A 55,627-nucleotide genomic window follows, 5' to 3' on the forward strand; every position below is an offset into this window, starting at 1 on the left:
AGGTCAGAATGGCGAGAGCTATCAAATCGAGTTCGCCCTCGACCATCTCGCCGCATTGCAAAGGAATGCCGCGCGGGTGACCTGCTTGGGCATCTATAAGGAAAACCCGACAGCCGATCCCATCGAAATCACCTTCACGATGGAAATCGCGCAGATGGACGGAGGCCAGGGCGAAACACTCGATATTTTCGTTGAAGACCGGCTCATCGCGTCTATTCCGCTGGACGACCACGACCGGATCGAACGCTTTCTCGAAGCGGAGCAGGAACAGACCTCTCCGTTTGATAAGGACCCTTGGGAGATCCTCACGGAAGGCATGGACGCCGAAGCCGTGCTCGATACGGTGGACGGTATTCCTTTGGGAGACCCGATGGCCTGCCTGATCAAGGCTGGCATTGTCTCAACCGCAGCCCAGTTTCTCACCTGCCGCGAATCATTGGATCTGTCGCTCGGCCTCGCGAAGAAGACACGCGCTCTTCTCACCTGTCTTGGACAGAACATGGCGACGATCGCGATCAAGACGGCACTTCGAACCCTGCGCTGTGTCGCCATGTTGGGTTGATCCGTCCTGACCGGCGCTGGACAGCATGACGGCATCGTTCCGGCGATTGCCCACAGCGTCAGATGAAGCCCGTCCCGCACATATGAATAATGCTACGCAGGAGCCGCGAGTCGTGCTATGCTGCGGAAATGCGCTATGCCCTTGCTCTCCTGTTGAGCCTGCCCGGCCTCGCCCACGCGGACGAGACACCCACGGATTGCGCCTGCATCAACCGCGACGGTTCCGAAACACCGTTGGGGCAGATCGCCTGCCTCACAGTCGGTGGCGAAACGTTCCTCGCCCGCTGTGCCATGTCGCAGAACGTGCTCACCTGGCGGCGCGTACAGGACGGCTGTCTCAGTTCCCGGGCGCGGCCGATCTCCGTCCCCGCCTCGCTGCCGCGCGGCTGACAGCGCCCGACTGGCTCAGCCTTCGGCCGCCTTCGCCATTTCCTCCTCGAACTGGCGGCGCAGGTGCTTGCGTGCCACCGCCGCCTTTTGCCGCCGCTCTTCCACCGTATCCAGGACCTTCAGGTCCGGCACTTGCGCCGGACGGCCATCGTCGTCCACCGCGACCATGGTGAAATAGCAGGAGTTGGTGTGCCGGCTGCGGCCGGTCCGGATGTCCTGCGCCTCCACCCGGATGCCGATCTCCATCGAGGTGCGCCCGGCGCTGTTCACGCTGGCCCGGAAGGTCACCAGTTCGCCGACGTTGATCGGCTCCTTGAACACCACCTGGTCGACCGAAAGCGTCACCGCGTACCGCTGCGAGAACCGCGAGGCACAGGAAAACGCCACCCGGTCCAGCAGGTTCAGCAGCGCGCCGCCGTGCACCTTCCCGCTGAAGTTCGCCATGTCCGGCGTCATCAGCACCGTCATTTCCAGCTTGCGCGAATCCATGCCTCGGCCCCCGTCTGCGATCACTTGCCACCGGATTAGCGCAAAGCCGTGGGGCCGCAAAGCCGTGCGGCGTCAGCGCAGAAGCTGCAAGGCGATGCTGGCCGAGGAATAGCTCACCTGCGCGGAAAATGTCGTCAGATAGGCCGTGTAGCCGCTCTCCGCCCCGTCAGGCACCCCGTCTTCCGGCGCGCCGGGCGCCGCTGCCTCATCCGTCACAGCCGCCTCGGGCACGGGCATCGGCTCCGCCCCGTCGCCGCCCGTGTCATCCGCGACCGCAGGCGCCCCGGTCACGGCGACGCCAGTGAAACTCATGGAGAGGCTGACGAAGACCGCCTCAACCACCACGGACGTTTCGCTGCCCGCGCGCAGGGCGTTCCGCTCATGCGCGATGCGGGAGGCAGCCTGGCCCTGGCTCTCCCCTTCCAGCCGTTCCGCCTTGGCGCGGTGACCGATGGACTGCGCGGCGGCGCCCCGCGCACCCTCCGCCGGACGATTATGAAGATGCCCCTGCGCGGGCTGCATTGCCGAGGTTGCCTGCATGTCTTTCCCCTTTCCGTTCGCCCGGAAAGGGTGCGTCATGCGCGTAAACACCGGACGAACGCGCCCGCGCAAAATCGTTTCAATCCAAGCGAACGGCCCGCCTCAGTCGCCCCACTTGTAGTTGAAGCTGACAGAGATCCGCTCGTCTTCCTCGGCCATGTTCATCGGCACCTCGTGGCGCAGCCAGCTTTCCCACAGCACGATGTCACCGACCGCCGGCTGCACGTAGATGAAGGGTTTCAGCGTCTCGCGCGCGTCCTTCTTGCGGGCCGGGGCGGCCATCATCATCTGGAGGCGCGGGTCCTCCAGCTTCAGCGCGCTCGCGCCCTCCGGCATCGCCACGTAGGTCGTCCCCGAGATCACCGAGTGCGGGTGGATGTGGCTCGAATGCGTGCCGCCCGGGGGCAGGATGTTGATCCAGATGTCCTCCAGCACGATCTCCTTGTCGCCAAGGTCGAAATCCAGATCCGCCACGAAGGCCGCCACGTGCCTGTCGATCACCTTCACGAGGTCCGCGAAGATCGGGAAGCGCCACGGCAGGTCGGTCAGCGAGGCATAGGAGGTGTAGCCGGGATAGCCCTGCGTCTCGCACCATTCCTGACCGGCCTCGTCGTCCTCGGCGATGGAATAGCAGGACGCCTCCAGCTCTGCCGCGTCGACCTCTCCGTGTTCGGACAGCGCGGCGCGGTACAGGGGGGTCGTGAACAGGGGAGTGATCGTTGCCATCTTGGCCTCCGTCTTCGCTGCGCGGCGCTATGGGAATCGGACGCCGCCGCCCCCCGGTCGTGCACGCAACTTTAAGCAAATGGATGTTACCCCGGCCTTCGTGGGGATTCGGTTCGTCGCATGTCTACAGAGAGGGTTTCTATGTCGCCACTCATTCTACTCGGCCTCGTGGGCCTCGGGCTCTTTGCCGTCGCGGTCAACCAGCACGATTACACCACCGACGATGACGGCGACTCCGGCGAAGGCGACGAAAGCGCCGAGGCGCCGACGGACACCGGCGACAGCTTTGACGTCGACACCGGGGACGATACCGGCAGCGGCACTCCCGACGAAGAGGACACCGGCGGCGGCGCGGGTAAGATGCTGAGCGGCACCGATGGCGACGACACCATCACTCTGGACGGCCCTGCGGGCCCGGGGATCGAGGTGTCGGCAGGCGCTGGCAACGATCTGATCGACCTCTACGACGGCTCGACCGACCCGGTGGAACTGGACGCGCAGCTTCTCGACGGCGCGCTTCTGTCCGGTGGCGAGGGCAACGACCTGATCGAGGCCTACAGTACCGCATCGACCATCACCGGCGATGGGGGCAACGACACGATTTCCGGGCGACATGACGGTGCCAGCATCGACGGGGGCGCGGGCAACGACCTCGTCTCCATCACCTCGTCGGAGGAGGGCGCCGGGTCCGACATCAGGGGCGGCGCCGGGGCCGACACGATCTCTGCCTTCATGGACGGGGGGCGGGTCGACGGCGGGGCAGGCAACGACCTGATCTTCGCCAACCCCGCGCCCACCACCCCGACCGAAATCGACGGCGGCGAAGGCAGCGATCACCTCGTCATCAACGCCGTCACGCCGCTGATCCAGCAGTGGGAGGCCGGAGTCCGGGTCACGGGCGGGGACGGCGCGGACATCTTCGATCTCATCGTCGCACCGGGCGGGACCGAGATCGCCGATACGCCGCCCGGCGCGGTGTCCACGCTGGCGGACGGCACGGTCCAGGTCGACATCGGCACGATCACCGACTTCTCGGCGGGCGAGGACCTGCTGCTGATCGACGGGACGACAAATGCCAGCCAGTTCACCCTCGCCGCCATCGAACTGGAAGAGACGGCGCCCGACGGTGCCCCCCTCTCGACCGTGGTGCGGCTGGTCTACGAGATCGACGCGACCGATGTCGCCAACCGCGACGTGGTCCTGACACTGAGCGGGGCAAGCGGGCTGACCGTGGAGGACGTGATCGTCACCGGCGCGGGCACAACCGCCGTGCCGCTGAACTTCATCGGCCGGGACGCCGCAGCCGCCTGAGCCGCCTCAGGCCAGCCGGCTGGTCCGCCGCAGGGATGCCAGAACGCCGTTGTCGACCGCCTCGCGGTGGATCGCACCGATCTGGGCGGGGATCTCGGGCAGGTTCAGAAGGCGCGCGATGGCAAAGCGGTGCCCTGCCCCGCCCGACCGCAGGAGGGTGCCGTCCCGCGCCACGTGCAGGAGGATGCCGCCGTGCTCTCTCCGGAAGTTCTCCGGCAGTTCCTCGCGGTTGAGGAACCGGCCCTCCGCCAGCGTCCGGGCCTTCAGCAGGTCGATGCCGGCAAACCGGCGCCGCAGATCCTCGACCGAGCCGCAGCCGTCCGGTTTCTTCCCTTCGCCGATCTGCCGCAGCATCCGCTGGTACATCGGCGTGTCTTCCCAGTCCGCCCCTTCGAAGAACCGCATCCGGCAGCTCTTCATGCGGATCGTCTCGCCGATTTCGCTACGGTGCCGGTCCCAGTCGCCGCCGACGACCCGGGCGCTGTCATGCCGCCTGAGCCGCAGCCTGGCCCCGCCAGTGTACTCGAAGCGCACCTCAGCCGGGTCCACGTAGATCGCGGAATCCGAGGGCGGCACCACCGCGCCGAACCGGACGCGGTTGATCATGTCACGCAGGACCTTGTGCGGCACATGCGCTTCGACGGATTTGATCCAACGGGTCGGGTGCCAGTAATAGACGGGGCTGCGGCGGTGAGCGTAGGACGGCATGGGAAAAGGGAACCTCAGACGGGTCTCATCGGGCAAGAATAAATCGTCATGAAAATGAATTAAAACTGTTACACGCTTCGCGCAACGCGGCGGACGTTACGTCAACCCGTGACCCGGCAGCAAGCGGCGCACAGAGACGTCAGAGCTCACGAAAAAACCCCGCCGGCGACCGGCGGGGTTTCAAGCATTTCAACCGCGTGAGCGGAAGGACCGGGCTTACCAGTCCTCGCGAACCACGACGCGGGTCTTGATCGGCAGCTTCATCGCGGCCAGGCGCAGCGCCTCGCGGGCGATGTCCTCGGCAACGCCGTCGATCTCGAACATCACGCGACCGGGCTTCACCTTGCAGACCCAACGGTCGACAGAGCCTTTACCCTTACCCATACGAACTTCGATGGGCTTCGCGGTCACCGGGGTGTCCGGGAAGATGCGGATCCAGACGCGGCCCTGACGCTTCATGTGACGCGTCATGGCACGGCGGGCTGCTTCGATCTGGCGTGCGGTGACACGCTCCGGCTCGGTGGCCTTCAGACCGTAGTGACCGAAGTTCAGGTCGGAACCGCCCTTCGCCTCACCCTTGATCCGGCCTTTGAAGGCCTTCCGGAATTTAGTGCGTTTCGGCTGAAGCATGATTACCTCCGGTCGTCACGACGACCGCCGCCTGCACCGCGAGGTGCCGGGCCGTCCTGGATTTCCTGGCTCTTCCGGTCGCGGGCCTGGGGATCATGTTCCATGATCTCGCCCTTGAAGATCCAGACCTTGATACCGATGATGCCGTAAGGCGTGGTCGCCTCGACGTTGGCATAATCGATGTCGGCGCGCAGCGTGTGCAGCGGCACGCGGCCTTCGCGGTACCATTCGGTCCGTGCGATTTCCGCGCCACCCAGACGGCCAGCGACGTTCACCCGGATACCCAGGGCGCCCATGCGCATGGCGTTCTGCACGGCCCGCTTCATCGCGCGGCGGAAGGAAACCCGGCGCTCAAGCTGCTGGGCGATGGACTCGCCGACCAGCGTGGCGTCCAGTTCCGGCTTCCGGACCTCGACGATGTTCAGGTGCAGCTCGCTGTCGGTCATGCGGGCGATCTTCTTGCGAAGCACCTCGATGTCAGCGCCTTTCTTGCCGATGATCACGCCCGGACGCGCGGTGTGAATGGTCACACGGCACTTCTTGTGGGGGCGCTCGATGATCACGCGGGCAATGCCGGCCTGCTTGCACTCTTCGTGGATGAAGTCACGAATGCGCAGGTCTTCCAGCAGCAGATCGCCGTAATCCTTGGTGTCCGCGTACCAACGCGAATCCCAGGTCCGGTTGATCTGGAGGCGCATCCCGATCGGATTGGTCTTGTTACCCATTAGGCTTGCTCCTCAACCTGACGCACCTTGATGGTGATCTCCGAGAACGGCTTGTTGATGCGGCCAAAACGGCCACGGGCACGCGGGCGACCGCGCTTCATGACCAGGTTCTTGCCCACATAGGCCTCGGCGACGACCAGTTCGTCGACGTCCAGGCCGTGGTTGTTCTCGGCGTTGGCGATGGCGGACTGAAGGCACTTCTTAACGTCCTGCGAGATCCGCTTCTTGGAGAAGGTCAGGTCCGTCAGGGCCTTCTCGACCTTCTTGCCGCGAATGAGCGCCGCGACGAGGTTCAGCTTCTGCGGCGAGGTGCGCAGCATGCGCAGTTTCGCCATCGCTTCGTTGTCCGCCACGCGGCGGGGATTCTTATCCTTGCCCATGGCTTACTTCCTCTTGGCTTTCTTGTCCGCCGCGTGACCGTAGTAGGTGCGGGTCGGAGCGTATTCACCGAACTTCTGGCCGATCATGTCCTCGGTCACGTTGACCGGGATGTGCTTCTGGCCGTTGTACACACCGAAGGTGAGACCAACGAAGTGCGGCAGGATGGTGGAGCGGCGCGACCAGATCTTGATGACCTCGTTCTTGCCGGATTCCTTCGATTTTTCGGCCTTCTTCAACACGTAAGCGTCGACGAAGGGGCCTTTCCAAACAGAGCGTGCCATAGATTAGCGACCCTTCTTCTTGGCGTGGCGCGAGCGGATGATGAGCTTTTGCGACGCCTTGTTCGTGTTGCGGGTCTTCTTGCCCTTGGTCGGCTTGCCCCACGGCGTCACCGGGTGACGACCGCCGGAGGTCCGGCCTTCACCACCGCCGTGCGGGTGGTCGATCGGGTTCATGACGACACCGCGGACGGACGGACGGATGCCCTTGTGGCGCATGCGGCCCGCTTTACCGAAGTTCTGGTTCGAGTTGTCGGGGTTCGACACGGCACCGACGGTCGCCATGCACTCCTGACGGACCATGCGCAGTTCGCCCGAGGACAGGCGGATCTGTGCGTAACCACCGTCACGGCCGACGAACTGGGCGTAGGTGCCCGCGGCGCGTGCGATCTGGCCGCCCTTGCCGGGCTTCAGCTCGATGTTGTGGACGATCGTCCCGATCGGCATGCCCGAGAACGGCATGCAGTTGCCCGGCTTGATGTCGGCCTTGGCGGAGGCAACCACCTTGTCGCCGATGCCGAGGCGCTGGGGCGCGAGGATGTAGGCTTGTTCACCATCATCATACTGGATCAGTGCGATGAATGCGGTGCGGTTCGGGTCGTATTCAATGCGAACGACGATGCCGTTCACGTCGAACTTGTTCCGCTTGAAATCGACGATCCGGTAGAGACGCTTTGCGCCACCGCCACGACGGCGGGAGGTGATACGTCCGGTGTTGTTCCGGCCGCCCGACTTCGTCAGACCCTCGGTGAGGGCCTTGACGGGGCGTCCTTTGTACAGCTCCGAACGGTCGATCAGCACCAGCCCGCGCTGGCCCGGCGTCGTCGGCTTGTACGACTTGAGTGCCATGCTTTCTGTCTTCCGTTAGCTAGCAGCCGGTTGCCCGGCTTATGTAATAGCCCCCCGAAGGTGGCCAGAAGTATAGGCCCCCGAAGGTGCCCGATTCGCTATCCGCATCGCGCAAAAGCGAAGCCCCGGACGAATCCGGGGCCGTTGCGGATGGGGTCGTGTAGGGGATGCAGGACAACGGGTCAAGGGCCAAAGCCGTTGATGCCATGACTCGTCGGCAAAGCATGGCATAGTGGCCGGGCACACTGAAGATTGGGGAGCGCGGCCAGCGTGTACAATAAGCAATAGGCAGCACGGGCCCGCAATCCTCTGCCCATTTCCGCGGCATCACATCTAGTTTTTGGCCGAAATGCGCCGCCGACCCGACGTTTCACGTCCATCATGTGCCAGCCCTTGGTGGGGCAAAAAGGGGACCTTGCCCATAACGCGGGAGACTGGCCGGTCGATGGGAAAAGCGCATCCACGCAGGTTCGTCATGGCTGGCTGCAAAGCGTCTTGGATCTTCCGATTTTAAACATCTTATCAGATAGATACCGCGCCCTACAAATGGCCAATTGCGATCCTAGCCGCCGGGTTCCAGGTATTGAACGCCCTCGGGACGCGCACTCATTGCAACGCCCCAAATGCCCCGCATCCCAGCCCCCATCCCGACCGTTTGTGCCGCCCGGTCGCGGGAACAAGGCCGGAACCGCGCGCCGTCCAGCCTTGTTAAAAGGTGTAACTTCAAGGAAACGACATGCGCGGCAAGATGGGAAAACTGTTCGACTTCATGCACGGGAGGCTGCGCCCCCGCGCCGAGGACGATGCGCTCCATATCGCCGCCTACGAAGGGGATACGGTGCGGATAGGTGAGCTGATCACCGAGCGCGGCGCCGATCCGAACCTGAGCCTCGCGACGATGATGAGCGCCTCGATCGAACGGACGGCGCTGTTCCTTGCCATCCAGGAACACAACCTCGCCGCGGCCCGGCTGCTGGTGGAGCTTGGCGCCGATCCGGACCTCAGGGACGGGCAGAACGTCACCCCGCTGATGTCCGCGGCGGCGCTCGGCAACATCGACCTCGTGCAGCTTCTGCTCGACCTTGGCGCCGATCCGAACGCCTACCGCGACAGCGACCACGCCTCGCCCCTGTCGTTCAGCATCCACGAGGACGACCCCGACGCGATCCTGCCGATCGTCTCGGCGCTGATCGCGGCGGGCGCCGATCCGGAGGGCGCCGTGGCCGCGGGCCAGAGCGTGCTGATGCTGGCCGCGCGGCAGAACCTGCCGGCGGTGATCCGCACCCTGCTGGCCGCCGGGGCGGACCCGGATCGCACCTGCACGCTGACCTGGGCGCTTGGCTGGACGGCGCTGGACCACGCCATCCACGAAGCCTCCGCCAACGCGCAGGAGGTGCTGGCCCCGGTCACGACGCTGCCCGTGACGGTCCTCCCCGTCAAAACGTCCTGACCGCAGCCCTCCCCCGCCAAAGCAAAAGGCCCCCGCAGATCTGCGGGGGCCTTCGCTGTTCTCGCTGACGGGGGCATCCCCCGCCTCGATCCGGTCAGAGGCCGGTGGACACGTCGATGGTGTTGCCCTCTTCGAGCATCACATAGGCCTTCTTCACGTCACGGCGCTTGCCGGTCTTGCCACGGAAACGCTTCACCTTGCCCTTGGTGATGGTCGTGTTCACGGCCTTCACCTTCACACCAAAGAGCGCCTCGACGGCTTCCTTGATCTGCGGCTTGTTCGCGTCGATGGCCACTTCGAAGACAACCGCGCCGTGCTCGGACGCCATGGTGGACTTCTCGGTGATGATCGGCTTGCGGATCACGTCGTACTGTTCTGCCGTCGCGGTCATTTCAGTCGAGCCTCCAGTGCTTCGACACCCGCCTTCGTGATCACCAGGGTGTCACGCTTCAGGATGTCATAAACGTTGGCACCGATGGTCGGCAGGACGTCCAGACCTTCGATGTTGCGGGCCGCCTTGGCGAAGTTCTCGTTCACCTCGGCCCCGTCGATGATCAGCGCGCGCTTCCAGCCAAGCTTCGACACCTGAGCGGCGAGCGCCTTGGTCTTGCTTGCGCCGTCGATGGAGTCGATCACGATCAGGGCGCCGTTGCGGGCCTTGTCGGACAGAGCCATCTTCAGGCCGAGTGCGCGGACCTTCTTGGGCAGGTCATGGGCGTGCGACCGCGGGGTCGGGCCCTTGTAGATGCCGCCCTTGCGGAAGATCGGCGCCTTGCGGGAACCGTGACGTGCGCCACCGGTGCCCTTCTGGCGGTAGATCTTCTTGGTCGAATACGACACTTCCGAGCGGGTCTTGACCTTGTGCGTACCGGCCTGCGCCTTGTTGCGCTGCCAGCGGACGACGCGGTGGAGAATGTCGGCGCGCGGCTCCAGCCCGAAGAGGGCCTCGTCCAGCTCGACTTCGCCAGCGGAACCGCCGTCGAGGTTGATTACGTCGAGTTTCATTCCTCACCTTCCTTCTTCTCGGCCTCGATGTCGGCCTCGGCCTCTTTCAGGGCCTGGGCCTCCTGCGCGGCCTGCTCCTCGGCGAGGCGCTTGGCTTCGGCTTCGGCCTCTGCGGCGGCTGCCGCTGCGGCTTCCTCTGCCTGGCGCTGCGCTTCCTTCTTGGCGCTCGCCAGAGCGGCCGGAAGGATTGCGTTCTCCGGGAAGGGCTTCTTCACGGCGTCCTTGACGGTGACCCACGATCCCTTCGGGCCCGGAACGGCACCCTTGATCATGATCACGCCGCGGTCGCTGTCGGTCTTGACGACCTGCAGGTTCTGCGTGGTCACACGGACGGAGCCCATGTGGCCGGCCATCTTCTTGCCCTTGAACACCTTGCCGGGGTTCTGACACTGGCCGGTGGAGCCGTGCGAGCGGTGGGAGATGGACACACCGTGCGAGGCACGCAGACCGCCGAAGTTGTGACGCTTCATGCCGCCGGCAAAACCTTTACCGATGGTGATGCCGGACACGTCGACGAACTGACCTTCGAAGTAATGGTCGGCGATGATTTCCTCGCCCACTTCGATCAGGTTGTCCGCGGTCACGCGGAATTCGACAACCTTGCGCTTGGGTTCCACGTTCGCCTTGGCGAAGTGGCCGCGCATGGCCTGGCTCGTGCGCTTTGCCTTGGCGGTGCCACAGCCGAGCTGCACGGCGGAATAGCCGTTGGTTTCATCTGTGCGCTGCGCGACGACCTGGAGGTTGTCGAGCTGCAGCACGGTGACGGGGATCTGCTTGCCGTCTTCCATGAAGACGCGAGTCATGCCGATCTTCTTTGCGATCACACCAGAGCGCATGTCTACCCCCTTATACCTTGATCTCGACGTCAACGCCGGCGGCGAGGTCGAGCTTCATGAGGGCGTCCACGGTCTGCGGAGTCGGATCGACGATGTCGAGCAGACGCTTGTGCGTGCGGATCTCGAACTGGTCCCGAGACTTCTTGTTCACGTGCGGGCCGCGCAGAACGGTGAATTTCTCGATCTTGTTGGGCAGCGGGATCGGCCCGCGGACCTGTGCGCCGGTACGCTTGGCGGTGTTGACGATTTCCTGGGTGCTTGCGTCGAGCACGCGGAAGTCGAACGCCTTCAGCCGGATACGGATGTTCTGGTTCATCGAACAGTCCTATTTTGGCGTTTCGGTTGAGAGGAGGATGGGCGACCACCGCACACCCTCATCGAACCGTAAGGGCGGGAATCACCCCGCCCTTGAACGTCCCTATGGACGTTGCGCGCGTATAGGCGCTTTGGGAGGGTGGGGCAAGCGCTTAAGCACCGAATTCCCCCGGCCGCGCGCGTGTTTGCCCGAAGGGCGGCGCAGAGCCCCGCCCTACGGGGTGGGGTGGGGCTTGGGAAGGTGCGCGATGTCCTGTGGACAAGCGAACCGGGGGCAATAGAAAAGGGCGCCCCGTTTGGGACGCCCTTCGTTGTTCTCGGCCGGGCAGGCGCCCGGCACAGGTCGCGATCAGGCGACGATCTTGGAGACGACGCCCGAACCGACGGTGCGGCCGCCTTCGCGGATGGCGAAGCGCAGGCCTTCTTCCATCGCGATCGGTGCGATCAGCTCGACGTTGAACTTCAGGTTGTCGCCCGGCATCACCATCTCGGTGCCTTCCGGCAGCTCGACGGTGCCCGTCACGTCGGTCGTGCGGAAGTAGAACTGCGGACGGTAGTTCTTGAAGAACGGCGTGTGACGGCCACCCTCTTCCTTGGTCAGGATGTAGACCTCGCACTCGAACTTCGTGTGCGGGTTCACCGACTTCGGCTTGCACAGGACCTGGCCGCGCTCGACCGCGTCACGGTCGATGCCGCGCAGCAGCGCGCCGATGTTGTCGCCTGCCTCACCGCGGTCCAGCAGCTTGCGGAACATCTCGACACCCGTGCAGGTCGTCTTCTGCGTGTCCTTGATGCCGACGATTTCCAGTTCGTCGCCGACGTTCACCACGCCACGCTCCACGCGGCCGGTGACCACGGTGCCGCGGCCGGAGATCGAGAACACGTCCTCGATCGGCATCAGGAACGGCTGGTCGGTGGCGCGCGGCGGCTGCGGGATGTACTCGTCCACGGCGGCCATCAGTTCGCGGATCTTGTTCTCGCCGATGGCTTCGTCACGACCTTCGAGAGCGGCCAGCGCCGAACCCGCGATGATCGGAATGTCGTCGCCCGGGAAGTCGTAGGCGGACAGCAGTTCGCGCACTTCCATCTCGACGAGCTCCAGCAGCTCCTCGTCGTCCACCTGGTCGACCTTGTTCAGGAACACGACCATCGCCGGGATGCCCACCTGACGGCCGAGCAGGATGTGCTCGCGCGTCTGCGGCATCGGGCCGTCGGCCGCGTTCACCACGAGGATCGCGCCGTCCATCTGCGCCGCGCCGGTGATCATGTTCTTCACGTAGTCGGCGTGGCCGGGGCAGTCGACGTGCGCGTAGTGGCGTGCCTCGGTCTCGTACTCGACGTGCGCGGTCGAGATGGTGATCCCGCGGGCCTTCTCTTCCGGCGCGCCGTCGATCTGGTCGTAGGCGCGGAATTCGCCGAAGTACTTCGTGATCGCCGCGGTCAGCGTGGTCTTGCCGTGGTCAACGTGACCGATCGTGCCGATGTTGCAGTGCGGTTTCGACCGCGAAAACTTTTCCTTTGCCATGGTATTGGCTCCCTTTTCTTGTCGGATGGTGGGGTTGAAACCCACCCTACTAAGTTGGGTAGGGCGGGGTTTCCCCCGCCACCCGGCTTATGCGTACTTCGACTGGATCTCGTCCGAGATGTTCTGCGGAACCGGATCGTAGTGGTCGAACTGCATGGTGAACTGCGCGCGGCCCGAAGACATGGAGCGCAGGGTGTTGATGTAGCCGAACATGTTGGCCAGCGGCACGAAGGCCTTGATCGCCACGGCGTTGCCGCGCGGCTCCTGGCCCGACACCTGACCGCGACGGGAGGTCAGGTCGCCGATGATGGAACCGGTGTACTCTTCCGGCGTCACCACTTCCACGTTCATCATCGGCTCAAGCAGCTTTGCGCCGGCCTTCTTCAGACCTTCGCGCATGCACATCCGCGACGCGATCTCGAACGCGAGGACCGAGGAGTCGACGTCGTGAAACTTGCCGTCCAGCAGGGCCACCTTGAAGTCGATCACCGGGAAGCCTGCCAGCGGACCGGAGTCCATGACCGACTTGATGCCCTTTTCGACACCCGGGATGTATTCCTTCGGAACCGCGCCGCCGACGATGCGGGACTCGAAGGAGAACCCTTCGCCCGGCTCGGTCGGGGTGATCTCCAGCTTGACTTCGGCGAACTGGCCGGAACCGCCGGACTGCTTCTTGTGGGTGTACTGGTGCTCGATCTTGTGGGAGATCGTTTCGCGGTACGCCACCTGCGGTGCGCCGATGTTGGCCTCGACCTTGAACTCCCGCTTGAGGCGGTCGACGAGGATGTCGAGGTGAAGTTCGCCCATGCCCTTCATGATGGTCTGACCGGACTCGATGTCGGTCTCCACGCGGAAGGACGGGTCTTCGGCGGCAAGACGCGCCAGACCTGCGGACATCTTCTCCTGGTCGCCCTTGGTCTTGGGCTCGACCGCGATCTCGATCACCGGCTCCGGGAAGGTCATGGTTTCCAGAACCACCGGGTCCTTCGCGTCACACAGCGTGTCACCCGTGGTGGTGTCCTTCAGACCCGCCAGCGCGATGATGTCGCCTGCAAAGGCTTCCTCGATCTCTTCGCGGTTGTTGGAGTGCATCATCATCATACGACCGATGCGCTCTTTCTTGCCCTTGGTGGAGTTCAGGATCGAGTCGCCCTTCTTCATCACGCCGGAGTAGACGCGGGTGAAGGTCAGCGAGCCCACGAACGGGTCGTTCATGATCTTGAATGCCAGGCCGGCGAACGGCATGGAGTCGTCCGCACGGCGCGGGATGTCACGGGTTTCCGTCTCGTCGCCCGGCTTGAAGCCCATGTAGTCGACGACGTCCAGCGGGGACGGCAGGTAGTCGACAACGGCGTTCAGCAGCGGCTGCACACCCTTGTTCTTGAACGCGGAACCGCCCAGGACCGGAACGAAGTGCAGCGCCAGCGTGCCCTTGCGCAGCAGTTTGCGCAGGGTCGGGACGTCGGGCTCTTCGCCTTCCAGGTAGGCTTCCATCGCGTCGTCGTCTTCCTCGACGGCCGCTTCGATCATCTTGCCGCGCCATTCCTCGGCGAGCTCCTTCAGCTCGTCGCGGATCGGGCCACGGACCCAGGAGGCGCCAAGGTCTTCACCCTTCCACACCCACTCTTCCATGGTCACGAGGTCGACGAGACCTTCCAGCTCGGACTCGGCGCCGATCGGCAGCGCGATCGGAACGGCGCGCGCACCGGTGCGGTCCTCGACCATGCGGACACAGTTGAAGAAGTCGGCACCGATCTTGTCCATCTTGTTGACGAAGACGATGCGCGGAACCTTGTAACGGTCGGCTTGGCGCCACACGGTTTCGGTCTGCGGTTCGACGCCGGCGTTGGCATCCAGAACGCAGACGGCACCGTCGAGAACCGCCAGCGAACGCTCGACTTCGATGGTGAAGTCGACGTGCCCGGGGGTGTCGATGATGTTCATGCGGTACTTGGTGTCATCCGTGCCCTCGGGGGTCGGATCTTCCTGCCACTGCCAGAAGGTCGTGGTCGCAGCGGAGGTGATGGTGATGCCACGCTCCTGTTCCTGCTCCATCCAGTCCATCGTGGCCGCACCGTCGTGCACCTCGCCGATGTTGTGGGATTTGCCCGTGTAGAACAGGATCCGCTCCGAGCATGTGGTCTTTCCGGCGTCGATGTGCGCCATGATACCGAAGTTGCGGTACCGTTCGAGGGGATAATCGCGTGCCATGGGTATGGGTCCTCTGGGGGTAATCTCTGCGCGGGCGCTTAACCCTCGCCTCCGATAAGTTCAAGCGTCGCGTTGCCGCGAACGGCAAAGAGCGGCCAAAGCCCGTCCCCGGGCCCGGCCACTCCGGTGTGCGGATGTGAGGAGCACCCGTTTCCCGCCCCGACTCCCGATCCGTGTCCGGAGTTCTCTCCGGCGGGATCGGGGCAGAAGGGGCGCGGGTGCTCCGGCATCTGTCTTACCAGCGGTAGTGCGAGAACGCCTTGTTGGCGTCTGCCATCTTGTGCGTGTCCTCGCGCTTCTTCACCGCGGCACCACGGGACTGGACGGCGTCGATCAGCTCACCGGCCAGACGCTCTTCCATGGTGTTTTCGTTGCGGTTGCGGGACGCGGTGATCAGCCAGCGGATGGCCAGCGCCTCGCGGCGCTCCGGACGCACTTCGACCGGCACCTGGTAAGTGGCACCACCGACGCGGCGCGAACGCACTTCGACGGACGGCTTGATGTTGTCGAGCGCCTCGTGGAAGATTTCCAGCGGCGCGCGCTTCACCTTGTTCTCGACGCGGTCGAGCGCGCCGTAGACGATGCTTTCGGCGACGGACTTCTTGCCGTCGTACATCAGGTTGTTCATGAATTTGGTCAGAACGCGGTCGCCGTACTTGGCGTCGGGCAGGACTTCGCGTTTTTCTGCGGCGTGACGACGGGACATATCAGTATCCTCTTCTTCTCTGAGTTACTTCGGACGCTTCGCGCCGTACTTCGAACGGCGCTGCTTCCGGTCCTTGACGCCCTGGGTATCCAGAACACCGCGCAGGATGTGGTAACGCACACCCGGAAGGTCTTTCACACGGCCGCCACGGATCAGGACAACGGAGTGCTCCTGAAGGTTGTGGCTTTCACCGGGGATGTAGGAGATGACCTCGTAGCCGTTGGTCAGGCGGACCTTCGCAACTTTCCGCATCGCGGAGTTCGGCTTCTTCGGGGTGGTGGTGTAGACGCGCGTGCAGACGCCGCGCTTCTGGGGGCACTGCTCCAGGTGCTGGGACTTGGAGCGCTTGACTTTGGGCTGCCGCGGCTTGCGGATCAGCTGCTGAATCGTGGGCATGTAGACGTTATCCCCGTGCTTCTCACTTGGTGCCGGGGATCGGGCCCGGCGGGTTCAGGTCTGGCCCGCTCCGTCCGGACGCCCGCGGGGCGCCCATGGGATGGGCCGGTTCGGTGCGCCGCGGGTGCGCCGGGCCAGGGCCCTTGCACACAAACGACTTTTGGTCCGCATCCGACCCCTTACCGGAGGGCCTACGCGGGGGCGTTCCAGAGGTCCCGGGCTTGCATCGCCCCGAACTTGATCGCAGTCTCTGTCATGAGACGGTGGTTCGGTATCAAACGGAAGCGCCCAGACAACGTCCGGGCGCAACGGATTGGAGGCGCGTATACGCAGAGTCGCCCCCCTTGTCAACACCGCCGCCCCCGGCCCCTCGGCAAGCGGCTCACAAGCGCCTGTCAGAGCTGCGCGGCGACCGCCGCCTTGTCGATGACCGACAGCACCTCCGCGATGCGGCCGCCCTCCACGCGATAGAACACGTTCTCGGAAAACGCCACCCGCCGCCCGTCGACGTCCAGACCAAAGAGCGCGCCCGCGGGCGTGCAGTCGAAGTCGAGCCGCACGGCGATCCACGGCGGATCGACCGCCAGAAGCGCGATCCGGAACCGCAGGTCCGGAATGGCCGCCACATCGCCCTCCAGCATCGCGCGATACCCCGCCAGCCCGATCGCCTCGTCACCGTAGCGCACCTTCCCGGCCACGAAATCGCCCAGCCGGTCCCAGTCCCGCGCGTTCAGGCAGGCGATGTAGCCGCGATAGAACGCCGCCAGCGCATCCCGATCCATTCCCGTCTCCCAAGCCACCGATGCCCCCGCTGTACCGCGGCGGCACCCCGGCGAACAGCCCCCTTCATCTTGGTTCAAATACCTCCGCCGGAGGCGGCCCGAGGAGAAGGCCGCAGGCCGCCTCCGAGACACCCTGCGCGCGCGCCAGCGCGCACCGCATGACCACCCCCACGGGCCCCACGGCCGCACGCCCGCTGGACAGCCAGGCCGCCCCAAGGCACTCTCGCCGCGCACGCCGCCGGAGCCCCCCATGCAAGTGATCGGATTTTGCCGTTTCTCCTACCCCGCCGAAGGCGGCTTCCAGGTGGAGCACGACACGACCGAGGCCCGCGCCGCCTATCTCTACGCCCCCGGGCGGATCGAGGAACGCTTCCGCCACTTCGAGACCATCTGTCTGCCCTCGATCCGGTCGCAGACCGACCCGGACTTCCTCTTCGTCATCCTCATCGGCGACACCATGCCCGCGCCCCTCCGTGCCCGGCTGGAGGCGCTCACCGCCGGCATGCCGCAGGTCCGCATCCTCGCCCGTCCGCCCGGGCCGCACCGCAAGGTCTGCCAGCAGGCCATCAATTCTGTCCGGGACATGAAGCAGCCCAGCCTGCAGTTCCGCCACGACGACGACGACGCCGTGGCGCTGACCTTTGTCGAGCGGCTGAAGGAGGCCGCCCTCGACGCCGCGCCGCTGCTGGAAAAGAACCGCCTCATGGGCTTCGACTGGAACCGCGGCTACGTCGCCCGGCCCGACGCGCAGGGGATCTGCGGCGAGGTGCAGGTGATGCCGTTCTGGGGCGTCGCGCAGGCGGTCTACGTCCGGCCCGGCACCCGGCAGAGCGTAATGAACTTCGGGCACCAGAAGCTGATGACCTTCATGCCCTGCCTCACCTTCACCGACGAGGTCATGTACCTGCGCGGCCACAACGACCACAACGACTCCCGGCAAAAGAAACACGTCCGCCCCGTCAGACTGCCCCGCCTCGACGCAGAAGGCGAAGCGCTCCTGAAGGAACGCTTCGCCATAGATGCAGATCATGTCAGGCGCGTGTTCGGCGCCTGAGGGAAGATCCCGAAAGCCTCAGCTGTCGCCGTCGGCCAGGGTCACGTGGATGATCTCGCCATCGGCCTTGTCGGTGGCCAGCAGGAACGATCCGTCCTCCAGCACCTCCACGTCACGCACGCGGCCAAGGTCGGTCAGCAGGCGCTCTTCCTCGGACACCGTGTCGCCGTCCCAGCCGAGACGCACGATCCCCGGCGCCACCAGCGCGGCGATCAGCAGGTCGCCGTCCCACTCCGGGAACATACCGCCGTCGTAGAAGGTCATGTCGCCCGGCGCGATCACCGGATCCCAGTAGTAGTCGGGCTGCTCCATGCCGTCCTGAACCGCGATGCCCTCGCTCACCTCGGAGCCGTCGTAGTTCACACCGTAGGAGATCACCGGCCAGCCGTAGTTCTTGCCCGCCTCGGTGATGTTGATCTCGTCACCGCCCGCCGGGCCGTGTTCCAGCGTGAAGAGCTGGTCGCCGCGCATCGCCGCGCCCTGTACGTTGCGGTGGCCGTAGGACCAGATCGTGTCGATGGCGTCCTCCTGCCCCACGAACGGGTTGTCCTCGGGGGTGGAGCCGTCCAGCGCCACGCGCACCACCTTGCCGTAGGTGGTCGACAGGTCCTGCGACTTCACGCGCTCTTCCTCGGTGAAGTGCTCGCCGGTGGTGATGAAGGCATGGCCGTTGCCGTCAAAGACGATCCGGCTGCCGTAGTGCATCGCCGCCGGGCTAGGCGGGTCCTGCACGAAGATGTCGGAAACCTCGGTCAGCTCGGTCATGTCCTCGGACAGCTTGCCGCGCGCCGCGGCGGTGGCGGATGTACCGTCGCCCATGCCCTTGGCATAGGTGAAATAGATCCAGCGGTCTTCCTCGAAATCGGGTCCGACCTTCACGTCCAGCAGACCCGCCTGCGTGCTGTTGCCCGCGGACTCGTTGAAGATCTCCGGCAGGCCGGCAATCGGCTCCGACACGGTGCCATCCATCTGCACCACGCGCAGCCGTCCCGGGCGTTCGGTCACCAGAAGGCCCGCCTCGCCGGGCAGCGCCTCGATCGCCCACGGATGCTCCAGCCCCTCGGCAAGCACGGTCTGGGTGTAATCGTAGTCGGATGTGACCAGGTCGGCCCGCGTCTGGTTCTCGAAGGCCGGCTCGAAATCGGCTTTCTTCTCGCCCCATTCGTGGGTCTGCGCGAGGGCGGGCGTGGTGGCCAGCGCGGCGACGGCAGTCAGCGAGGTAAAGATGCGTGTCATGGATGTCTCCCTTTGTTGTTCTGCCAGCCCAACGAACGGTTCCCGCGCCGGGGTCCATCGCCTGACGGTATCGTGACCTGCGCGCCAGCGGCCGGGCGCCGTCACCGGGGAGCACCCAAAGAAAAAGGCCCCCGCGCGGGCGGGGGCCTTTCGATGTCCTGCGGCCTTGCGACCGGGTCAGCCTGCGATCACTCGCGGCTTTCCGGGGTGTCGACGATCAGCGTGTCGAACTCGTCGCCACCCACCACGTCGTCTTCCACTGCGGCAGCCGGAGCAGCCAGCGCGGCGGCCGCTTCGGCCTCCTCGCGGCGGGCTTCGATCACCACGTTGTCGCGGTCCGTCGCGATCTTGCGGACCTTCATGGTTGCGCCACCCGTACCGGCCGGGATCAGACGGCCCACGATGACGTTCTCCTTGAGACCGATCAGCGTGTCCTTCTTGCCCTGCACCGAAGCCTCGGTCAGCACGCGGGTCGTCTCCTGGAACGAGGCCGCCGAGATGAACGACCGCGTCTGCAGGGACGCCTTGGTGATGCCCAGAAGGATCGGTTCGCCCGATGCCGGACGGCCGCCCTTCTTCTCGGCCTTCGCGTTGGCCTCGTCGAACTCCATCTTGTCGACGTGCTCGCCCTTCAGCAGCGTGGTGTCGCCGCTGTCGAGGATCTCCCACTTCTGCAGCATCTGGCGAACGATGACCTCGACGTGCTTGTCGTTGATCTTCACGCCCTGCAGCCGGTAGACGTCCTGCACCTCGTCGATCATGTAGTTCGCCAGCGCCTCGATCCCCATGATCGAGAGGATGTCGTGCGGCGCCGGGTTGCCGTCCATGATGTAGTCGCCCTTCTGGACGAAGTCGCCTTCGACCACCGGGATGTGCTTGCCCTTCGGGATCATGTACTCTTTCGGTTCCATGTTCTCGTCGGTCGGCTCGATCGTGATGCGGCGCTTGTTCTTGTAGTCCTTGCCGAAGCGCACGTAGCCGTCGATCTCCGCGATGATCGCGTGATCTTTCGGGCGGCGTGCCTCGAAGAGTTCGGCCACACGCGGCAGACCGCCGGTGATGTCCTTCGTCTTCGCACCTTCGCGCGGAATACGCGCCACAACGTCACCGGCCTTCACCTCCTGCCCGTCTTCACAGGACAGGATGGCGTCCACGGACATCGGGTAGGTGATCGGGTTGCCCGCATCGTTGCGGACCGGCTCACCGTCGCCGTTCACCAGGATGATCTCCGGCTTCAGGTCGTTGCCCTTCGGCGCGGCGCGCCAGTCGACCACGATCTTCTGCGTCATGCCGGTGGCATCGTCCGTCTCTTCGCGCACGGCCAGGCCGTTCACGAGGTCGACGTGCTTCGCCATACCGTCCTTCTCGGCGATGATCGGCAGGGTGTAGGGGTCCCACTCGATCAGCTTCTCGCCGCGCTTGATGTCCTGGCCGTCGGTCACGAAGACCTTGGAACCATAGCCCACCTTGTGCGACGCGATCTCTTCGCCCTGCTCGTTCACGATCACGATCTGCATGTTGCGGTTCATGACGATCTGCTCGCCCGCGACGTTGGTGATCAGCGACGGGTGCACGAACTGGATCTTGCCGTTCTGCGACGCTTCGAGGAACGACCGCGAGGAACCCTGCGCAACGCCGCCCATGTGGAAGGTCCGCATGGTCAGCTGCGTGCCGGGTTCGCCGATGGACTGCGCCGCGATGATGCCGACGGCTTCGCCGGTGTTCACCTTGGTGCCGCGTGCAAGGTCACGACCGTAGCAGGTCGCGCAGACACCCTCTTCGGCCTCGCAGGTCAGCGGAGACCGGATGCGTGCCGTCTGCAGGCCCGAGTCCTCGACCATGTCGGCAAGGCGTTCGTCGATCAGCTCGCCGTGGCGCACCATGATGTCGCCCGAAAGCGGGTGCACAAGATCCTCTGCCGCGGTACGGCCAAGGATGCGCTCGCCAAGGCTGGACACCACCTCGCCGTCGTTGACCGCCGCCTGCGCGGTGATCGCACGGTCGGTGCCGCAGTCGTTCAGCCGGATGATGCAGTCCTGCGCCACGTCCACCAGACGACGGGTCAGGTAACCCGAGTTCGCCGTCTTCAGAGCGGTGTCGGACAGACCCTTCCGGGCACCGTGGGTCGAGTTGAAGTACTCGAGAACGGTCAGGCCTTCCTTGAAGTTCGAGATGATCGGCGTCTCGATGATGTCGCCGTTCGGCTTCGCCATCAGGCCGCGCATCGCGCCCAGCTGCTTCATCTGCGTGACCGAGCCACGGGCCTTGGAGTGGGCCATCATGTAAACCGAGTTCGGTTCCATTTCCTGCCCGGCCTCGTTGTACCGCTTGGCGGAGATGGTGTTCATCATCGCCTCGGTGACCTTGTCGTTACACTTCGACCAGGCGTCCACGACCTTGTTGTACTTTTCGCCCTGGGTGATCAGGCCGTCCATGTACTGCTGTTCGAAGTCCTTCACCTGCTCGCGCGTTTCGTCGACCAGCGTCCACTTGTTGTCCGGGATCACCATGTCGTCCTTGCCGAACGAGATGCCGGCCTTGAACGCCTCGACAAAGCCCATGCGCATGATCTGGTCACAGAAGATCACCGATTCCTTCTGGCCGCAGTAGCGGTAGACGGTGTCGATGACGGTCTGCACGTCGCCCTTGCGCAGGAGACGGTTCACCAGGTCGAAGGGCGCCTTGGCGTTCAGCGGCAGGAGCTGGCCCAGACGGACCCGGCCCGGCGTGGTGTCGAACCGCAGCCAGACTTCGTTGCCTTCCTCGTCGATCTGCTTGACGCGGCATTTCACGTTGGCGTGCAGGTGGACCTCACCCGCCGTCAGCGCGTGCTCGACCTCCTCGGGGGAGGCAAAGACCATGCCTTCGCCCTTCATGCCTTCGCGCGCGATGGTCACGTAGTAGAGACCGAGGATCATGTCCTGCGACGGAACGATGATCGGCGAGCCGTTGGCAGGCGACAGGACGTTGTTCGTCGACATCATCAGGACGCGCGCTTCCAGCTGTGCCTCGAGGGACAGCGGGACGTGCACGGCCATCTGGTCGCCGTCGAAGTCGGCGTTGAAGGCCGAACAGACCAGCGGGTGAAGCTGGATCGCCTTGCCTTCGATCAGGATCGGTTCGAACGCCTGGATGCCCAGACGGTGCAGCGTGGGCGCGCGGTTCAGAAGAACCGGGTGCTCGCGGATCACCTCGTCAAGGATGTCCCAGACCTCGGGACGCTCTTTCTCGACCAGCTTCTTCGCCTGCTTCACGGTCGACGACAGACCCTTCGCCTCAAGCCGCGAGTAGATGAACGGCTTGAACAGTTCGAGCGCCATCTTCTTCGGCAGGCCGCACTGGTGCAGCTTCAGCTCCGGGCCGGTCACGATGACCGAACGGCCGGAGAAGTCGACGCGCTTGCCCAGAAGGTTCTGGCGGAAGCGGCCCTGCTTGCCCTTCAGCATGTCGCTGAGCGACTTCAGCGGACGCTTGTTGGCGCCGGTGATGACGCGGCCACGGCGGCCGTTGTCAAAGAGGGCGTCGACCGATTCCTGCAGCATCCGCTTTTCGTTGCGGACGATGATGTCCGGCGCGCGCAGTTCGATCAGCCGCTTGAGGCGGTTGTTCCGGTTGATCACGCGGCGGTACAGGTCGTTCAGGTCGGAGGTCGCAAAGCGGCCACCGTCCAGCGGCACCAGCGGACGCAGTTCCGGCGGGATCACGGGGATCACGGTCAGGACCATCCACTCCGGACGGTTGCCGGATTCCAGGAAGGATTCCACGACCTTCAGGCGCTTGATGATCTTCTTGGGCTTCAGTTCGCCGGTGGCTTCCTTGAGGTCGGCGCGCAGGTTCTCGGCCTCGGACTCGAGGTCGATGGCTGCGAGCATCTCGCGGATGGCCTCGGCACCGATGTTCGCCGTGAAGGCGTCCATGCCGTACTGGTCCTGCGCGTCGAGGAATTCCTCCTCGGTCAGCATCTGGCCGTAGGTCAGGTCGGTCAGGCCCGGCTCGATCACCACGTAGTTCTCGAAGTACAGCACGCGCTCGAGGTCGCGCAGCGTCATGTCCAGCATCAGGCCGATGCGCGACGGCAGCGACTTGAGGAACCAGATGTGGGCGCAGGGCGCGGCCAGCTCGATGTGGCCCATGCGCTCGCGGCGCACCTTCTGGAGCGTGACTTCGACGCCGCACTTCTCGCAGACGACGCCGCGGTACTTCATGCGCTTGTACTTGCCGCACAGGCATTCGTAGTCCTTGATCGGACCGAAGATGCGCGCGCAGAACAGGCCGTCACGCTCGGGCTTGAACGTGCGGTAGTTGATGGTTTCCGGCTTCTTGATCTCGCCGAAGGACCACGAGAGGATCCGCTCCGGCGACGCCAGCGACACCTTGATCTCGTCAAAGACCTTGGGCGGGGTCAGCGGGTTGAACGGGTTGTTGGTCAGTTCCTGGTTCATGTGTTCCTCACAAATTCAGAGGGAAGCGGGGGCGCGAGGCCAAGATCTTTCGGACGAAAGATCTTGGCGACACAGAGTTTTCGTCGAAAACTCTGTGGGTTACTCGTCCTCCTCCGCATCCAGGAGTTCCATGTTGAGGCCCAGACCCCGGACCTCCTTGACGAGAACGTTGAACGATTCCGGCACGCCGGCCTCGAAGTTGTCCTCGCCCTTGACGATCGACTCGTAGACCTTGGTCCGGCCCGCCACGTCGTCCGACTTCACCGTCAGCATCTCCTGCAGGGTGTAGGCGGCGCCGTAGGCTTCCAGGGCCCAGACCTCCATCTCCCCGAAACGCTGACCGCCGAACTGCGCCTTGCCGCCCAGCGGCTGCTGGGTAACGAGCGAGTAGGGCCCCGTCGAACGGGCGTGGATCTTGTCGTCGACCAGGTGGTGCAGCTTCAGCAGGTACTTCACACCCACCGTCACCTTCCGGGCAAACTCCTCGCCGGTGCGGCCGTCGAACAGGCGGCTCTGGCCGCTTTCGTCAAAGCCCGCGCGGCGCAGCGCGTCGTTCACGTCCGCTTCCTTGGCACCGTCGAAGACCGGGGTCGCGATCGGGACACCGCGGGTCACGTTGCCCGCCATCTCCACCAGCGCGGTCTCGTCGGCGTCGGCAAAGCCCTCTTCGTAGACCTCGTCGCCGTAGACGATCTTCAGAGCGTCGCGCACCGGGGTCAGGTCACCCGACCGGCGGTACTCCTGCAGCGCCTCGTCCACCTGGATGCCAAGCGAACGCGACGCCCAGCCCATGTGGGTTTCGAGGATCTGACCGACGTTCATCCGCGACGGCACGCCCAGCGGGTTGAGGCAGAAGTCGACCGGCGTACCGTCCGCGAGGAACGGCATGTCCTCCTGCGGCACCACGCGCGACACGACACCCTTGTTGCCGTGACGGCCGGCCATCTTGTCGCCCGGCTGAAGCTTGCGCTTCACCGCGATGAAGACCTTGACCATCTTCATCACGCCCGGGGGCAGATCGTCGCCGCGGCGCACCTTCTCGACCTTGTCCTCGAACCGCGCGTCGAGCGCACGCTTCTGGATCTCGTACTGCTCGTGCAGGGCCTCGACGTGCTTGGCGTCCTCTTCCTCGCCGAGGGCAAGCTGCCACCACTGACCGCGGGTCAGCGTCGACAGAAGCTCTTCGTCGATCTCCGAGTTCGCGCGCACGCCCTTCGGACCCTTCACCGCGGTCTTGCCGAGGATCATGCCCTTCAGACGCGCGTAGATGTTGCGGTCGAGGATGGCGAGCTCGTCGTCCCGGTCACGGGCCAGACGTTCGATTTCCTCGCGCTCGATCTGCAGCGCACGTTCGTCCTTCTCGACGCCATGACGGTTGAACACGCGGACTTCCACGACGGTGCCGTAGTCGCCCGGCTTCACCCGCAGCGAGGTGTCGCGCACGTCCGAGGCCTTCTCGCCGAAGATGGCGCGGAGGAGTTTCTCTTCCGGCGTCATCGGGCTTTCGCCCTTCGGGGTGATCTTGCCCACGAGAATGTCGCCCGGCTCCACGTCGGCACCGATGTAGACGATGCCTGCCTCGTCGAGGTTGCGCAGCGCCTCTTCACCGACGTTCGGGATGTCCCGGGTGATTTCCTCGGGCCCGAGCTTCGTGTCGCGCGCCGCCACTTCGAATTCCTCGATGTGGACAGAGGTGAACACGTCGTCCTTGGCGATCCGCTCCGAGATCAGGATCGAGTCCTCGTAGTTGTAGCCGTTCCACGGCATGAAGGCGACGATGACGTTCTTGCCGAGCGCCAGTTCCCCCATGTCGGTGGACGGGCCGTCCGCGATGACCTCGCCCTTCATCACCGTGTCGCCCACCTTCACGAGCGGCTTCTGGTTGATGCAGGTGTTCTGGTTCGACCGCTGGAACTTGCGCATCCGGTAGATGTCGACGCCCGCGTCACCCAGTTCCAGGTCCTCGGTCGCCCGGATCACGATCCGCTGCGCGTCGACCTGGTCGATGATGCCCGCACGCTTCGCCATGACGGCGGCGCCGGAGTCGCGTGCCACGACTTCCTCGATGCCGGTGCCGATCAGCGGCGCCTCGGCCCGCAGGGTCGGAACCGCCTGACGCTGCATGTTCGAACCCATGAGGGCGCGGTTGGCGTCGTCGTTTTCCAGGAACGGGATCAGCGAGGCCGCGACCGACACCAGCTGCTTCGGCGACACGTCGATCAGGTCGACGGTTTCCGACGGCGCCAGCGTGTAGTCGCCCGCCTGGCGGGTGTTGACCATCTCGTTGGTGAACTTGCCGTTCTCGTCCAGCGAGGCGTTGGCCTGTGCCACCGTGTGCCGCATTTCCTCGGTCGCGGACATGTAGTGGACCTCGTCGGTGACGACGCCCTCCTTCACGACACGATACGGGGTCTCGATGAAGCCGTACTTGTTCACGCGGGCAAAGGTCGCCAGCGAGTTGATCAGGCCGATGTTCGGACCTTCCGGCGTTTCGATCGGGCACATGCGGCCGTAGTGCGTCGGGTGCACGTCGCGCACCTCGAAGCCGGCACGCTCACGCGTCAGACCGCCGGGGCCAAGCGCCGAGAGGCGACGCTTGTGCGTCACTTCGGAGAGCGGGTTGGTCTGGTCCATGAACTGCGACAGCTGCGAGGAGCCGAAGAATTCGCGGACGGCAGCCGCCGCCGGCTTCGCGTTGATCAGGTCCTGCGGCATGACCGTGTCGATCTCGACCGAGGACATGCGTTCCTTGATCGCGCGCTCCATGCGGAGCAGACCGACGCGGTACTGGTTTTCCATCAGTTCGCCGACCGAACGCACACGACGGTTGCCGAGGTGGTCGATGTCGTCGATGTCGCCCTTGCCGTCACGCAGGTCCACCAGCGCCTTGATGCAGGCCACGATGTCGTCGCGGTCCAGCGTGCGCTGGGTGTCCGGCTTGTCGAGCGCGAGACGCATGTTCATCTTCACGCGGCCCACGGCGGACAGGTCGTAACGCTCGCTGTCGAAGAACAGCGTGTCGAACAGCGCCGAGGCGGCTTCGACGGTGGGCGGCTCGCCCGGGCGCATCACGCGGTAGATGTCCAGCAGCGCGGTTTCGCGGGACATGTTCTTGTCCTGCTCCATCGTGTTGCGGATGTACGGGCCGACGTTGATGTTGTCGATGTCGAGGACCGGGATCTCGGTGATGCCCGCGTCCAGCAGCTCCTTCAGGGTGCCGCCCGACACTTCACCGTCCTTGTCGACGGTCCAGGTCAGCTCGTCGCCGGCCTCGACGTAGATCGCGCCGGTGTCCTCGTTGATGATGTCCTTGGCGACGTACTTGCCGACGATGTGCTCGAACGGGACAAGCAGCTGCTTGACCTTGCCTTCGTCGATCAGCTTCTTCACCGCGCGCGGCGTCACCTTCTTGGTGGCCTCCGCGATGATCTCGCCGGTGTCGGCATCGACCAGGTCGAACGTCGGACGGGTGCCGCGCACGCGCTCAGGGAAGAACTTGGTCGCCCAGCCCTCGCCACGGCGGTACTCGAAGTTCACGGTGTTGTAGTAGGCGTCGCAGATCGCTTCCTGGTCGAGGCCAAGCGCGTACAGCAGCGTCGTCACCGGCAGCTTCCGGCGGCGGTCGATGCGCGCGAAGACGATGTCCTTGGCGTCGAACTCGAAGTCCAGCCAGGAGCCGCGGTAGGGGATGATCCGGCAGGCGAACAGCAGCTTGCCCGAGCTGTGCGTCTTGCCCTTGTCGTGGTCGAAGAACACGCCCGGCGAGCGGTGCATCTGGGATACGATCACGCGCTCGGTGCCGTTCACGATGAACGTGCCGTTCGGGGTCATCAGGGGCATGTCGCCCATGAAGACGTCCTGCTCCTTGATGTCCTTGACCGACTTGGCGCCGGTGTCCTCGTCGATATCGAACACGATCAGGCGCAGGGTGACCTTCAGCGGGGCGCTGTAGGTCATGTCGCGCTGCATGCATTCCTCGACGTCGTACTTCGGTTTCTCGAGGTCGTAGTCCACGAATTCGAGGACCGCGGTCTCGTTGAAGTCCTTGATCGGGAAGACCGACTGGAACACGCCCTTGATGCCTTCGCCGTCCATCGGCTTGGGCTGGTCGCCGGACTTCAGGAACAGCTCGTAAGACGATTTCTGAACCTCGATGAGGTTCGGCATTTCAAGAACTTCGCGGATTTTGCCGTAATAGCGGCGGAGGCGTTTCTGACCGAGGAAACTTTGCGCCATGAGGGGAGCACCCTTTCGATTTTCTCTGCCCGAACCTGCACGCTGCCGGGGCCACAGCGGCGGTTCACGTCAGTGACGGCGGGTTGACGGGTCCATTCTCGGCGCGCGTCCCACCGCGTGCCACTCGACCGGTTTCCCTGCCTTGGGAAGCCTCCCGTCTGCGCGCGGAAAACGCATGCAGACGGGGGGCTTGCCAAGACGGGCGAAGGGGGTGCCTGTTGTCCGGATGTTCTGGGGAAGACCGGATATGGGGGCTGGGGTCAGATATTCAACTGTCGTGCGCGCCCCCTGCCTCCGAAACACCTGCGACACGGGTTCGAATCGCTCGAGCCCGTGGGAGACTTCCGAATATTCGGTAAAGCGCATGCGCGCAACCCCCCTTGACCGGGGCGCGCGGTTTTATGCACTTGGAGCAGAATGACAAAAAGCGCCGGTTCCGTCAAGGAGTCATGGAAAAACAACGCTATTCCGCGGCTGGCGTGCCGCTGCCGTGCCAACTCCGCCCGAACGCACAGCAAACCCTTCACGGATCCTCAAGAAGCCGGCACGCCCTTAATCATTTCTTAACCTTCCGGCAATTAGACATGCGAACTCCGTGCGTTGCGTGGTGGGCCCATGATATACAGACTCCTGGACCGCCTGTTTCCACGGTCCTTCACGCGAAAGATCCTGTTCGTCGCCTTCATCGGAACGCACATCCCGCTTCTCGCCTTCACGGTCTTCGTCCTGCTCGGCGACAGCCCCTGGTCCGGCGACAAGACGGGTGCGCTTCTGCTGATCCTCGGGGCGACGGTCGCCGGCACCGGCCTGACGCTGGTCCTGCTGCGGCGACTGCTCGCCCCGGTCTACGAGGTGACGCGCGCGCTGGCCGCCTTCGAGGAGCGGCGCGAATTCGCGCCCCTGCCCGACCGTCACCGCGACGAGGTGGGCTTTCTCATGGTCGCCACCAACCGGGTCCTGACGGAGGCGCAGCAGCGCATCCACCGCTACCGCTCGGAGGCAGAGACCGATCCCCTGACGACGCTCCTCAACCGGCGCGGGCTGATGCGCGCGCTCGAAGGGGTGGAACAGGGGTCGATCCTCGTGCTCGACATCGACGACTTCAAGGCGATCAACGACACCCACGGCCACCCCATCGGCGACGCGGTCCTGCAGGCCGTCGCCCGGCGCATCACCACGGCGGTGCGGGAAAAGGACATCGTCGCGCGCCTCGGCGGAGAGGAGTTCGTCGTCGTCATCAACGACCCGCGCACCGATCCGGAGGACGTGGCCGACCGTTTGCTGACCTCCATCGGCAGCACGCCTGTCGCGGGCATCGCCGTGACCGCCTCCATCGGAGTGGCCGACTATCGGGGCGACGCGCAGCAGGCGCTCATCAATGCCGATATGCGCACCTATGCCGCCAAGCGGCAGGGCAAGAACCGCTACTGCATCGGCACCTGATCCGGCCCGGCAGGGCACCCCGCAAAAAAACAAGCGCCCCCGGATGGGAGCGCTTGCCGTAAACCAGTCGTGAGACGGGAATTACTTGATCTCGACTTCGGCGCCTGCCTCTTCGAGCTTCTTCTTGAGTTCTTCGGCTTCGTCCTTGGAAACGCCTTCCTTGACGGCCTTGCCACCGGCTTCCACCAGTTCCTTGGCTTCTTTCAGGCCCAGGCCGGTGATGCCGCGGACTTCCTTGATCACGTTGATCTTCTTGTCGCCAGCGGACTTGAGGATCACGTCGAACTCGGTCTTTTCTTCTTCGGCTGCCGCGCCTGCGTCGCCTGCCGGGCCAGCCATCATGACTGCGCCGCCGGCGGCCGGCTCGATGCCGTACTCATCCTTGAGGATGGTCTTCAGTTCTTGTGCTTCGAGCAGGGTCAGGTTGACGATTTGCTCAGCAAGTGCTTTGAGATCTGCCATTTTGAGACTCTTTCAGATTTAGATATGGGTTCCAACGTCAGGGAGCATTCCCTACGCAGGTCGAAAGGTTGCTTACGCCGCCTCGCCCTTTTCCTCGATGGTGGTGAGGATGGAGGCGATGTTCGATGCAGGTGCGCCAATGGCGCCGGCGATGTTCGATGCGGGTGCGCCGATGCAGCCGACGATGGAAGCAATAAGCTCATCGCGCGACGGCATTTTCGACACGGCCTCGACACCGGCACGGTCCAGCGTGGTGCCACCCATGGCGCCACCAAGGATCTCAATCTTCTTGTTATCCTTGGCGAAGTCTTCGATGACCTTGGCCGCTGCGACCGGGTCCTCGGAGAAGGTAAGCACCGTCATGCCGTCCAGATACTTGGCGATCCCCTCGGCGGGGGTGCCCTGGACAGCAATCTTGGCGAGCTTGTTCTTGGCGACACGGACCGTTGCTTCACCAGCGCGAGCGCGGTTACGCAGATCCGTCATCTCTGCAACCGTGAGACCCTCGTAGTGGGCAACCACCACGACGCCAGAGCTTTCGAAGATCTGGCCGAGTTCCTCGACCAATTTCTCTTTCTGGGCTCTATCCACAGTTTCACTCCAGTTGTTGGAGGGCGGACCCTCCGGCTCTCAGTCGACCGGGTGTCCCCGATCACAAAGTCCGAATGAGGGTCGACGCATCCTGTGGGCCCGACGCAGAAGCGCGGGGCTGAAAAGATGTCTCTTCCCGTCTCAGGCAGGAATTACCGGGGCCATTTCAGGAAATGGAACCAACCCACCGTCTCGGACGAATTGCGGCGCCGAATACGAATCGCATCCGGCACCGCGAGGCCTGCATTAGCACCGGCCATTATTTCTTGCAATCATTCAATCAAATCCCGCCGCGCATCCGTTCGCGCAAGGCGACACTAAATTCCGCCGGGTCCTTTATCCCGTAGAGCTCCCGCACCAGCGGAGAGATCAAGGCCCGTTCCTGCGTCGCCTCGAACCCGCCCATGTCCGCCAGCATTCCCTGCTCGTACAGAAAATCGTCGGCGTAGCCGGTCAGCACCCATGACTTGTCGAAGGGCACCACCCCGCGCTTTGTCCGGTTCACCGCCCGGGCCAGCACGTTGGTGCAGTTGGAAAACAGCGTGTTGTACCAGCGCGGCTCCGTCACCAGTTCCTCGCTCTCGCGCAGCATCGCCTTTAGCACGGCGCGCTGCTGCTCGATGGGGATCGACAGCGGGTAGAGGTACAGCTGATCGCCCGCCCAGAACTCCGAATTGCCGAACATGTCGCGCTCGGTCGTCCAGACAAAGAAGTACTCGAAGACCGGCAGCACGGCGGCCAGCGGCGCGTTGTAGCTCTCGCCCTCTTCGCGCCGCGCCTCGACGGAGGCGACATAGGTCTTCCCGTCGCGAAAGCGGAAGGACAGCATGGTGTGGGCGATGGCCTCGCTGCCGGTGAACGGCTCGACCACGAAATAGGCCTGCTCCAGCTCCTCGGGGACGAGGGTCGCGTTGATCCAGGCCTCGCGCGCGACGCTGCCGTCGGGGGCGTAATCCCAGTTGCGGATATTGCGGATCACCGCCGCCTCCTCTCCGGCAGAGACCAGCGGCAGACGGCTGTGATCGGCGCGCCAGTCGCGGTCGTGCGACGGCAGCAGAACCACCCACGGCAGGTAGAGGACCACGGCGATTGCGGCCACGGCGATGGCGAAAACCTTGAGAACGCGCTTCATGCCGCCGTCTTACCGCGCCGCCGGGAAACGGCAAAGGCGGGATACCCTGACCCTGCCCGCCCCCTCCTGACAGCCCCTTCGGACAGTCCCAAAGAAAAAGGGCGCCCCGGCGGGACGCCCTCCTTCAATTCCTGGAGCGGTCGGCTCAGTTGCCGGTCGCGTTCGACACGTCGACGGTGACGCCCGGGCCCATGGAGGAAGACAGCGAGATCTTCTTCATGTAGGTGCCCTTCGCGCCCGTCGGCTTGGCCGCGGACACGGCGTTCACGAACGCGCGGATGTTCTCGGCCAGCTTGGCCTCGTCGAAGGAAACCTTGCCGACACCTGCGTGCACGACACCGGCCTTCTCCGCCTTGAACTGGACCTGACCGCCCTTGGCTGCCTCGACGGCTTCCTTGACGTCCATGGTCACGGTGCCGACCTTCGGGTTCGGCATCAGGTTCCGCGGGCCGAGGATCTTGCCCAGACGACCGACGATCGGCATCATGTCCGGCGTCGCGATGCAACGGTCGAACTCGATGGTGCCGCCCTGGATGGTTTCCATCAGGTCTTCGGCGCCGACGATGTCCGCACCGGCTTCCTTCGCCTCGTCAGCCTTCGGGCCACGTGCAAAGACTGCCACGCGGACGGTCTTGCCGGTGCCGTTCGGCAGGCCGACCACGCCGCGGACCATCTGGTCGGCGTGACGCGGGTCGACACCGAGGTTCATCGCGATTTCCACGGTCTCGTCGAACTTCGCATTGGAGTTCGACTTGATCAGGGAAACGGCTTCCTCGACGGTGATGTTTTCCTTGCCTTCGAAGGCTTCGCGGGCTGCACGGGTGCGCTTACCAAGTTTTGCCATGACGATTACCCTTTCACCTCGATGCCCATCGACCGGGCGGAGCCCAGGATGATCTGCATTGCCGCTTCGACGTCGTTCGCCGAAAGGTCCTTCATCTTGGCTTCGGCGATCTCGCGGACCTGCGCCACGGTGACGTGTGCGATGGTCTCACGGCCCGGCTTCTCGGCACCGCGGGGGCGGTTACGCTTGCCCACGGGCTTCAGACCGGCGGCCTTCTTCAGGTAGTAAGACGCGGGGGGCGTCTTGATGTCCATCGTGAAGGACTTGTCCTGGTAGTAGGTGATCACGGTCGGGCACGGCGCGCCGGGCTCCATTTCCTGCGTCTTGGCGTTGAACGCCTTGCAGAATTCCATGATGTTGATGCCGCGCTGACCCAGCGCCGGACCGACCGGCGGGGAGGGGTTGGCCTTGCCTGCAGGGATCTGCAGCTTCATCTTGCCGGCGAGCTTCTTTGCCATCGGCTTTCTCCTTTTCCATCTCCCCCGCGACGCGTCGAAGGGGCTTCTTGTGGCGTGGTCAGGTCCGGATCTCGCGTGACCCTCGCCTCCCACGGTGGATTGCGCGCAACCTGACGGTTCCGCAGCAACAGGGGCGCCGCATATAACCTCGGCGGCGGTTTGGCAAGTGATTCCGAAGGGCGGCCTGCCGTCGCGCGCTATTCTGCGGCAGGACGGGCCAGCAGCGGTGCACCGTCCCGCTCCATCTCGGCAAAGACCCAGTCCCGGAAGCTCCGGATCATCGGATCGTCGGCCCGCGCCTCCGGATAGGCGACAGAGTAGATCGTGACCGGCAGCGTCACCGTGTCGAACAGCCGCTCCAGCCGTCCCGCCTCCAGCGTTCCGCGCACCATCATGTCATAGGCCAGCGCCACGCCCTGCCCCTGTTCCGCCGCCGTCGTTGCCAGTTCGCAGTTCGGAAAGACCGGCCCGCGCGGCAGGGCGCGCGGCGCCACCCCCGCCGCGTCGAACCATTCGTCCCAGGCGTCCAGGACCTCGTCGTGCATCAGCCGCAGCCGCAGCAGGTCGGACGGCACCCGCACATCTTCCCGCTCCCGCAGCGCGGGCGAGATCACCGGGTAGCGGGCAGAGGTCATGAACGGCTCGGTGACGACGCCGGGCACGGGATCGTCAGCCCACTGGATCACAAGGTCGCTGTCGTTCGCGGCGAAATCGGTCGAGGGCGCCCCGACCGACACCCGCAGCCGCACGCGGTCGCCGAATCCCAGCCGGTCCAGCCGGGGCACCAGCCATCGCGCCGCAAAGCCCGGCGTGCAGAGGACACGGAACGGCCGCGCGCCCGCCTCCTTCACCGAACGGGTGGAGTCCTCGAAGGCATCCAGCAGCCCGGTCATCTTCCCGGCATAGCCGCGCCCGGTCAGCGTCAGGGAGATCCGGCCGCCCGTGCGCTCGAACAGCGCGGTGTCGAGGAACGCCTCAAGCGCCTTGATCTGGTGACTGACGGCAGAGGGGGTCAGGCACAGCTCCTCTGCGGCGGCCTTGAAGCTGAGATGCCGGGCCGCGGCCTCGAAGGCCCGCACGGCCGCGAACGGAGGGAATTTGCGCCCCATGGCTGAATTCCTTTCAACGGCTGGTGAAAATTGGTCTTTTGCGCCGGTGACGGGCCGATCGTAGCATCTTCTCACCAACTCTCAAAATTCGAACGAGGCCGGACATGAGCCCCTTTCACCGCTTCGGCGCGCCGCTCGGCTGCGCCCTGATGACACTCGTCTGCATGGCACCCGCCACCGTCGCCGCCGACGCAGACCCGCTGGCCTGGCGCGACGCCCCCACCATCGGGGCGCTCGTCTCGCACCTCGACGACTGGCTGGACACCCATTCCGACCTGCCCCGGCGCGACGGGCCGCCCCTTGTCCGGTGGATCGGCGCGGCCCGCGCGGCCAGCCTGCACACCGCGCGTCACGCATCCCAGGAAGGCATGGCGCGCGGCATGTACGACCCCGAGGCCGACACCATCTTCCTCGTGCGCCCGTGGGACATGAAAAACCCCTACGACGTGGGCGTGCTCCTGCACGAACTGACGCATTACCGGCAGGAAGAGGCGGGCCACTGGTACTGCGCGGGCGCGCAGGAACTGCCCGCCTACCGCCTGCAGGAAGAGTGGCTGGCGGACCTCGGCCTCGAAGCGGACATCAACTGGATCGCCGTCGTGCTGGAGGCAGGCTGCACACGCCGCGACATCCACCCCGACTGACCGGCCCCGCCCGCAGCAAAGGAAAAGGCCCGCGCGGATGCACGGGCCCGAAGGATCTGCCAGAAGATATGCGCCGTCGCTAATGACCGGCGGCGCGAAGGGCTCAGCCCTGCTTCGACACCTGGGTGAAGTCCAGCTCCACCGGGGTCTCGCGGCCGAAGATCGACACCGACACCGACAGGCGCTGGTTGTCCTCGTCGACGCCCTCGACCATGCCGTCGAAGCCCTCGAACGGACCGTCGTTGACCTTGACCCGCTCGCCGATCTCGAAATGGATGAGCGTCCGGGGCGCCTCGTCGCTTTCCTGCACGCGGCCGAGGATCGCCTCCACCTCCGCATCGCGCATCGGCATCGGACGGCCCTGCGGACCGAGGAAGCCGGTCACCCGGTTGATGTTGGAAATCAGGTGATAGCCGCGGTCCGACATCTCCATGTGAACCAGCACGTAGCCGGGCATGAAGCGACGCTCGGTCGTCACCTTCTTGCCGCGCCGCACCTCGATGACTTCTTCGGTCGGGACCATGACCTCGTCGATCTGGTCCTGAAGCCCCTGCTCCTCAACCGATGTCCTGATCTGCTCGGCGATCTTCTTCTCGAAGTTCGAGAGAACGCTCACCGAATACCACCGCTTTGCCATGTCGACCTCGATCATTCCGCCCCCGAACGGGGCGCCTTCCGGAAATGAAACGGCGCGCGAGCCTTTATAGCCGCGCGCCGGAAACTGGACCCGTCCGTTACACCGTCCGAAACCGGATGGCAAGGGCCGGAGCGCCCCTGCGCCCGACTTCAGCTGCCGCCGAAGTAGGTCAGGATACCCGTCAGACCGGACCGGATCGCCAGGTCCACCAGCGCAAAGAAGACCGCCGTCAGCGCCGCCATGATGAAGACCATGATGCTGGTCAGCGTGACTTCGCGCCGGGTCGGCCAGACGATCTTGGCCACTTCTGCGCGGACCTGCTGGATGAACGTGATCGGGTTGGTCGTCGCCATGCGTGAATGTCCCGTGTGCTGCGGTTTCGTGGGCATGTACGCGCAGGGGCCGGCAAAAGCAAGGCGTGAGCCGCTCCCGGATGCGTGAATGAATCGAATGAACCTTTTCGGCTCGGGGAGGTTTACCCCCCAGAGCGCCACGGCAAACACGCCGCCGACGCAGCAGAAACCTAAAAGGATCTGACATGAAACGTATTCTGACCGCAACCGCCCTTATTTCCGTGATCGCAACCGGCGCAATGGCCCAGAGCGAGAGCAGCTTCAACGCAAACGAGATCAACACCTTCATTCCCGAGGTGAACGTCGAGATGCTGCCCGACGCCCAGGTCGCTTCCCTGATGGCCACCATCAACGGCGAAGGCAACGAAGAGACGAAAGAGCGCCAGATGCGCGCCTACCTGGGCGAGTTCAAGACGAACAACCCCGAGCTGGAAATCACCCTCTACCCCGAAGGTCTGACCGACGCCGAGATCGAGGCGATGATGACCTACGCACCGGGCGTCGACATCTACTCGATCACCGACGAGCAGTTCGCAGAGCTGCGCGCCGTCCTGGCGACCAACGACGAAGAGGCGATCAAGACCTACATCGACACTCTCGAAATGTGATCCAGGTCACAGTTCTACCCGGAAGGGGGCCGCTTTCAGCGGCCCCTTTCTCGTGCCCGCTCACACCCGGTCACGGCATCGTAAGAATTTGAAAAATAATCGAATTTTCTTGGAACGATCATTGGGGAAGGCGGTTGTTCTTGTGCAAGGCAGGTGCAGAACAGCACGGCCAAAGAGGTGCACTGCACCGCCCACGAAGATGAAAAGGAGACATCCTTATGAAACGTTTTCTGACCGCAACCGCACTCGTGTCCGTCATTGCAACCGGCGCCGTGGCGCAAACCAGCTTTGACGAGAACACCATTTCCACGTTCCTTCCGAACGTGAACGTCGAGGCGCTGAGCGACGAGCAGGTCAACACCCTGATCGGCATCGCCAACGGCCCGGGCAACGAGAACGAGAAGTCCCGCCAGATGGAAGCCTACCTGGGCGAGTTCCAGTCCGACAACCCGCCGGCCGTGGCCGTCGACGAGCCGCTGCCCGAAGTGGCTGAAGCCGACGAAATCGACGACATGAACGACGAAGGCACGTTCAACGTGAACCAGATCGAAGCGTACATCCCCGAGCTGGACGCATCGACCCTGACCGAACAGCAGACCGCCGCCCTGATCTCGATCATGAACGGCGACGGCAACGAGAACGAGAAGAAGCGCGAAATGCGCGCTTACCTCGGCATCGAATAATCCAGGTTCCTGTTAGCAAGTACGGGGCTGCCTTCGGGCGGCCCCTTTTTCGTGCGCACACGAAACCTCCGCTGCAACGGCAGCACTGGCATGACATCGATGTCCGGAGGAATGGCAGGGGCAGCAGGGTTCGAACCCGCGACCTACGGTTTTGGAGACCGTCGCTCTACCAGCTGAGCTATACCCCTTCAGGCCGTGCCGTCAGGTACACGGGCCAGCGGGTGAAATCAAGACGTCTTTGTCAGGGAATTTGCGCCGCCTTCCAACGCGATCCGCGGGCAGCGCCCGGCCCGCCGGTCTGCACCGGCACCACCCGCCGACACCCCCCGCGCAACAGCCCGCCCTGCCCGCAGCCTTGATCGGCCCGCACGCCCGCGACGGCCAGGAGCCGCGCGCCGCGAACAGTCGCCCCCCGGCACGAAGCGCCGCCCTGCCCCGGGCCGAACCGCCCCCGTCCGACCCGCAGGATTCGCCCCGGACCGCGCTGGAATCTCATGCCCCCGGGGGTCCGCCCAGCCCCGAAAAGGGCGCCGCAAGGGGCGGAATCCGATTTTTCATTCCCGCACACGAACTGTGCACAGCACGAATTTCCCCTTTCCGAGGCCCCGCGCGCGGCCGCGCCGGGAACCCCCTTGAAACCGCCGGAACGCCCGATTGTCCAAGCGGGCTTGAGCCGCACCAAAAGCCTCACTTCATGCACAAAGACCCGTTTGGCCGTCGCCGATTTCAAGCACACGTTTTCGCGAGCAATCCGAGATTTCTTCGTGATTTCAATGTCTCAGACGGCAAGCCTACTTGTTCGGTGTCGGAAGCAAACACCGACGCAAACAAGACCGGCGGCACCGATGCCGCCACCTCAAACTGGAGAAATGAAATGAAAACGCTTATCGCATCCACCCTCGCCGCAACCGTTCTTCTGACCGGCGTTGCCTCCGCTGCTCCGGCCCCGCGCCTGTCGTCCGAGGCATTCATCCTGCTGCCGAACGCCGACTACTCGAACCTGACCGACACCCAGGTTCACCAGATCAACGCAGTCGTGCACTCCGGCGGTGACTCGAACGAACTGCGCAACGGCATCCGTGCAGTTCTGAAGTGATCTGCCACAAGGTATCGCGCGGGCCCGCACTCCCAGCCTGCGCGATACCGAAGTTGCCAATGCCGCGCCCCCACGGGGGTGCGGCCAATACGTTTCCGGGGGTCCGCGCCCCGATCCCCCTCAGATCCAGCGCATCCGCCGCAGGACCACAAGCTGCAGGGCACCGATGACGCAGAGCGCGCCGGTGAACACCCAGAAGGCCAAGGGCCACTCTGCCCCCGGCATTCCCGCCAGATTGATCCCGAAAAGACCCGTCAGGAACCCCAGCGGCAAAAACACCGCCGAGAGGATCGACAGCAGGTAGAGGTTGCGGTTCAGGCGTTCGTCCCGCGCGCTCTGCATCTCGTCCCGCACCAGCGCCATCCGGTCGCGCAGCGCGTCGGCGTCCTCCACCACCCGCTCCAGCGCGTCCAGCTCCTCTGCCAGTTGCCGCAGGTCGTCGCCCTCCACCCAGTCGGGATGGACCGCCTGCAGCGTCCGCATCGCGTCGCGCTGGGGCTGCAGGTAGCGGCGCAGGATGATCGCGGTGCGCCGCAGGTCCACCAGCCGGCCGGCCATCTCGGGCCGGACCTCCTCCAGCACTTCTTCCTCAAGGTCGTCGGCCTTGTCGTCGACCTCGCGCCAGAACGCCTCGATCCGGTAGGTCAGGCGCTCCGTCAGCATCACCAGGAACTCCGCCGCGTCCTTCGGCCCGCCGCCACGCTCAAGGCTCTCGGCGATGTCCTCGATCGCCTTCACCTTCCGCATCGACAGCGACACGATCCGGTGCGGGTCTATCCACAACCTGACCGAGACCATGTCCTCCGGCGCCTCGCCCTCGATGGTGTTGACGCCGCGCAGGATGACGATCAGCCCGTTGCCCACCGGCGTGACACGCGGGCGGGTCTCCTCGGCCACCAGCGCATCGATGATCGTCGGATCGAGATAGGACAGGTTCCCGACGATCCACGACGGCGTGTCGGCGTGCTGGGCGCGCAGATGCACCCAGGCCAGCGTGTCGTGGCGCAGGAGTTCCGGCACTTCGGCAGGTTCGAGGCGGCGGCCCGCATCGGGACCGTCAAGGGCAAAGGCGCGCAGGATCATGTCCTGCGTAACGGGGACGAGAGTGGTCATCTGGCGGAGGATAGAGCGGCTTTTGCCCTGCGCAATGGGCGACGCGCAGGCCGTGCGACTTGACGATCCCCCCGGAACGTCGAAGGGTCGCCGCAACGCGGGAAAGGCGATGACCGATGGACCAGACAGTGACCTTGCAGGAGCTGCGCAGCCCCGCCCCCGCGGCCGAGGCGCTGCTGGCCCGCCACCATGCCGACATGCGCGCGCAATCGCCCGAGGAAAGCTGCCACGTCATGACCTCCGACGCGCTGCGCGCCAGCGGGGCGCGGGTCTTTGCGCTTTGGGCCGGGGGTGCGCCCTGCGCCGTGGGGGCGCTGAAACCGCTGGACCGGGCGGGCTGGCCCGACGGCGTGGACTGGCCCGACGGCGGCACGGTGATGGAACTGAAAAGCATGCACGTCGCCCGCGCCCGTCGCGGCGAGGGGCTGGGCAGGGTGCTGCTCGACGGGCTGGCCGATCAGGCCCGCGCCTCCGGCGCCGTTGGCCTCTGCCTTGAAACCGGGTCGGAGCCGGACTTCGCCGCCGCCCGCGCGCTCTACCACCGGGCGGGCTTCACCGATTGCCCGCCTTTCGGGGACTACGTGACCGACCCGCTCTCCGTCTTCATGCTGCGCCGCCTGTGACGCTGCCCGTCAGACTGCGCACCGCCCGGCCCTCCGACGCAGCGATCCTCGCGGCGATCTCCTTCGAGGTCTGGATGCACACCTACATCCGGCGCGGCGTCGACACGGCCTATGCCGAATACGCGCTCGACACCTTCACCGCGGCGAACCTCGCGGCTGTCCTCGCCGATCCCGGCGAACACGTGATCCTGTCGGAGAACGAGGAAGGCCCGGACGCCTTCATCCGCCTGACCCGCAACCGCCCCGCGCCGCTGCCGGGATGCTCCGATCTGGAGATCTCGACCCTCTACGTCCAGCCCCGCCACCACGGCCGCGGCCTTGGCCGGGCGCTTCTGGCGCGCGGGATCGACCACGCCCGGTCGCTGGGCCAGCCTTCCGTCTGGCTGGCCACCAATTCCGAAAACACCCCCGCCATCGGCTTCTACCTGCGGCAGGGCTTCGAACGGATCGGCACCACGCACTTCCGCATCGGCGACGCCGCTTACCCCAACGACGTGTTCCGCCTGACGCTCGACCGCTGAGGCAGGGCGGCGCAGAGCCCCGCCCTACGGGGTGGGGTGTGGCTTGGGAAGGTGCGCGATGTCCTGTGGACAAGCGAACCGGGGGCAATAGAAAAGGGCGCCCCGTTTGGGACGCCCTTCGTTGTTCTCGGCCGGGCAGGCGCCCGGCACAGGTCGCGATCAGGCGACGATCTTGGAGACGACGCCCGAACCGACGGTGCGGCCGCCTTCGCGGATGGCGAAGCGCAGGCCTTCTTCCATCGCGATCGGTGCGATCAGCTCGACGTTGAACTTCAGGTTGTCGCCCGGCATCACCATCTCGGTGCCTTCCGGCAGCTCGACGGTGCCCGTCACGTCGGTCGTGCGGAAGTAGAACTGCGGACGGTAGTTCTTGAAGAACGGCGTGTGACGGCCACCCTCTTCCTTGGTCAGGATGTAGACCTCGCACTCGAACTTCGTGTGCGGGTTCACCGACTTCGGCTTGCACAGGACCTGGCCGCGCTCGACCGCGTCACGGTCGATGCCGCGCAGCAGCGCGCCGATGTTGTCGCCTGCCTCACCGCGGTCCAGCAGCTTGCGGAACATCTCGACACCCGTGCAGGTCGTCTTCTGCGTGTCCTTGATGCCGACGATTTCCAGTTCGTCGCCGACGTTCACCACGCCACGCTCCACGCGGCCGGTGACCACGGTGCCGCGGCCGGAGATCGAGAACACGTCCTCGATCGGCATCAGGAACGGCTGGTCGGTGGCGCGCGGCGGCTGCGGGATGTACTCGTCCACGGCGGCCATCAGTTCGCGGATCTTGTTCTCGCCGATGGCTTCGTCACGACCTTCGAGAGCGGCCAGCGCCGAACCCGCGATGATCGGAATGTCGTCGCCCGGGAAGTCGTAGGCGGACAGCAGTTCGCGCACTTCCATCTCGACGAGCTCCAGCAGCTCCTCGTCGTCCACCTGGTCGACCTTGTTCAGGAACACGACCATCGCCGGGATGCCCACCTGACGGCCGAGCAGGATGTGCTCGCGCGTCTGCGGCATCGGGCCGTCGGCCGCGTTCACCACGAGGATCGCGCCGTCCATCTGCGCCGCGCCGGTGATCATGTTCTTCACGTAGTCGGCGTGGCCGGGGCAGTCGACGTGCGCGTAGTGGCGTGCCTCGGTCTCGTACTCGACGTGCGCGGTCGAGATGGTGATCCCGCGGGCCTTCTCTTCCGGCGCGCCGTCGATCTGGTCGTAGGCGCGGAATTCGCCGAAGTACTTCGTGATCGCCGCGGTCAGCGTGGTCTTGCCGTGGTCAACGTGACCGATCGTGCCGATGTTGCAGTGCGGTTTCGACCGCGAAAACTTTTCCTTTGCCATCTCTCAGACGCCTCATGGTTCATGGGGCCACACATCTGGCCCGGTTCACATGGCGGGGCGTTTATTGAGTCGCAGCCGGAAAATCAAGCCGTTCGATCAGCCTTCGGGCTGCGCGACGGGTGCGGCCGCCGCTGCGGGCGCGGCGCTCGCGACCGTGGCGGACCCGGCGGTCGCGAACCAGCCGTCTTCCTCCATGCGCTCGCGCAGCCACTTTTCGATCCACAGCGCCGCTTCCTCCGCCAGCGAGGCGATCTGCTGCTCGCGCGTCATGCCGTAGGAGGGCAGCACCTGGACCACGCGCACAACATGGGTTTCCTCGTTCATCTTGGCCTTCGCGGCATCGTCCCAGACCGTCACGCGCAGCGACAGGCCGGACTTGCTGGGCACCAGCGGCACCGGCACCGCCAGCGAATATTCCTCGAGGCTGATGCCAAGGTGATAGAACTTGCCACCGTCGTAGCGGCGGAACCGCGTCTCCACCGCGCGGTCGACCGCCGTCACCCATTCCTCGCTGCTGGCCTCCTTCGAGATGCCCACCATGTTGAGGTTCGGCGCCACGACGATCGCGTGCCCCATCTTGAAATCGCCCAGCGGTTCGACCGGCCGCGACAGGTCGGATGTCGCATCCGTGCAGGCGGCAAGGCCCAGCATCAGGCTCAGAATGGCAAGAATGCGTACCATAGGTACCCCCGTTTACTTGGTTTTCCCGTAGCGCAGCCCCGGTTCACGTGCAATCTCGCAGGCCTTTGTCAATGGCACGATCCCGCCTATGTTTGCAGGGAAACCACAGGCCGCGAGGCCGGGAGCGCACCATGACCGAACTGAAGCCGCATCGCCTGCCCGTGCAGGTGCCGCTGGTCACACGACCGCTGGGCATCTGGGGCAGCCTCCAGGCATCGCGCCGCAACGTGCTGTCCATCATCCCCGAGGTCGCCACCCGCCAGCCGATCCTTTCGGGCAAGACAGGCAAGCGCTGGCACATGGTGATGGAGCCGGGCGCCATCCGCCGCGTCCTGCTGGAAAACCTCGACGCCTACCCCAAGAGCCTCGTCACCAAGAACCTGCTGAAACCGGCCATCGGCGAAAGCCTCTTCATCGCCGAGGGCGCGCACTGGCGCTGGCAGCGGCGCACCGCGGCGCCGGTCTTCGGTCACCGCAACGTGATGAACCTCGCCCCGGTGATGAGCGCCGCGGCGGGCCGCTCGGTCGAACGCATCCGTGCCGCGGGCCCCCGCGCCGTCGACTTCCTTGAGGAAATGGTCAGCGTCACCTTCGACGTGATCTCCGACGTGACCTTCTCCGGCGACAGCACCTTCGACCGCGACGGCGTGCATTCCGCCATCGACGCCTACATCGCGGAGGCCGGGCGCATCTCGCTCTTCGACCTTCTGGGCTTTCCCGACTGGGTGCCGCGCCCGGGGCGGGCCTTCTTCGCGGGCGGCGTGAACCAGATGAAGCAGATGGCCGACCGCGCGATCGAGACGCGGGCCAGCCGCGACCCGAACGCCGTGCCGGACCTGCTCGACCTGCTGAAGGCCGGCGCCGACCCGGAGACCGGGCGCACCATGTCCACAGCGGAACTGCGCGACAACCTGCTGACCTTCATCGTCGCGGGGCACGAGACCACGGCCCTGACGCTGTCGTGGTCGCTCTACCTGCTGGCCTTCGACCAGGAGGCGCAGGCCCGCGCCCGGGCCGAGGCGCAGTCGGTGCTGACGGACGGCGTCGCACAGGGCGAGGACGTGCCCAACCTGCCCTTCATCCGCAAGGTCATCGACGAGGCGCTGCGGCTCTACCCGCCCGCGGGCATGGTCTCGCGCACCGCGCGTGAGGACGACACCCTCTGCGGGCGCGAGATCCGCAAGGGCGACACGGTGATCCTGCCGATCTACGCGCTGCACCGTCACCACGCGCTCTACGACGACCCCCACGCCTTCCGCCCCGACCGGTGGGAGAAGAAGCCCGACCGCTACGCCTACCTGCCATTCGGCGACGGGCCGCGAATCTGCATCGGCGCCAGCTTCGCGCTGCAGGAGGCGGTCATCATCCTCGCCACGCTCATCGCCAACTTCCGCTTCACCCCGGTCAGGGGGCGCGAACCCGACCCGGTGATGATCCTGACGCTGCGCCCGCAGGGCGGCGTCTGGCTCGAAGCGGACCCGCTCTGACCCGAGGGGGCCGCGCGCCCCCACGAACCGCCAGCCGCCCCGACCGCCCCACCACCCGGCCAGCCCGCCGCATGGCGCACTTGGCGCCGCCGCATGCCGCACCCGGCCCGCTAAATGGCGCACATGCCACCTGGCGCGCAGCCCACCCCCGCGGCTTCATCCTGGCAAGAGCACCTCTGCCGGAGGCATCCCGAGAATGCCCCCCAGAGACAACGACCGGGCTGGCATCCGCGCCCCACAGTCTGCCCCCCTTGTCCGCACCGCCCACGACCCGCCGCAAAGTCGGCACCATGGCCCGCGCTCCGGCCGCCTTCATCTTGGCAAAAATACCTCCGCCGGAGGCATCCCGAGAATGCACCGCAGAGACAACGACCGGGCTGGCGCCCGCGCCCCGCAGTCTGCGCTCCTTGTCCGCACCGCCCACGGCCAGCCACAAAGTCGGCACCATGGCCTGCGCTCCGGCCACCTTCATCTTGGCAAAAATACCTCCGCCGGAGGCATCCGGACGCATCGCCGGCGCAACGGCCGGGCCATGGGCACCTGCGTCACGTCCGCCCGTTAACCACCTTTTCCCACCCGAAACAGCAAAAGGTTACCAACCGGCCGGTTCGAGGGGGCCAACCGGCCGGTTCACCCCTTACAGGGTGGAAAGCTGTCTGAAGAACCGGATAACGCGCGGTATGCCAGGCCAGCGCACACACCAGATGCTGCGTCCGGACGCCCAGCGCGCGCGCTGTTCATCCCACCGCCCGCACCATTAAGGTTAATGCCGGAAAACGCCCTGCCGGACCTTCCGCCGCTAGCCGCGGTTCGCTCTTCCGGGAGCCGAAAGGTCCCCCGGACCTTCCGCCGCTAGCCGCGGTTCGCTCTTCCGGGAGCCGAAAGGTCCCCCGGACCTTCCGCCGCCAGCCGCGGTTCGCTCTTCCGGGAGCCGAAAGGTCCCCCGGACCTTCCGCCGCTAGCCGCGGTTCGCTCCCGGAACCCACAAGACGTCGGCGGTGCCGTTGTCGTTGGCGATCCGGGCAGCGACGAAGAACCAGTCCGAAAGGCGGTTGAGATACTTCACCGCCGCCGGGTTCACCGCCTCGGCAGAGGCCAGCTCCACGCACAGCCGCTCTGCCCGCCGGGCCACCGTCCGGCACACGTGCAGATGCGCCGAAAGCGCCGATCCGCCCGGCAGGACAAAGCTCCGCAGGGGCTCCAGCGAGGCGTTCATCGCGTCGATTTCCTGTTCGAGACGAACCACTTGCGCGTCGACCATCCGCAGCGGCGGATACTCCGCCTCGGCGTCCTTCTCGATGTCCGGGCGGCACAGGTCGGCGCCCAGGTCGAAGAGGTCGTTCTGGATGCGCGACAGCGCGCCGTCCACGTCGCCGGAGGCCGCCTGCCGTGCCACGCCGACAAAGGCGTTCAGCTCGTCCGCGGTGCCATAGGCCTCGACCCGGGGATCGTATTTCTTCACCCGCGCGCCATTGCCCAGCGCGGTCTCGCCCTTGTCACCGGTGCGCGTGTAGATCTTGCTCAGGACAACCATGTCTTCCCCCGTCTTATCCGCCGCGACGGATGTAGACGAACAGCAGGATCAGGACAATCGCCGCGAACTGCGCCCCGATCCGCCACTGCATCGCCTTGTTCGACCACTTCCGGCTGAACGCCCCGCCCTTGGCGAAGCTGCCGATTCCAAACAACAAAATACCTACGACGCCCAGCATGACGAGGGCGATGAGGATGAAAAGGGGATCGTCGCGCATGGTGCCTCCCAAGCGGCCTGCGAAGGTTTGAAGATGACTTAGCGCGCGCAGGCCTCTTTGCGAACCCGTCCCGCCTGCGTCACGTCAGCCGCCCCTCGCACAAAGCGCGTCCATCGCCCGGGTCGTCAGCACCCGCCGCGCCGTGCCCATCAGGTGGGTCGCCGTGGTGATGTAATACCGAGGTTTCGGGCGCGGGCTTTCGAGCGCATGCACCAGCTTGGCCGTCACGGCCGAGGGCGGCAGTTCGAACATGTCCTTGCCGCGCGATTCGTAGAGGCGTTTCAACAGCTTCTCGCGGTACTGGGGGGCACGCGGGCTGTTCTTCCAGTCCACCCATTTCTCGAAATGCGGAATGGAGTTCACCCGGATCTTCGACGTCACCGGGCCGGTGTTCAGCGTGATGACCCGGATCGGCGTGTCGCGCATCTCCAGCCTGAGCGTGTCGGTCAGCCCTTCCACCGCGTGCTTCGTCGCGTTGTAGGCGCCGCGCCACGGCATCACCACCAGCCCCAGGACAGAGGAGTGATTGACGATCCGCCCATGCCCCTGCGCCCGCATCACGGGAATCGCCTTCCGGGTCAGGTCGTGCCAGCCAAAGACGTTGGCCTCGAAGAGCGCGCGCAACCCTTCCACCGGCAGATCCTCCAGCGCACCGGGGATCGCGTGGGCACCGTTGTTGAACAGCGCGTCAAGCGTGCCGCCGGTGGCCTCCAGCACTTCGGAGAGGCCCGCCGCGATGCTGTCCGGCTCTGTGTAGTCGATTCGCGGACTGTCGAATCCTTCGGCGCGGAAGCGGACGCAGTCGGCCTCTTGCCGGCAGGACGCAAAAACGCGCCACCCACGGGACTTGAGTCCGTGGGCGGCGTCGTAACCGATGCCCGAAGAGCATCCGGTGATCAGGACTGAGCGTTGTTGCACGCGATGCGTCGTTCGTCCGGCGATCAGTTCGATGCGGTCAGGAAGCTGCCGGCCATCCAGCCGATGTCGTTGCCGTCCATGGCGCGCAGCTTGACCCAGCCGTCCGGCGTCTCGTCCAGCACTTCGACCTCTTCGCCTTCCAACAGTTGGGTGACGGCATCGAAGCTGGTCGAGGGTCCGGCACGCAGGTTCACGCGGGACCCGGTGACGGTGCGGTACTCGGCAATTGCAGCGGCGACCGCGTCATCCACGTTGTCGACCGATGCGGCGACCTGCTGGATATCCTGCTGAATGTCCTCTTCGCTGGTGAAGGCTGCGTCGAGCATGGCCAGCTTTTCGCTGTCGACCGCCAGATTGTTGCCCGAGGACACGTAGACCGTCTTGACCTGCGACGGACGCGGCTCCGCAACGGCGGGCTGCACGACGGCATGCATCTCGGTCGTATCGGCGCGGGACACGGCTTCCGGCTCTGCGCCCGAGGTCGACACGACAGGCTCGCGTGCCGGATGCGCTGTGGCGACCCACTGTACCCCGTTCTGGCCCGCAACGAATGCGCTGCCACCGGACAGTTCGAACCACGCCCAACCAAGAACCCCAAACGTAAGCAGGATGACTTTAGCCATGCCCAACCCCCCATATTCGTACCGAAGGTATCGCCCCCGCGACCCGGTCGTCCGCAGCTCGACGACCACCTTCGAGATTATCCGATTCCCCAAAATGCCCTAAGTGCATTCGGAGAATATTTCCCACACTGTCGCTTGCTGCGGTGCCGAGGCAACGGTATCACGACATCTATGTCCGACGATGACCTCGACCCCAACATGAACGCCCGCAACCTTGCGGAGCCTTTGCGCCGTGCCATCGGGGAGCGCTACCTGACGTATGCGCTGTCCACGATCATGCACAGGGCGCTGCCGGATGCCCGGGATGGGCTGAAGCCAGTCCATCGTCGTATCCTATATGCAATGCGCAGGCTGCGACTTAGTTCCAACGGAGGCTTCCTGAAATCCGCAAAGATTTCGGGGGACACCATGGGGGACTTCCACCCGCACGGTGACGCGGCGATCTACGACGCGATGGCGCGATTAGCCCAGGACTTCACGATCCGCTATCCGCTGGTCGACGGTCAGGGCAACTTCGGCAACATCGACGGCGACAACCCGGCCGCCTCGCGCTACACCGAGGCGCGCATGACCGTGATGTCGGAGGCGCTGCTGGAAGGGCTCGACGAGAACTCCGTCGACTTCCGCCCGAACTACGACGGCCGGCTCGAGGAACCCTCGGTCCTGCCCGCCTCCTACCCGAACCTGCTGGCCAACGGGTCGTCCGGCATCGCGGTCGGCATGGCGACGAACATCCCGCCGCACAACATCGGCGAACTCATCAACGCCTGCCTCCACCTGATCCGGTCGCCCAACGCGGTGGACGACACGCTGATGCAATACGTGCCCGGGCCGGACTTCCCGACCGGCGGCGTCATCGTGGAACCGGCCGAGAACATCGCGACCGCCTACCGCACCGGGCGCGGCTCCATCCGGCTGCGCGCGCGCTGGCACGTGGAGGACCTGGGCCGCGGACAGTGGCAGGCGGTGGTGACGGAAATCCCCTACCAGGTGCAGAAGTCGAAGCTGGTCGAGCGCATCGCCGAACTGATCCAGACCAAGAAGATCCCGGTGCTGGCCGACGTGCGCGACGAAAGCGCAGACGACATCCGCATGGTGCTGGAGCCAAAGACGAAGAACGTCGATCCGGACCTTCTGATGAACATGCTGTTCCGGAACTCGGACCTGGAAATCCGCTTCTCGCTGAACATGAACGTGCTGATCGACGGTGTGACGCCGAAGGTCTGCTCGATGAAGGAATGCCTGCGCGCCTTCCTCGACTTCCGCCGCGAGGTGCTGATCCGCCGCTCGAAGCACCGGATGGCGAAGATCGACAACCGGCTGGAAGTGCTCGAAGGCCTGATCATCGCCTTCCTGAACCTCGACCGGGTGATCGACATCATCCGCTACGACGACGACCCCAAGGCCGCGCTGATGTACGAGGACTGGTCGCGCCCGCACCAGGCCACCATCCCGCGCGCCACGGACGAGCGCGACTATCGCTCTCCGCTGGTGGGCATCGACGTCACGGCGCTGGAACTGCGCGACGATCCCGACGCCGTGGAACGCGGCCTGCTGGCCGATGACGGCACCTCCTCTGCCGTGCCGCGCCGGTTCATCGGGCGGTCCGAGGGGCTGTCGGATGTGCAGGCCGAGGCGATCCTCAACATGCGGCTGCGCAGCTTGCGCCGGCTGGAGGAGCTGGAGCTTGTCAACGAACGCGACAAGCTGATGGAAGAGCGTGCCGGGCTGGAGGACCTTCTGGCCTCCGAGGACATGCAGTGGGGCCGCATCAAGGAAGAGCTCTCCGAGGTGAAGAAGACCTTCACCAAGGGCTACAAGCGCGGCCAGCGACTCACCACCTTCTCCGAGGCGACGGAGGCGGAGGACGTGCCGCTCGAGGCGATGATCGAGCGGGAGCCGGTCACGGTCGTCTGCTCCAAGATGGGCTGGATCCGCGCGATGACCGGCCACATCGCCCTCGACCGAGAGCTGAAGTTCAAGGACGGCGACGGCCCGCGCTTCACCTTCCATGCAGAGACCACGGACAAGCTGCTGGTCTTCGGATCGAACGGCCGGTTCTACACGGTGCTTGCGGCGAACCTGCCCGGCGGGCGCGGCATGGGGGAACCCCTGCGCCTGATGGTCGACCTCCCCAACGACACGGAAATCGTCGACATCCTCATCTATCGCCCCGGAGAGCGGCTGCTGGTCGCGTCCAGCGCGGGGGACGGCTTCCTCGTGCCGGAGGACGAGGTGATCGCCCAGACCCGCGCGGGCAAGCAGGTGCTGAACGTCAAGGACCCGGTCAAGGCGCTGGTCTGCAAGCCCGTCACCGGCAATGCCGTGGCCGTCGTGGGCGAGAACCGCAAGGTCCTGATCTTCATGCTCGACGAGCTGCCGGAGATGGGTCGCGGCAAGGGTGTGCGCCTGCAGAAGTACAAGGACGGCGGCCTTTCGGACGTGCGCACCTTTACCCTTGAGGCGGGCCTGTCGTGGCTCGACCCGGCGGGCCGCACCCGCACCGTTACCGGCGAAGAGCTGACGGAATGGGTGGCCAAACGCGCCGGTTCCGGCCGGATGGCGCCGCGGGGCTTCCCGCGCGACAACAAGTTCACCTGATCCCGGCAGGCGCCGCCCCTCCACCGGGGCGGTGCCCGACCTTGCTGGAAACACGCGGAGGTACGTGTTTCCCGGCCCGAGGCACCGGATAACACCAACGGACACTCGAAACGCTTGTCTGCAACTTCCCGAGGCGTCAGGCTTCGGGTGGGAGCAAGCTTTTCGGAACACACGCATTGGACGCCGGTCAGACCATGCCCACGGGCGCACACGCCGGGGCATCCTCCACAGCGACAGAGCACAGGGTCTGGCAGACCGCCTTTGCCGGAACGCGCTGGCCGATGTTCAGACTGGTCTTCGGCACCGGGCTGCTGACGGTCCTAACGCTCGGCCTTTACCGGTTCTGGCAGAAGACGCGGGTGCGGCGCTGGCTGTGGTCGGCGGTGCGGCCGGGGGGCTACCCGCTGGAATACGTGGGCGACCCCTACGAAAAGCTCCTGGGCTTCCTGATCGCGGTCGTCATCCTCGCCTTCTACATCGGCATCGTGAACCTGCTGCTGATGTTCGCCAGCTTCGCGGTGTTCCAGGGCAACTTCGCCGCCTACCTGCTGTCGCTCGTCGGCGTGTTCCCGATCTGGTTCTACGCCCGCTACCGCGCCCGGCGGTACGTGCTGGCCCGCACGCGCTGGCTAGGCCTGCGCTTCGGGCTTGAGCCGGGAGCCTGGGGCTATGCCTTCCGCGCGCTTGGGCACGGCATGCTGACGCTGATCACCTTTGGCCTCCTGTGGCCGCGCATGACCTTCCATCTCGAGAAATACCGAACCGACCGAACGTTCTTCGGCGAGACGCGGATGGCCCAGGACGGCCGCTGGACGATGCTGTTCCCGGCACTGAAATGGCATTTCGTGACGCTGGGCCTGACGGTGATCGGCAGCATCGGCTTGGCGGTCTCACCGGCGAACGGCTGGATGCTGATGGTCATCGCCGGGGTCACGGCGATCTACTCCACCGTCTACTACCGCGTCGAAACCCTGAAGCGCCTGACCGCCATGAAGCGCATCGGCCCGCTGCGCCTGACACTGGATGCGAAACCCGGCAAGGTCTTCCGGATACAGGCGGGCGGCTACACGCTGGCCGCCGTGGCCGCGGCCTTCCCGACACTGGTGCTGCTGGGCCTGTTCCTCGAACTGCAATCGCTGGAGACGCTGGTCGAACTGGGGCTGGAGGACATGCCGCCGGTCTTCGCCGGCCTGAACCGCTGGCTGCTGATCGCCCTTTCGGTGATGTGCTACTTCGCCATCTTCCTGCTGTGGTCGGCCCTGACCGCCGCCTGGGTGACGCTGCCGCTGATGCGCCACTACGCGACCGGCCTCAGCGTCACGGGCACGGAACACATCGCCACCTTCCGCCAGCGCCCCCGCGACGAACACATGGAGGCCGAGGGCTTTGCCGAGGCGCTGGACGTGGGGGCCTCCCTATGAGCGTCTTCGAGACCTCGGCGATCTACCTCGACGGGGAGACCGGGCAGCCGCTGCGCCTGCGCCTTCGCGTCGATACGGAGCGCGGGGCGCTGGTCGGTCCGGGTGTGTTCTGGCCGCTGGACGACGTGCGCGAGGTGCCCGACATCGCGGGCGGCGACCTCGTGGTGCTGGCGCGGGCCGACAACGCGGTGGAGCGGCTGCTGGTGCGCGATACCGAAATCCGCGCCCATCTTCCCAGGCGCCGCCACGCCCGCCCCGTCGCGAACCGCAAGCGGCTGATGGGCTGGGCCGCGGGCGCCGTGACCTCCGTGGCGTTGATCCTCTTCGTCCTTGTCCCGGTGATGGCGAACCAGCTTGCCAACTTCATCCCGCCCGAAGGCGAACGCGCGCTGGGGGAAGTCACGCTTGCCCAGATCCGCGAGGCGATGGACGAGACCGGCATCGCGCCGACCCGGATATGCTCGTCCCCGGCAGGGATGGCCGCCTTGCGGCAGATACAGGCCCGGCTGGAGGCAGAAGCCGCCCTGCCGGTCGAGGTGACCGTGCACGTGCTGGACCACGACATGGTCAACGCCTTCGCGCTTCCGGGCGGGCACATCGTGTTCTTCCGCGGGCTGATCGACGCGGCGGAGGACCCGGAGGAAATCGCCGCCGTCTTCGCGCATGAAATGGGCCATGTCGCCAGCCGCGACCCGACGCGACATGCGCTGCGCTCTGCCGGGTCGATCGGCGTCCTTGGCCTGCTGTTCGGCGATTTCGCGGGCGGCGCGGTGGTGCTGTTCCTCGCCGAACGGCTGATCGACGCGCAGTACAGCCAGGGCGCGGAGGCAGAGGCCGACGTCTTTGCCCACGACCTCATGGCCCGGGCCGGCCTCTCCCCCGCCGCCCTCGCCACGATGTTCGAACGTTTCCGCGCGCTCGGGGGCGAGGCAGACGGCATCGTCGCGCATTTCCAGAGCCACCCGGCCCTGGGCAACCGGATCGAGCAGGCGCGCGCCGCCGTCCCCTCGGACTTCACGCCCTTGCCCGTGCTGGCGCCGCAGGACTGGAACGCGCTGAAATCGGTCTGCGACACGACCGGCGGCTGAAGGCAACCCACTGGCGAGGCATTGAATTCGCTACTTTACTCGGCATACAGGTCGCTTAAGATTCAAGCAGATTGAGTGTCAAAGGTATTTCGATGCAGCCAGAACCCGCCACCATGCAATTGTCCTACTCCGGCGAAAAAGGTCCGCTGTTCAAGCTGGCGTTCAAGACCGGGCTGCTGACCGTCGTCACCCTCGGCATCTACCGCTTCTGGCAGAAGACGCGCATCCGCAAGTACATCTGGTCCTCGGTCAGCGCCGACGGCGACACCTTCGAATACACCGGCACCGGGATGGAGAAGTTCCTGGGCTTCCTCGTCGCCATCGTGTTTCTCGCCGTCTACCTCGGCATCCTCCAGATGATCCTCTTCTACTTCGGCCTGAACATCATGGTCGATCCGGAGACCGCCGGCCCCGAGGCGGTGATCGGTCAGGCGGTCGCGATCTACATCTCGCTCTTCGCTGTGCTGCCATTCATCCTCTTCGCGATCTACCGGGCACGGCGCTACAAGATGGCCCGCACGCGGTTCCGGGGCATCAGGCTGGGCATGGAGAAGGGCGCATGGGGCTACGTGGTCCGCGCGCTCGGCTACGGGTTCCTGACCGTCGTGACGCTTGGTGTGCTCATGCCGCTGTCGACTTTCAAGCTCGAGAAATACATGGCCGACCGGAGCTTCTACGGCTCCACCCGGCTGATCCAGGAAGGCGCGTGGACAAAGCTCTACCCGGCGATGAAACACCTGTTCATCGCGCTCGGGATCTTCATTGTCTGCGGCACCCTCATCGCAATTGGCGGCATCAACGAGATGGTCGGACTGGCGGTCATCGGCGGCATCGGCATCTTCGTCGGATACATCTGGTTCATGATCGGCGCGGTCTATTACAGCGTCCGCTCCTTCGGCTACCTGATGAGCCACAAGGTCCTGGGCGGCACCGTCCGCTTCGTCGCCGAACCCAAGACCGGCTTCGTCATCAAGACCTACATCATCGGCGGCCTGCTCCTGAGCCTTCTGGCCTCTGTCGCCTTCGGCGCAGTAGGCGTGGTCGCGATGCCGATGATCATGCTGGCCGAGGACGGCTCCGTCGGCGGGATCGTCGCCTTTGCGATCATCATGGGCATCGGCTACCTCGTGGCGCTGGTCGTCACGCAGGCGCTGAGCCTGATCCTCATCACCCAGCCGATCCTTGCCCACTACATCGAGACGATCCGCGTGGAGAACCCCGAGGCGCTCGACCGCGTCCACCAGCGCGAGGCGGAAACCGGTGTCGACGCGGACGGCTTTGCCGACGCGCTCGATATCGGCGGCGCGATCTGAGATGGCACCGGAGGGCACCGCGGCACAGTTCTTCGACGGGCAGACGGCGGCACGGCACCATGTGCAGGTCGCCCTCTCCGACGACCGGCAGGCATTGGTCATCACCGGCGACAGCCTGACGGAGCCGCTGCGCTGGCGGCTGATGGACCTGCGGGCGCTGTCCAACACCTCCGACAAGGCGCGGCTGACTGTCACCCGGCACACCACGTCCGATGACGAGATGCCGCGCGACATCGCCCGGCTGGTGATCCTCGACCCCGACCTGATCGCCTGGCTGCACAAGACCCGACCCAGCCTGTTCAAGGCGGAGGTCCACCCGGGATCGGTGCGCAAGCTTGCCACCTATGCCATCGGCGCCGTGGTGGCGGCGGGACTGATGCTGTTCGTCATCCTGCCCGCGCTGGCCGGAACGCTGGCCCGGGTGATCCCGGTGGAGCGCGAGGTCGCCTTCGGCAAGACCGTGACCCGGCAGATGGAGCGCGCATTGGGCCGCGCCCGCGTGCCCGACCTGCGGTGCAGCGATCCCCGAGGCCAAGCCGCCCTGCAGAAGATGTTGACCCGCCTGACCGAGGGCCAGGAGATGAAGTACGACATCAACCTGATGGTGTTCGACCACCCGATGATCAACGCCTTCGCCGCGCCCGGCGGGCAGGTGGTGCTGGTGCGCGGCCTGCTGGACAAGGCGGAGCACCCCGACGAAGTCGCCGGCGTTCTGGCCCACGAACTGGCGCACGTGGAAAACCGCGACACCACCCGAGAGGCGCTGCGCGCGGCGGGCTCTGCCGGGTTGCTGACCATGATCCTCGGCGACTTCACCGGCGGCGCGGCCATCGCCATCGTGGGCGAACACATGATCTCCGCCTCCTACACCCGTGACGCGGAGGGCAAGGCCGACGACTTCGCGCTGGATATGCTGGCGGATGCGGGCGTCAGCGCCGAGGGGTTCGCGGGCTTCTTCGACCGCATCGCCGAGCTGGAGGGCTTTGCCCTGCCCGCCTACCTGTCCAGCCACCCGGTGACCGAAGAACGTGCCATGCAAGCCCGTGACTTTGCGGGGGAACAGGCGGACACCACCCCGATCCTCACGGACGCCGAGTGGTCCGACCTGCAGGGAATCTGCGACAGCGCGGGCGATCACGACGGCGACTGACAGGTGTAGAACGGCACACAGTGCCGCCGCAGCGTAATTTCATTATGAATTCTGCGGCGCTATTGAAATGTTCGTGCCCGCCCGCTATTGGCATCGCACCCCTGCGCGCCGTGAAACGCGACGTAGAATGACCGCGACGTGACGATTTTGCCCTGTTTCCCCGGTAAATGCCGCGTTACGTGTGTGCGAGAGGAATCTTGCGGGGAGCGCCCCGCCGAATTGAGGAGAGACACGCTTATGAAGGTACTCGTACCGGTCAAGCGCGTGATCGACTACAACGTGAAGGTCCGTGTCAAAGCGGATGGATCGGGTGTCGATCTGGCGAACGTGAAGATGTCGATGAACCCCTTCGACGAGATTGCCGTCGAAGAGGCGATCCGCCTGAAGGAGGCCGGGAAGGCCGACGAAGTCATCGCCGTTTCGATCGGCGTGAAGCAGGCGCAAGAGACGCTGCGGACCGCGCTGGCCATGGGTGCCGACCGGGCGATCCTCGTGGTGGCCGCCGATGACGTGCACACCGACATCGAGCCGCTCGCCGTCGCCAAGATCCTCGCGAAGATCGTCGACGACGAGCAGCCGGGCCTCGTGCTCTGCGGCAAGCAGGCGATCGACAACGACCTCGGCGCCACTGGCCAGATGCTGTCCGCCCTGCTGGGCTGGAGCCAGGCGATGTACGCCAACACCGTGGACGTCGACGGCGATCATGCCGTGGTCACCCGCGAGGTCGACGGCGGCCTGCAGACCATCAAGGTGAAGATGCCGACCATCATCTCCACCGACCTGCGCCTGAACGAGCCGCGCTATGCCTCGCTGCCGAACATCATGAAGGCGAAGAAGAAGCCGCTGGACGAGAAGACCGCCGCCGATCTCGGCGTCGACGTGGCGCCGCGGCTGGAGATCGTGAAGACCACCGAGCCCGAGGCCCGTCAGGCCGGCGAGATGGTCGGTTCGGTCGACGAACTGGTGGCGAAGCTCAAAGAGAAGGGGATCGTGTGATGGCCGTTCTGCTGATTGCCGAGATTACCGATGGCGCCCTGTCGATGGACGCAACCGCCAAGGCGGTGACCGCCGCGAAGGCGCTGGGTGACGTGACCGTTCTGGCCTGTGGCGCCTCTGCCAAGGCCGCCGCCGACGAGGCCGCCACCATCGAGGGCGTGTCG

Annotated in this window: 56 protein-coding genes and 1 tRNA gene (2 of these 57 only partly in view); 20 read left to right on the forward strand and 37 right to left on the reverse strand. The window is 65.3% G+C overall.

The annotated features are described in order from the left end of the window. Positions 1-562 carry the 3' portion of a hypothetical protein gene (locus CDO87_RS07960; RefSeq protein ID WP_100928284.1) on the forward strand. The gene continues 26 nt to the left of window position 1, outside the view, so 562 of the gene's 588 nt are visible here — the last part of the coding sequence; its start codon lies off the left edge, out of view; its stop codon occupies positions 560-562. A gap of 89 nt (positions 563-651) precedes the next feature. Then, on the forward strand, positions 652-951 hold the full coding sequence (locus tag CDO87_RS07965; RefSeq protein ID WP_254698375.1) for a hypothetical protein: 300 nt from the start codon (positions 652-654) through the stop codon (positions 949-951). A 15-nt stretch (positions 952-966) separates the two neighbouring features. Here the strand turns inward: CDO87_RS07965 and CDO87_RS07970 are convergent, their stop codons facing one another. From CDO87_RS07970 to CDO87_RS07980, 3 genes are all read right to left on the reverse strand, one after another. Beyond that, on the reverse strand, positions 967-1,440 hold the full coding sequence (locus tag CDO87_RS07970) for an acyl-CoA thioesterase (protein WP_100928286.1): 474 nt from the start codon (positions 1,438-1,440) through the stop codon (positions 967-969). Positions 1,441-1,512: 72 nt separating this feature from the next. Then, positions 1,513-1,980 (reverse strand): hypothetical protein, encoded by a 468-nt coding sequence (locus CDO87_RS07975; RefSeq protein ID WP_100928287.1) that lies wholly within the window; start codon positions 1,978-1,980, stop codon positions 1,513-1,515. Positions 1,981-2,082: 102 nt separating this feature from the next. After that, positions 2,083-2,706, reverse strand: a complete 624-nt coding sequence (locus tag CDO87_RS07980) for a 2OG-Fe(II) oxygenase family protein (protein WP_100928288.1) — start codon at positions 2,704-2,706, stop codon at positions 2,083-2,085. A gap of 141 nt (positions 2,707-2,847) precedes the next feature. Between CDO87_RS07980 and CDO87_RS07985 the strand changes: the two genes are divergently transcribed. Further along, entirely contained in the window at positions 2,848-4,017 is a 1,170-nt protein-coding gene (locus tag CDO87_RS07985) for a calcium-binding protein (RefSeq protein WP_157814942.1), read from the forward strand. Between the two features lie 6 nt (positions 4,018-4,023). Here CDO87_RS07985 and CDO87_RS07990 read toward each other — a convergent pair whose 3' ends face one another. The 6 genes from CDO87_RS07990 to rplB form a co-directional block, all read right to left on the reverse strand. After that, positions 4,024-4,725 carry a hypothetical protein gene (locus CDO87_RS07990; RefSeq protein ID WP_100928290.1) on the reverse strand — a complete coding sequence of 234 codons (702 nt, stop codon included), beginning with the start codon at positions 4,723-4,725 and terminating at the stop codon, positions 4,024-4,026. A gap of 216 nt (positions 4,726-4,941) precedes the next feature. Continuing rightward, entirely contained in the window at positions 4,942-5,355 is a 414-nt protein-coding gene (gene rplP / locus CDO87_RS07995) for a 50S ribosomal protein L16 (RefSeq protein WP_005854810.1), read from the reverse strand. 2 nt (positions 5,356-5,357) lie between these two features. Then, positions 5,358-6,080, reverse strand: coding sequence for a 30S ribosomal protein S3 (gene rpsC, locus CDO87_RS08000; protein ID WP_100928291.1), 723 nt, complete (start codon positions 6,078-6,080; stop codon positions 5,358-5,360). Next, the gene (gene rplV, locus CDO87_RS08005; RefSeq protein ID WP_005854806.1) at positions 6,080-6,460 is read right to left on the reverse strand and encodes a 50S ribosomal protein L22; all 381 of its coding nucleotides are present in this window, start codon (positions 6,458-6,460) and stop codon (positions 6,080-6,082) included. Before rplV ends, rpsC begins: the two co-directional genes overlap by 1 nt. A 3-nt stretch (positions 6,461-6,463) precedes the next feature. Next, positions 6,464-6,742, reverse strand: coding sequence for a 30S ribosomal protein S19 (rpsS, locus tag CDO87_RS08010; RefSeq protein WP_100928292.1), 279 nt, complete (start codon positions 6,740-6,742; stop codon positions 6,464-6,466). A 3-nt stretch (positions 6,743-6,745) separates the two neighbouring features. Next, a complete protein-coding gene (rplB, locus tag CDO87_RS08015) occupies positions 6,746-7,588 on the reverse strand; it encodes a 50S ribosomal protein L2 (protein ID WP_100928293.1) in 843 nt (280 codons plus the stop codon). Between the two features lie 736 nt (positions 7,589-8,324). Between rplB and CDO87_RS08020 the strand changes: the two genes are divergently transcribed. Further along, complete coding sequence (locus tag CDO87_RS08020; protein WP_100928294.1) at positions 8,325-9,038, forward strand: ankyrin repeat domain-containing protein; 714 nt, start codon at positions 8,325-8,327, stop codon at positions 9,036-9,038. 94 nt (positions 9,039-9,132) lie between these two features. On the opposite strand, the gene CDO87_RS08025 is transcribed toward CDO87_RS08020, so the two are convergent. From CDO87_RS08025 to CDO87_RS08065, 9 genes are all read right to left on the reverse strand, one after another. Further along, positions 9,133-9,429: a 50S ribosomal protein L23 gene (locus CDO87_RS08025; RefSeq protein ID WP_100928295.1), complete on the reverse strand. Its 297-nt coding sequence runs from the start codon at positions 9,427-9,429 to the stop codon at positions 9,133-9,135. Further along, complete coding sequence (gene rplD / locus CDO87_RS08030) at positions 9,426-10,043, reverse strand: 50S ribosomal protein L4 (protein WP_100928296.1); 618 nt, start codon at positions 10,041-10,043, stop codon at positions 9,426-9,428. The genes CDO87_RS08025 and rplD overlap by 4 nt, the downstream gene beginning before the upstream one ends. After that, positions 10,040-10,879: a 50S ribosomal protein L3 gene (gene rplC / locus CDO87_RS08035; protein ID WP_100928297.1), complete on the reverse strand. Its 840-nt coding sequence runs from the start codon at positions 10,877-10,879 to the stop codon at positions 10,040-10,042. Before rplC ends, rplD begins: the two co-directional genes overlap by 4 nt. 10 nt (positions 10,880-10,889) lie before the next feature. Further along, positions 10,890-11,195 (reverse strand): 30S ribosomal protein S10, encoded by a 306-nt coding sequence (gene rpsJ / locus CDO87_RS08040; protein ID WP_005862788.1) that lies wholly within the window; start codon positions 11,193-11,195, stop codon positions 10,890-10,892. A 348-nt stretch (positions 11,196-11,543) separates the two neighbouring features. Beyond that, positions 11,544-12,719 carry an elongation factor Tu gene (gene tuf, locus CDO87_RS08045; RefSeq protein ID WP_100928298.1) on the reverse strand — a complete coding sequence of 392 codons (1,176 nt, stop codon included), beginning with the start codon at positions 12,717-12,719 and terminating at the stop codon, positions 11,544-11,546. An 87-nt stretch (positions 12,720-12,806) separates the two neighbouring features. After that, the gene (gene fusA, locus CDO87_RS08050; RefSeq protein ID WP_100928299.1) at positions 12,807-14,930 is read right to left on the reverse strand and encodes an elongation factor G; all 2,124 of its coding nucleotides are present in this window, start codon (positions 14,928-14,930) and stop codon (positions 12,807-12,809) included. A 235-nt stretch (positions 14,931-15,165) separates the two neighbouring features. Beyond that, complete coding sequence (rpsG, locus tag CDO87_RS08055) at positions 15,166-15,636, reverse strand: 30S ribosomal protein S7 (protein WP_100928300.1); 471 nt, start codon at positions 15,634-15,636, stop codon at positions 15,166-15,168. 24 nt (positions 15,637-15,660) lie between these two features. Continuing rightward, positions 15,661-16,032 (reverse strand): 30S ribosomal protein S12, encoded by a 372-nt coding sequence (gene rpsL / locus CDO87_RS08060; protein ID WP_005862801.1) that lies wholly within the window; start codon positions 16,030-16,032, stop codon positions 15,661-15,663. Positions 16,033-16,427: 395 nt separating this feature from the next. Next, complete coding sequence (locus CDO87_RS08065; RefSeq protein ID WP_100928301.1) at positions 16,428-16,814, reverse strand: ester cyclase; 387 nt, start codon at positions 16,812-16,814, stop codon at positions 16,428-16,430. Positions 16,815-17,064: 250 nt separating this feature from the next. On the opposite strand from CDO87_RS08065, the gene CDO87_RS08070 reads away from it, so the two are divergent. Beyond that, a complete protein-coding gene (locus tag CDO87_RS08070) occupies positions 17,065-17,868 on the forward strand; it encodes a putative rhamnosyl transferase (protein ID WP_100928302.1) in 804 nt (267 codons plus the stop codon). Between the two features lie 18 nt (positions 17,869-17,886). On the opposite strand, the gene CDO87_RS08075 is transcribed toward CDO87_RS08070, so the two are convergent. The 3 genes from CDO87_RS08075 to rpoB form a co-directional block, all read right to left on the reverse strand. Continuing rightward, complete coding sequence (locus CDO87_RS08075) at positions 17,887-19,104, reverse strand: PQQ-dependent sugar dehydrogenase (protein ID WP_100928303.1); 1,218 nt, start codon at positions 19,102-19,104, stop codon at positions 17,887-17,889. Positions 19,105-19,292: 188 nt separating this feature from the next. After that, entirely contained in the window at positions 19,293-23,546 is a 4,254-nt protein-coding gene (rpoC, locus tag CDO87_RS08080) for a DNA-directed RNA polymerase subunit beta' (RefSeq protein ID WP_100928304.1), read from the reverse strand. A 99-nt stretch (positions 23,547-23,645) separates the two neighbouring features. After that, positions 23,646-27,782, reverse strand: coding sequence for a DNA-directed RNA polymerase subunit beta (gene rpoB, locus CDO87_RS08085; protein ID WP_100928305.1), 4,137 nt, complete (start codon positions 27,780-27,782; stop codon positions 23,646-23,648). Positions 27,783-28,397: 615 nt separating this feature from the next. Here rpoB and CDO87_RS08090 point away from each other — a divergent pair. Beyond that, positions 28,398-29,225 carry a GGDEF domain-containing protein gene (locus tag CDO87_RS08090; RefSeq protein ID WP_100928306.1) on the forward strand — a complete coding sequence of 276 codons (828 nt, stop codon included), beginning with the start codon at positions 28,398-28,400 and terminating at the stop codon, positions 29,223-29,225. Positions 29,226-29,306: 81 nt separating this feature from the next. On the opposite strand, the gene rplL is transcribed toward CDO87_RS08090, so the two are convergent. The 6 genes from rplL to CDO87_RS08120 form a co-directional block, all read right to left on the reverse strand. After that, on the reverse strand, positions 29,307-29,687 hold the full coding sequence (rplL, locus tag CDO87_RS08095) for a 50S ribosomal protein L7/L12 (RefSeq protein ID WP_100928307.1): 381 nt from the start codon (positions 29,685-29,687) through the stop codon (positions 29,307-29,309). Positions 29,688-29,759: 72 nt separating this feature from the next. Continuing rightward, complete coding sequence (gene rplJ, locus CDO87_RS08100) at positions 29,760-30,278, reverse strand: 50S ribosomal protein L10 (RefSeq protein WP_100928308.1); 519 nt, start codon at positions 30,276-30,278, stop codon at positions 29,760-29,762. A gap of 280 nt (positions 30,279-30,558) precedes the next feature. Then, positions 30,559-31,410, reverse strand: coding sequence for a DUF4105 domain-containing protein (locus CDO87_RS08105; protein ID WP_100928309.1), 852 nt, complete (start codon positions 31,408-31,410; stop codon positions 30,559-30,561). A gap of 145 nt (positions 31,411-31,555) precedes the next feature. After that, positions 31,556-32,254 carry a 50S ribosomal protein L1 gene (gene rplA / locus CDO87_RS08110; protein WP_100928310.1) on the reverse strand — a complete coding sequence of 233 codons (699 nt, stop codon included), beginning with the start codon at positions 32,252-32,254 and terminating at the stop codon, positions 31,556-31,558. Positions 32,255-32,259: 5 nt separating this feature from the next. Further along, complete coding sequence (rplK, locus tag CDO87_RS08115; RefSeq protein WP_005862823.1) at positions 32,260-32,712, reverse strand: 50S ribosomal protein L11; 453 nt, start codon at positions 32,710-32,712, stop codon at positions 32,260-32,262. A 197-nt stretch (positions 32,713-32,909) separates the two neighbouring features. Then, positions 32,910-33,821 (reverse strand): LysR substrate-binding domain-containing protein, encoded by a 912-nt coding sequence (locus CDO87_RS08120; protein WP_100928311.1) that lies wholly within the window; start codon positions 33,819-33,821, stop codon positions 32,910-32,912. Positions 33,822-33,925: 104 nt separating this feature from the next. Here CDO87_RS08120 and CDO87_RS08125 point away from each other — a divergent pair, with 104 nt between their 5' ends. Next, positions 33,926-34,465 carry a DUF6647 family protein gene (locus CDO87_RS08125; protein WP_100928312.1) on the forward strand — a complete coding sequence of 180 codons (540 nt, stop codon included), beginning with the start codon at positions 33,926-33,928 and terminating at the stop codon, positions 34,463-34,465. Between the two features lie 103 nt (positions 34,466-34,568). On the opposite strand, the gene nusG is transcribed toward CDO87_RS08125, so the two are convergent. Together nusG and secE are read right to left on the reverse strand one after the other, a co-directional pair. Further along, positions 34,569-35,102 (reverse strand): transcription termination/antitermination protein NusG, encoded by a 534-nt coding sequence (gene nusG / locus CDO87_RS08130; protein WP_040605070.1) that lies wholly within the window; start codon positions 35,100-35,102, stop codon positions 34,569-34,571. A 149-nt stretch (positions 35,103-35,251) separates the two neighbouring features. Next, positions 35,252-35,455, reverse strand: coding sequence for a preprotein translocase subunit SecE (gene secE / locus CDO87_RS08135; protein WP_100928313.1), 204 nt, complete (start codon positions 35,453-35,455; stop codon positions 35,252-35,254). A 185-nt stretch (positions 35,456-35,640) separates the two neighbouring features. Here secE and CDO87_RS08140 point away from each other — a divergent pair, with 185 nt between their 5' ends. Next, on the forward strand, positions 35,641-36,063 hold the full coding sequence (locus CDO87_RS08140; RefSeq protein ID WP_100928314.1) for a hypothetical protein: 423 nt from the start codon (positions 35,641-35,643) through the stop codon (positions 36,061-36,063). Between the two features lie 218 nt (positions 36,064-36,281). Then, positions 36,282-36,746, forward strand: coding sequence for a hypothetical protein (locus tag CDO87_RS08145; protein WP_100928315.1), 465 nt, complete (start codon positions 36,282-36,284; stop codon positions 36,744-36,746). Positions 36,747-36,858: 112 nt separating this feature from the next. Here the strand turns inward: CDO87_RS08145 and CDO87_RS08150 are convergent. Beyond that, positions 36,859-36,934, reverse strand: a tRNA-Trp gene (locus CDO87_RS08150). 506 nt (positions 36,935-37,440) lie between these two features. On the opposite strand from CDO87_RS08150, the gene CDO87_RS26690 reads away from it, so the two are divergent. Continuing rightward, positions 37,441-37,842, forward strand: coding sequence for a hypothetical protein (locus CDO87_RS26690; protein ID WP_157814943.1), 402 nt, complete (start codon positions 37,441-37,443; stop codon positions 37,840-37,842). Between the two features lie 120 nt (positions 37,843-37,962). Here the strand turns inward: CDO87_RS26690 and CDO87_RS08160 are convergent, their stop codons facing one another. Then, entirely contained in the window at positions 37,963-38,955 is a 993-nt protein-coding gene (locus CDO87_RS08160) for a zinc transporter ZntB (protein WP_100928317.1), read from the reverse strand. A gap of 116 nt (positions 38,956-39,071) precedes the next feature. Between CDO87_RS08160 and CDO87_RS08165 the strand changes: the two genes are divergently transcribed. Together CDO87_RS08165 and CDO87_RS08170 are read left to right on the forward strand one after the other, a co-directional pair. Continuing rightward, the gene (locus CDO87_RS08165; RefSeq protein ID WP_100928318.1) at positions 39,072-39,578 is read left to right on the forward strand and encodes a GNAT family N-acetyltransferase; all 507 of its coding nucleotides are present in this window, start codon (positions 39,072-39,074) and stop codon (positions 39,576-39,578) included. 2 nt (positions 39,579-39,580) lie between these two features. Continuing rightward, positions 39,581-40,099 carry a GNAT family N-acetyltransferase gene (locus tag CDO87_RS08170; RefSeq protein WP_198521884.1) on the forward strand — a complete coding sequence of 173 codons (519 nt, stop codon included), beginning with the start codon at positions 39,581-39,583 and terminating at the stop codon, positions 40,097-40,099. 159 nt (positions 40,100-40,258) lie between these two features. On the opposite strand, the gene tuf (CDO87_RS08175) is transcribed toward CDO87_RS08170, so the two are convergent. Both tuf (CDO87_RS08175) and CDO87_RS08180 read right to left on the reverse strand, forming a co-directional pair. After that, a complete protein-coding gene (gene tuf / locus CDO87_RS08175; RefSeq protein WP_100928298.1) occupies positions 40,259-41,434 on the reverse strand; it encodes an elongation factor Tu in 1,176 nt (391 codons plus the stop codon). A 96-nt stretch (positions 41,435-41,530) separates the two neighbouring features. Continuing rightward, a complete protein-coding gene (locus CDO87_RS08180; protein WP_100928320.1) occupies positions 41,531-42,115 on the reverse strand; it encodes a hypothetical protein in 585 nt (194 codons plus the stop codon). 131 nt (positions 42,116-42,246) lie between these two features. Between CDO87_RS08180 and CDO87_RS08185 the strand changes: the two genes are divergently transcribed. Further along, positions 42,247-43,602 carry a cytochrome P450 gene (locus tag CDO87_RS08185; protein WP_100928321.1) on the forward strand — a complete coding sequence of 452 codons (1,356 nt, stop codon included), beginning with the start codon at positions 42,247-42,249 and terminating at the stop codon, positions 43,600-43,602. 958 nt (positions 43,603-44,560) lie between these two features. On the opposite strand, the gene CDO87_RS08190 is transcribed toward CDO87_RS08185, so the two are convergent. From CDO87_RS08190 to CDO87_RS08205, 4 genes are all read right to left on the reverse strand, one after another. Further along, entirely contained in the window at positions 44,561-45,136 is a 576-nt protein-coding gene (locus tag CDO87_RS08190; RefSeq protein ID WP_100928322.1) for a cob(I)yrinic acid a,c-diamide adenosyltransferase, read from the reverse strand. A 13-nt stretch (positions 45,137-45,149) separates the two neighbouring features. Next, entirely contained in the window at positions 45,150-45,353 is a 204-nt protein-coding gene (locus CDO87_RS08195) for a twin transmembrane helix small protein (RefSeq protein ID WP_100928323.1), read from the reverse strand. A gap of 84 nt (positions 45,354-45,437) precedes the next feature. Beyond that, the gene (locus CDO87_RS08200) at positions 45,438-46,271 is read right to left on the reverse strand and encodes an SDR family NAD(P)-dependent oxidoreductase (RefSeq protein WP_100928324.1); all 834 of its coding nucleotides are present in this window, start codon (positions 46,269-46,271) and stop codon (positions 45,438-45,440) included. Between the two features lie 23 nt (positions 46,272-46,294). Then, the gene (locus tag CDO87_RS08205) at positions 46,295-46,894 is read right to left on the reverse strand and encodes an SH3 domain-containing protein (protein WP_100928325.1); all 600 of its coding nucleotides are present in this window, start codon (positions 46,892-46,894) and stop codon (positions 46,295-46,297) included. A 171-nt stretch (positions 46,895-47,065) separates the two neighbouring features. Between CDO87_RS08205 and CDO87_RS08210 the strand changes: the two genes are divergently transcribed. From CDO87_RS08210 to CDO87_RS08240, 7 genes are all read left to right on the forward strand, one after another. After that, entirely contained in the window at positions 47,066-49,495 is a 2,430-nt protein-coding gene (locus CDO87_RS08210; protein WP_100928326.1) for a DNA topoisomerase IV subunit A, read from the forward strand. Positions 49,496-49,689: 194 nt separating this feature from the next. Continuing rightward, complete coding sequence (locus CDO87_RS08215) at positions 49,690-50,916, forward strand: DUF898 family protein (RefSeq protein ID WP_100930880.1); 1,227 nt, start codon at positions 49,690-49,692, stop codon at positions 50,914-50,916. Further along, positions 50,913-52,004 carry a M48 family metallopeptidase gene (locus CDO87_RS08220; RefSeq protein ID WP_100928327.1) on the forward strand — a complete coding sequence of 364 codons (1,092 nt, stop codon included), beginning with the start codon at positions 50,913-50,915 and terminating at the stop codon, positions 52,002-52,004. Before CDO87_RS08215 ends, CDO87_RS08220 begins: the two co-directional genes overlap by 4 nt. A 92-nt stretch (positions 52,005-52,096) precedes the next feature. After that, positions 52,097-53,317 (forward strand): YjgN family protein, encoded by a 1,221-nt coding sequence (locus CDO87_RS08225; RefSeq protein ID WP_100928328.1) that lies wholly within the window; start codon positions 52,097-52,099, stop codon positions 53,315-53,317. 1 nt (position 53,318) lies between these two features. Beyond that, positions 53,319-54,467: a M48 family metallopeptidase gene (locus tag CDO87_RS08230; protein ID WP_100928329.1), complete on the forward strand. Its 1,149-nt coding sequence runs from the start codon at positions 53,319-53,321 to the stop codon at positions 54,465-54,467. A 237-nt stretch (positions 54,468-54,704) separates the two neighbouring features. Then, the gene (locus tag CDO87_RS08235) at positions 54,705-55,463 is read left to right on the forward strand and encodes an electron transfer flavoprotein subunit beta/FixA family protein (RefSeq protein ID WP_100928330.1); all 759 of its coding nucleotides are present in this window, start codon (positions 54,705-54,707) and stop codon (positions 55,461-55,463) included. Then, positions 55,463-55,627: the 5' portion of an electron transfer flavoprotein subunit alpha/FixB family protein gene (locus CDO87_RS08240; RefSeq protein WP_100928331.1), read on the forward strand. Its footprint extends 762 nt past the window's final position; only the first 165 of its 927 coding nucleotides appear in the window; the start codon lies at positions 55,463-55,465; its stop codon lies beyond the right edge, outside the window. The genes CDO87_RS08235 and CDO87_RS08240 overlap by 1 nt, the downstream gene beginning before the upstream one ends.

The organism is Sagittula sp. P11 (genome assembly GCF_002814095.1).
Classification (GTDB): domain Bacteria; phylum Pseudomonadota; class Alphaproteobacteria; order Rhodobacterales; family Rhodobacteraceae; genus Sagittula.

Excerpts from the sequence above, each read along its gene's own strand:
- CDO87_RS07965 (WP_254698375.1), top strand. The coding sequence starts at position 652 with ATGCTACGCAGGAGCCGCGAGTCGTGCTATGCTGCGGAAATGCGCTAT.
- CDO87_RS07970 (WP_100928286.1), bottom strand. The coding sequence starts at position 1,440 with ATGGATTCGCGCAAGCTGGAAATGACGGTGCTGATGACGCCGGACATG.
- CDO87_RS07975 (WP_100928287.1), bottom strand. The coding sequence starts at position 1,980 with ATGCAGGCAACCTCGGCAATGCAGCCCGCGCAGGGGCATCTTCATAAT.
- CDO87_RS07980 (WP_100928288.1), bottom strand. The coding sequence starts at position 2,706 with ATGGCAACGATCACTCCCCTGTTCACGACCCCCCTGTACCGCGCCGCG.
- CDO87_RS07985 (WP_157814942.1), top strand. The coding sequence starts at position 2,848 with ATGTCGCCACTCATTCTACTCGGCCTCGTGGGCCTCGGGCTCTTTGCC.
- CDO87_RS07990 (WP_100928290.1), bottom strand. The coding sequence starts at position 4,725 with ATGCCGTCCTACGCTCACCGCCGCAGCCCCGTCTATTACTGGCACCCG.
- rplP (WP_005854810.1), bottom strand. The coding sequence starts at position 5,355 with ATGCTTCAGCCGAAACGCACTAAATTCCGGAAGGCCTTCAAAGGCCGG.
- rpsC (WP_100928291.1), bottom strand. The coding sequence starts at position 6,080 with ATGGGTAACAAGACCAATCCGATCGGGATGCGCCTCCAGATCAACCGG.
- rplV (WP_005854806.1), bottom strand. The coding sequence starts at position 6,460 with ATGGGCAAGGATAAGAATCCCCGCCGCGTGGCGGACAACGAAGCGATG.
- rpsS (WP_100928292.1), bottom strand. The coding sequence starts at position 6,742 with ATGGCACGCTCTGTTTGGAAAGGCCCCTTCGTCGACGCTTACGTGTTG.
- rplB (WP_100928293.1), bottom strand. The coding sequence starts at position 7,588 with ATGGCACTCAAGTCGTACAAGCCGACGACGCCGGGCCAGCGCGGGCTG.
- CDO87_RS08020 (WP_100928294.1), top strand. The coding sequence starts at position 8,325 with ATGCGCGGCAAGATGGGAAAACTGTTCGACTTCATGCACGGGAGGCTG.
- CDO87_RS08025 (WP_100928295.1), bottom strand. The coding sequence starts at position 9,429 with ATGACCGCGACGGCAGAACAGTACGACGTGATCCGCAAGCCGATCATC.
- rplD (WP_100928296.1), bottom strand. The coding sequence starts at position 10,043 with ATGAAACTCGACGTAATCAACCTCGACGGCGGTTCCGCTGGCGAAGTC.
- rplC (WP_100928297.1), bottom strand. The coding sequence starts at position 10,879 with ATGCGCTCTGGTGTGATCGCAAAGAAGATCGGCATGACTCGCGTCTTC.
- rpsJ (WP_005862788.1), bottom strand. The coding sequence starts at position 11,195 with ATGAACCAGAACATCCGTATCCGGCTGAAGGCGTTCGACTTCCGCGTG.
- tuf (WP_100928298.1), bottom strand. The coding sequence starts at position 12,719 with ATGGCAAAGGAAAAGTTTTCGCGGTCGAAACCGCACTGCAACATCGGC.
- fusA (WP_100928299.1), bottom strand. The coding sequence starts at position 14,930 with ATGGCACGCGATTATCCCCTCGAACGGTACCGCAACTTCGGTATCATG.
- rpsG (WP_100928300.1), bottom strand. The coding sequence starts at position 15,636 with ATGTCCCGTCGTCACGCCGCAGAAAAACGCGAAGTCCTGCCCGACGCC.
- rpsL (WP_005862801.1), bottom strand. The coding sequence starts at position 16,032 with ATGCCCACGATTCAGCAGCTGATCCGCAAGCCGCGGCAGCCCAAAGTC.
- CDO87_RS08065 (WP_100928301.1), bottom strand. The coding sequence starts at position 16,814 with ATGGATCGGGATGCGCTGGCGGCGTTCTATCGCGGCTACATCGCCTGC.
- CDO87_RS08070 (WP_100928302.1), top strand. The coding sequence starts at position 17,065 with ATGCAAGTGATCGGATTTTGCCGTTTCTCCTACCCCGCCGAAGGCGGC.
- CDO87_RS08075 (WP_100928303.1), bottom strand. The coding sequence starts at position 19,104 with ATGACACGCATCTTTACCTCGCTGACTGCCGTCGCCGCGCTGGCCACC.
- rpoC (WP_100928304.1), bottom strand. The coding sequence starts at position 23,546 with ATGAACCAGGAACTGACCAACAACCCGTTCAACCCGCTGACCCCGCCC.
- rpoB (WP_100928305.1), bottom strand. The coding sequence starts at position 27,782 with ATGGCGCAAAGTTTCCTCGGTCAGAAACGCCTCCGCCGCTATTACGGC.
- CDO87_RS08090 (WP_100928306.1), top strand. The coding sequence starts at position 28,398 with ATGATATACAGACTCCTGGACCGCCTGTTTCCACGGTCCTTCACGCGA.
- rplL (WP_100928307.1), bottom strand. The coding sequence starts at position 29,687 with ATGGCAGATCTCAAAGCACTTGCTGAGCAAATCGTCAACCTGACCCTG.
- CDO87_RS08105 (WP_100928309.1), bottom strand. The coding sequence starts at position 31,410 with ATGAAGCGCGTTCTCAAGGTTTTCGCCATCGCCGTGGCCGCAATCGCC.
- rplA (WP_100928310.1), bottom strand. The coding sequence starts at position 32,254 with ATGGCAAAACTTGGTAAGCGCACCCGTGCAGCCCGCGAAGCCTTCGAA.
- rplK (WP_005862823.1), bottom strand. The coding sequence starts at position 32,712 with ATGGCAAAGAAGCTCGCCGGCAAGATGAAGCTGCAGATCCCTGCAGGC.
- CDO87_RS08120 (WP_100928311.1), bottom strand. The coding sequence starts at position 33,821 with ATGGGGCGCAAATTCCCTCCGTTCGCGGCCGTGCGGGCCTTCGAGGCC.
- CDO87_RS08125 (WP_100928312.1), top strand. The coding sequence starts at position 33,926 with ATGAGCCCCTTTCACCGCTTCGGCGCGCCGCTCGGCTGCGCCCTGATG.
- nusG (WP_040605070.1), bottom strand. The coding sequence starts at position 35,102 with ATGGCAAAGCGGTGGTATTCGGTGAGCGTTCTCTCGAACTTCGAGAAG.
- secE (WP_100928313.1), bottom strand. The coding sequence starts at position 35,455 with ATGGCGACGACCAACCCGATCACGTTCATCCAGCAGGTCCGCGCAGAA.
- CDO87_RS08140 (WP_100928314.1), top strand. The coding sequence starts at position 35,641 with ATGAAACGTATTCTGACCGCAACCGCCCTTATTTCCGTGATCGCAACC.
- CDO87_RS08145 (WP_100928315.1), top strand. The coding sequence starts at position 36,282 with ATGAAACGTTTTCTGACCGCAACCGCACTCGTGTCCGTCATTGCAACC.
- CDO87_RS26690 (WP_157814943.1), top strand. The coding sequence starts at position 37,441 with ATGCACAAAGACCCGTTTGGCCGTCGCCGATTTCAAGCACACGTTTTC.
- CDO87_RS08160 (WP_100928317.1), bottom strand. The coding sequence starts at position 38,955 with ATGACCACTCTCGTCCCCGTTACGCAGGACATGATCCTGCGCGCCTTT.
- CDO87_RS08165 (WP_100928318.1), top strand. The coding sequence starts at position 39,072 with ATGGACCAGACAGTGACCTTGCAGGAGCTGCGCAGCCCCGCCCCCGCG.
- tuf (WP_100928298.1), bottom strand. The coding sequence starts at position 41,434 with ATGGCAAAGGAAAAGTTTTCGCGGTCGAAACCGCACTGCAACATCGGC.
- CDO87_RS08180 (WP_100928320.1), bottom strand. The coding sequence starts at position 42,115 with ATGGTACGCATTCTTGCCATTCTGAGCCTGATGCTGGGCCTTGCCGCC.
- CDO87_RS08185 (WP_100928321.1), top strand. The coding sequence starts at position 42,247 with ATGACCGAACTGAAGCCGCATCGCCTGCCCGTGCAGGTGCCGCTGGTC.
- CDO87_RS08190 (WP_100928322.1), bottom strand. The coding sequence starts at position 45,136 with ATGGTTGTCCTGAGCAAGATCTACACGCGCACCGGTGACAAGGGCGAG.
- CDO87_RS08195 (WP_100928323.1), bottom strand. The coding sequence starts at position 45,353 with ATGCGCGACGATCCCCTTTTCATCCTCATCGCCCTCGTCATGCTGGGC.
- CDO87_RS08205 (WP_100928325.1), bottom strand. The coding sequence starts at position 46,894 with ATGGCTAAAGTCATCCTGCTTACGTTTGGGGTTCTTGGTTGGGCGTGG.
- CDO87_RS08210 (WP_100928326.1), top strand. The coding sequence starts at position 47,066 with ATGTCCGACGATGACCTCGACCCCAACATGAACGCCCGCAACCTTGCG.
- CDO87_RS08215 (WP_100930880.1), top strand. The coding sequence starts at position 49,690 with ATGCCCACGGGCGCACACGCCGGGGCATCCTCCACAGCGACAGAGCAC.
- CDO87_RS08220 (WP_100928327.1), top strand. The coding sequence starts at position 50,913 with ATGAGCGTCTTCGAGACCTCGGCGATCTACCTCGACGGGGAGACCGGG.
- CDO87_RS08225 (WP_100928328.1), top strand. The coding sequence starts at position 52,097 with ATGCAGCCAGAACCCGCCACCATGCAATTGTCCTACTCCGGCGAAAAA.
- CDO87_RS08230 (WP_100928329.1), top strand. The coding sequence starts at position 53,319 with ATGGCACCGGAGGGCACCGCGGCACAGTTCTTCGACGGGCAGACGGCG.
- CDO87_RS08235 (WP_100928330.1), top strand. The coding sequence starts at position 54,705 with ATGAAGGTACTCGTACCGGTCAAGCGCGTGATCGACTACAACGTGAAG.